41 protein-coding genes (1 of these 41 running past the window's edge) are annotated in these 57,671 nt (G+C 48.3%); 12 read left to right on the forward strand and 29 right to left on the reverse strand.

Translation table 11 applies throughout. The features are described 5' to 3' along the window. From G499_RS20415 to G499_RS0115960, 10 genes are all read right to left on the reverse strand, one after another. Positions 1-446 (reverse strand): hypothetical protein (locus G499_RS20415; RefSeq protein WP_035727918.1); only part of this gene is annotated, 446 nt, incomplete at its 3' end. Between the two features lie 16 nt (positions 447-462). Next, complete coding sequence (locus G499_RS0115920; RefSeq protein ID WP_154658506.1) at positions 463-1,698, reverse strand: hypothetical protein; 1,236 nt, start codon at positions 1,696-1,698, stop codon at positions 463-465. After that, on the reverse strand, positions 1,649-2,785 hold the full coding sequence (locus G499_RS0115925; RefSeq protein ID WP_161627775.1) for a porin family protein: 1,137 nt from the start codon (positions 2,783-2,785) through the stop codon (positions 1,649-1,651). Before G499_RS0115925 ends, G499_RS0115920 begins: the two co-directional genes overlap by 50 nt. Then, entirely contained in the window at positions 2,736-5,909 is a 3,174-nt protein-coding gene (locus tag G499_RS20420; protein WP_035728007.1) for an nSTAND1 domain-containing NTPase, read from the reverse strand. Before G499_RS20420 ends, G499_RS0115925 begins: the two co-directional genes overlap by 50 nt. 18 nt (positions 5,910-5,927) lie before the next feature. Continuing rightward, a complete protein-coding gene (locus tag G499_RS0115935) occupies positions 5,928-7,436 on the reverse strand; it encodes a hypothetical protein (protein WP_027000758.1) in 1,509 nt (502 codons plus the stop codon). A gap of 6 nt (positions 7,437-7,442) precedes the next feature. Further along, positions 7,443-10,709 carry a hypothetical protein gene (locus G499_RS0115940; RefSeq protein WP_027000759.1) on the reverse strand — a complete coding sequence of 1,089 codons (3,267 nt, stop codon included), beginning with the start codon at positions 10,707-10,709 and terminating at the stop codon, positions 7,443-7,445. Between the two features lie 122 nt (positions 10,710-10,831). Continuing rightward, positions 10,832-11,383, reverse strand: coding sequence for a hypothetical protein (locus G499_RS0115945; RefSeq protein ID WP_027000760.1), 552 nt, complete (start codon positions 11,381-11,383; stop codon positions 10,832-10,834). Between the two features lie 61 nt (positions 11,384-11,444). Then, complete coding sequence (locus tag G499_RS0115950) at positions 11,445-13,697, reverse strand: DUF5916 domain-containing protein (RefSeq protein ID WP_051296327.1); 2,253 nt, start codon at positions 13,695-13,697, stop codon at positions 11,445-11,447. Between the two features lie 234 nt (positions 13,698-13,931). Continuing rightward, the gene (locus tag G499_RS0115955) at positions 13,932-14,933 is read right to left on the reverse strand and encodes a serine hydrolase domain-containing protein (protein WP_027000762.1); all 1,002 of its coding nucleotides are present in this window, start codon (positions 14,931-14,933) and stop codon (positions 13,932-13,934) included. Next, positions 14,926-19,587, reverse strand: coding sequence for a translocation/assembly module TamB domain-containing protein (locus G499_RS0115960; RefSeq protein ID WP_027000763.1), 4,662 nt, complete (start codon positions 19,585-19,587; stop codon positions 14,926-14,928). The genes G499_RS0115955 and G499_RS0115960 overlap by 8 nt, the downstream gene beginning before the upstream one ends. A 2-nt stretch (positions 19,588-19,589) precedes the next feature. Here G499_RS0115960 and tsaD point away from each other — a divergent pair, with 2 nt between their 5' ends. The 3 genes from tsaD to G499_RS20425 all read left to right on the forward strand — a co-directional run bounded on the left by tsaD (position 19,590) and on the right by G499_RS20425 (position 23,233). Then, positions 19,590-20,603 carry a tRNA (adenosine(37)-N6)-threonylcarbamoyltransferase complex transferase subunit TsaD gene (gene tsaD, locus G499_RS0115965; protein ID WP_027000764.1) on the forward strand — a complete coding sequence of 338 codons (1,014 nt, stop codon included), beginning with the start codon at positions 19,590-19,592 and terminating at the stop codon, positions 20,601-20,603. 5 nt (positions 20,604-20,608) lie between these two features. Further along, on the forward strand, positions 20,609-20,779 hold the full coding sequence (locus tag G499_RS21940; RefSeq protein WP_154658508.1) for a hypothetical protein: 171 nt from the start codon (positions 20,609-20,611) through the stop codon (positions 20,777-20,779). A 396-nt stretch (positions 20,780-21,175) separates the two neighbouring features. Continuing rightward, positions 21,176-23,233, forward strand: coding sequence for a carboxy terminal-processing peptidase (locus tag G499_RS20425; protein ID WP_035727922.1), 2,058 nt, complete (start codon positions 21,176-21,178; stop codon positions 23,231-23,233). A 178-nt stretch (positions 23,234-23,411) separates the two neighbouring features. On the opposite strand, the gene miaA is transcribed toward G499_RS20425, so the two are convergent. Continuing rightward, positions 23,412-24,341 (reverse strand): tRNA (adenosine(37)-N6)-dimethylallyltransferase MiaA, encoded by a 930-nt coding sequence (gene miaA / locus G499_RS0115980; RefSeq protein ID WP_051296328.1) that lies wholly within the window; start codon positions 24,339-24,341, stop codon positions 23,412-23,414. A gap of 149 nt (positions 24,342-24,490) precedes the next feature. Between miaA and G499_RS0115985 the strand changes: the two genes are divergently transcribed. Together G499_RS0115985 and G499_RS0115990 are read left to right on the forward strand one after the other, a co-directional pair. Then, positions 24,491-24,883: a T9SS type A sorting domain-containing protein gene (locus tag G499_RS0115985; protein WP_027000766.1), complete on the forward strand. Its 393-nt coding sequence runs from the start codon at positions 24,491-24,493 to the stop codon at positions 24,881-24,883. A 232-nt stretch (positions 24,884-25,115) separates the two neighbouring features. After that, on the forward strand, positions 25,116-26,438 hold the full coding sequence (locus G499_RS0115990) for a hypothetical protein (protein ID WP_027000767.1): 1,323 nt from the start codon (positions 25,116-25,118) through the stop codon (positions 26,436-26,438). Positions 26,439-26,782: 344 nt separating this feature from the next. Here G499_RS0115990 and G499_RS0115995 read toward each other — a convergent pair whose 3' ends face one another. The 12 genes from G499_RS0115995 to G499_RS0116050 form a co-directional block, all read right to left on the reverse strand. Continuing rightward, positions 26,783-28,417, reverse strand: a complete 1,635-nt coding sequence (locus tag G499_RS0115995; RefSeq protein WP_035727923.1) for a glutamate synthase-related protein — start codon at positions 28,415-28,417, stop codon at positions 26,783-26,785. Positions 28,418-28,998: 581 nt separating this feature from the next. After that, entirely contained in the window at positions 28,999-31,167 is a 2,169-nt protein-coding gene (locus G499_RS0116000; RefSeq protein WP_027000769.1) for a sensor histidine kinase, read from the reverse strand. Between the two features lie 99 nt (positions 31,168-31,266). Further along, the gene (locus G499_RS0116005; RefSeq protein WP_027000770.1) at positions 31,267-32,589 is read right to left on the reverse strand and encodes a TolC family protein; all 1,323 of its coding nucleotides are present in this window, start codon (positions 32,587-32,589) and stop codon (positions 31,267-31,269) included. A 48-nt stretch (positions 32,590-32,637) separates the two neighbouring features. Beyond that, positions 32,638-35,823, reverse strand: a complete 3,186-nt coding sequence (locus G499_RS0116010) for an efflux RND transporter permease subunit (RefSeq protein WP_027000771.1) — start codon at positions 35,821-35,823, stop codon at positions 32,638-32,640. Positions 35,824-35,855: 32 nt separating this feature from the next. After that, positions 35,856-36,977, reverse strand: coding sequence for an efflux RND transporter periplasmic adaptor subunit (locus tag G499_RS0116015; protein ID WP_027000772.1), 1,122 nt, complete (start codon positions 36,975-36,977; stop codon positions 35,856-35,858). A 68-nt stretch (positions 36,978-37,045) separates the two neighbouring features. Beyond that, the gene (locus tag G499_RS20430) at positions 37,046-37,525 is read right to left on the reverse strand and encodes a MarR family winged helix-turn-helix transcriptional regulator (RefSeq protein WP_051296329.1); all 480 of its coding nucleotides are present in this window, start codon (positions 37,523-37,525) and stop codon (positions 37,046-37,048) included. Positions 37,526-37,709: 184 nt separating this feature from the next. Further along, entirely contained in the window at positions 37,710-38,456 is a 747-nt protein-coding gene (gene porG, locus G499_RS0116025; RefSeq protein WP_081413851.1) for a type IX secretion system protein PorG, read from the reverse strand. 25 nt (positions 38,457-38,481) lie between these two features. Continuing rightward, a complete protein-coding gene (locus G499_RS0116030; protein ID WP_027000774.1) occupies positions 38,482-39,495 on the reverse strand; it encodes a DUF6089 family protein in 1,014 nt (337 codons plus the stop codon). A gap of 83 nt (positions 39,496-39,578) precedes the next feature. Continuing rightward, the gene (locus tag G499_RS0116035; protein ID WP_027000775.1) at positions 39,579-40,463 is read right to left on the reverse strand and encodes an NAD kinase; all 885 of its coding nucleotides are present in this window, start codon (positions 40,461-40,463) and stop codon (positions 39,579-39,581) included. A gap of 65 nt (positions 40,464-40,528) precedes the next feature. Next, positions 40,529-41,152, reverse strand: coding sequence for an IMPACT family protein (locus tag G499_RS20435; protein WP_051296330.1), 624 nt, complete (start codon positions 41,150-41,152; stop codon positions 40,529-40,531). Positions 41,153-41,163: 11 nt separating this feature from the next. Next, a complete protein-coding gene (gene smpB / locus G499_RS0116045; RefSeq protein ID WP_051296331.1) occupies positions 41,164-41,643 on the reverse strand; it encodes an SsrA-binding protein SmpB in 480 nt (159 codons plus the stop codon). 324 nt (positions 41,644-41,967) lie between these two features. Next, the gene (locus tag G499_RS0116050) at positions 41,968-42,336 is read right to left on the reverse strand and encodes a hypothetical protein (protein ID WP_027000777.1); all 369 of its coding nucleotides are present in this window, start codon (positions 42,334-42,336) and stop codon (positions 41,968-41,970) included. Positions 42,337-42,637: 301 nt separating this feature from the next. On the opposite strand from G499_RS0116050, the gene G499_RS0116055 reads away from it, so the two are divergent. The 7 genes from G499_RS0116055 to G499_RS0116085 all read left to right on the forward strand — a co-directional run bounded on the left by G499_RS0116055 (position 42,638) and on the right by G499_RS0116085 (position 53,397). Beyond that, positions 42,638-44,245 (forward strand): hypothetical protein, encoded by a 1,608-nt coding sequence (locus tag G499_RS0116055; protein WP_027000778.1) that lies wholly within the window; start codon positions 42,638-42,640, stop codon positions 44,243-44,245. A 19-nt stretch (positions 44,246-44,264) separates the two neighbouring features. Further along, positions 44,265-45,767, forward strand: coding sequence for a GH3 auxin-responsive promoter family protein (locus G499_RS0116060; RefSeq protein WP_027000779.1), 1,503 nt, complete (start codon positions 44,265-44,267; stop codon positions 45,765-45,767). Positions 45,768-45,802: 35 nt separating this feature from the next. Beyond that, complete coding sequence (locus G499_RS0116065; protein ID WP_027000780.1) at positions 45,803-46,777, forward strand: polyprenyl synthetase family protein; 975 nt, start codon at positions 45,803-45,805, stop codon at positions 46,775-46,777. A 184-nt stretch (positions 46,778-46,961) separates the two neighbouring features. Continuing rightward, positions 46,962-48,200 (forward strand): nucleoside recognition domain-containing protein, encoded by a 1,239-nt coding sequence (locus G499_RS0116070; protein ID WP_027000781.1) that lies wholly within the window; start codon positions 46,962-46,964, stop codon positions 48,198-48,200. A 132-nt stretch (positions 48,201-48,332) separates the two neighbouring features. Then, positions 48,333-49,448, forward strand: a complete 1,116-nt coding sequence (locus G499_RS0116075; RefSeq protein ID WP_245576762.1) for a DegT/DnrJ/EryC1/StrS family aminotransferase — start codon at positions 48,333-48,335, stop codon at positions 49,446-49,448. 198 nt (positions 49,449-49,646) lie between these two features. Then, entirely contained in the window at positions 49,647-52,538 is a 2,892-nt protein-coding gene (gene gcvP / locus G499_RS0116080; protein ID WP_027000783.1) for an aminomethyl-transferring glycine dehydrogenase, read from the forward strand. Between the two features lie 160 nt (positions 52,539-52,698). Next, on the forward strand, positions 52,699-53,397 hold the full coding sequence (locus G499_RS0116085) for a DUF547 domain-containing protein (protein ID WP_027000784.1): 699 nt from the start codon (positions 52,699-52,701) through the stop codon (positions 53,395-53,397). A gap of 269 nt (positions 53,398-53,666) precedes the next feature. Here G499_RS0116085 and G499_RS0116090 read toward each other — a convergent pair whose 3' ends face one another. The 6 genes from G499_RS0116090 to G499_RS0116120 all read right to left on the reverse strand — a co-directional run. Next, positions 53,667-53,879, reverse strand: coding sequence for a hypothetical protein (locus G499_RS0116090; RefSeq protein WP_027000785.1), 213 nt, complete (start codon positions 53,877-53,879; stop codon positions 53,667-53,669). 179 nt (positions 53,880-54,058) lie between these two features. Continuing rightward, complete coding sequence (locus G499_RS0116095) at positions 54,059-54,475, reverse strand: BrxA/BrxB family bacilliredoxin (RefSeq protein WP_027000786.1); 417 nt, start codon at positions 54,473-54,475, stop codon at positions 54,059-54,061. A gap of 55 nt (positions 54,476-54,530) precedes the next feature. Continuing rightward, positions 54,531-54,839: an iron-sulfur cluster assembly protein gene (locus G499_RS0116100; protein WP_027000787.1), complete on the reverse strand. Its 309-nt coding sequence runs from the start codon at positions 54,837-54,839 to the stop codon at positions 54,531-54,533. 26 nt (positions 54,840-54,865) lie between these two features. Further along, positions 54,866-55,288, reverse strand: a complete 423-nt coding sequence (locus tag G499_RS0116105; protein ID WP_027000788.1) for a SufE family protein — start codon at positions 55,286-55,288, stop codon at positions 54,866-54,868. A gap of 819 nt (positions 55,289-56,107) precedes the next feature. Continuing rightward, positions 56,108-56,683 (reverse strand): D-sedoheptulose 7-phosphate isomerase, encoded by a 576-nt coding sequence (gene lpcA / locus G499_RS0116115; RefSeq protein WP_027000790.1) that lies wholly within the window; start codon positions 56,681-56,683, stop codon positions 56,108-56,110. A 25-nt stretch (positions 56,684-56,708) separates the two neighbouring features. Next, positions 56,709-57,671: the 3' portion of an acyl-CoA reductase gene (locus G499_RS0116120; RefSeq protein ID WP_027000791.1), read on the reverse strand. The gene runs 60 nt beyond the window's last position; 963 of the gene's 1,023 nt are visible here — the last part of the coding sequence; the start codon falls outside the window, past its right edge — the gene reads right to left on this strand; it ends in the stop codon at positions 56,709-56,711.

A 57,671-nucleotide genomic window follows, 5' to 3' on the forward strand; every position in this document is an offset into this window, starting at 1 on the left:
AGATAAGTATAAGGACCTGTGCCACCTGCTACTGTGGTGTTCAGCGTAGTGTTCTCTCCAGCACATATCGTTGCATTGGTCGGCGTGATGGTTACCGTCGGTCGGGGGTTGACGGTGATGGTTACTGTCGCGGTACCAGTTACTGACGCATCATCGTCATCCGTAACGGTTACTTCAAAAATAGTGGTGGTAGTAAGGGCCACCGTAGTAGGGTTGGCCACTGTAGCATCTACCAAACTGGCGGCAGGAGTCCAAGCATAGCTATAATTTCCAGAGCCTCCTGTAACACCCGTAACTTCGAGTGTCGTTGTTTCATTGGCGCAAATGCTTGCATTAGGCGATGAGGCCGTAACCGTAAGCTGTGCATACGCATTATTACTCCAGGCTCCCCAAAGGAGTATCATTGCCCAGAAGTTTAGCCAAAAGGTTTGTTGCAGGTGTTTCATAGTGTGTTTAATGCCATTATTTGACAATATTTCCATTGGCATCCGTTCTGATGACGGTCATCATTTGGTTATTTTCAAAGAAAATAGTTCCAATAATCAAAAAACCACCGTTTCGGGGTTCGATTCCTGCGCGCCCTTGGTCGTCTCTAGTTCCGCCAAAGGTTTTGTCCCAGATGGGGTCTCCGGCAAAGTCCGTTTTGATTACCCATATATCTTGTCCACCTTGCCCTTTGCTTTCTGTATACCCTACAATCAGAAACCCTCCATCTCGGGTAGGGGTTACGGAAAAGCCTTCGTCATTGGCCGTTCCGCCATAATTGCGCTGCCAGATGAGCTGCCCACCAAGGTCGACTTTTAGCAGCCACACATCCCGTCCACCGGCGCTGTTGGTTTCTGTGCTTCCTACTATGATATAGCCATCAAACGTTTGCTTTACGTCTCGTGCGGTTTCGTTGCCCGCCCCTCCATAAGTGAAATCCCATTTTAGGTTGAGCAGCGAGTCTGTCAAAACCAGTCTGGCATCAGAGTTAGTACCAAGGTTGGGAAATGTATCTCCACACCAGAGCACATCTCCGTTGTTGGTTTGTATAATACTTCCTACGTTATTGCTTACACCTGTGAAGCCATAAATACGTTCTCGTAGCACATTACCTTCTATATCCGTACGGACGGCATACATTTGTGTTTGATTGGTAACGGGAGCTATCGTCATTCCCAGCAACAAATATTGATTGTTGGGCGCAGGTACTATACTGAATCCACGCTCATTGCGTGAAGGTAACCCATAGGTGCGCGACCACTGTTCCTGCCCTTGAGCATTGGTACCAATGAGGTATAGCGAGGTGGTATCACGCTCATTGATAATATCTCCAAAAACCAAAAAACCTTGGTTATTGGGTAGGGGTGCTACCGAACGCCCCTCATAGCCCGACAGGTTTTCGTTCCACAAAGGATTGCCATTGGCATCAAGGCGAATAATGACACTATTTTGGACATTGCGGTTTGCATCGATGACAGCCCGGGTGCTTGTTCCAACAAGGGTAAAAGAACCATCAGGGTTTTCGATGATGCTGAAAGCCCTGTCGTCCAGCGCGCCCCCTAGCAGTTTGATGAACACCCCTGAATCATCAGGGCGTACGTTTTGCAGTCGATTACAACTCCCCAAGGCTAGCCCCAAGGCCAACAAGCCTATCAAGAGGCTGTTAGCGGCGGTATTGTTTTTTCTTTTTGGGCTTATATATGGGGTACACATAGCCCACAGCGAAGGTGAATGTACTGAGCGACAAATCATTATCCAGATAACCATAACGAAAAATAAGTTCATTGTTTTCATAACGTTGCTCGGAGCGCACGATGTTCTGTAGGCCAAGGTCATAGCGAACATCCGCAAACAGACTCCCCAGCCCTCGTTTATACTCTAAGCCTATCCCTAAGGTGGCATAATAATATAGTTTTTTGCGTTGCTCACTGATATTGACCGGCAAGCCGGCTACTTGGCGCTGAATATCCTCATTGACAAAGTCATTGCGGCTAACCACAGCCAAGGCGCTAGCCAGATAGCTTATTGTAGGACCAGCATAGCCATAGAGCATAAAATTGCGCAGCCTGAAATTGTATTTATCCCCCAAATAGCCTTTGAGCAAGATAGGCAGCCGGAGATGATTTTGCCGCTCCTCAAAGGATACCGTTGCATAGCCAAAGAGCGTATTCTGGTACTGGTAACTTTGGTTGGTAAGCCCTAGCTCTGTGACCAGGCTCAGATACCGGTTGAGAGGCCGTTCGACGATTCCGCCGATATGAAAGCTGGATGCAGTGGTATAACGCGGCGGGTTGTTGCTATTGTCGAGGCTAAAGGTACGGATAAGGTTGACCACGCTGCGGCTTAGCCCCAGCCGCCCCCCCAATACCAGCTGAGGGCGAATATCATAGGTATTGTAGAGCGTTACAAACTCTTTGGCCTCATTGTTACGTACTTGATATTCAGGGTTGGCACGCAGCAGTTCCAACATACTTGCATCTGCTTTCTTGTCTTCGTCAAGATAGAGATACGACAGTGTTTGGATATAGTACGCCCGCACTTTTTGTTCGCGGGTAAATTTGTCCCCCTTAAAACAAGCCTCTAGTATGGCAGCTACCTCATTGATACGGCCTTCGGCATAAGCCTGCTCGGCCTTCTTGAGCACCAGCTCACAGTCTAGGTCGGCTTGGGCATAGGCGGCTGAGATTCCCCAAAGCAAATACAAGGCCCCTATACAAAAAGCACGCAGCCAAGCGCTATTTACGTTATTTTTAATACTCATCACCTTGATGAGGCGGCTTGTCGGGGCAAGTGAGTTCATAGGGGATATCATCGGCGACATATCGCTGCCATTCATTATTGCTAAAGTTATGCGTAAGTTTAGAACACAGTTGGTCATTCATCAAATCGGGGTTGGTAGGCCACACACGCACGAGATTGTCCTTACAACCGGCCAAGAGGCGCGAGCCATCTGCATTAAAAGCAATCGACCATACCCAGTCGTTGTGATCGCGCAAGACAATAGGTTGGTCATTGAGTTTTTGCATATTCCAAAGGCGGACGGTCTTGTCGAAGCTGGCGGTGGCTAGGCGGTTGCCATCGCGGCTAAACTCAATGTTGTTGATTCGGGCTCGGTGGCCTTCTAGTTTAATTTGAAGCTTTTGAGTAGACATATCCCAGATACGGACAAAGCCGTTGATATCTCCTGCCACCAAATAACGCCCATTGGGGCTGATGCTGATGGCGTGGAGCTCGGCGTTGTTTTGGTAAAACTCTACCAACTCCGGGTTGGTCTTTTCTGTATTGATGGTGTAGATTTTTCCTGTTTCGGTACTGATATAGGCTACTGCTCCATTGGGGCTGATAGCGATGGAGTTGATACGTTCGCTAAGTTGTTTAAGTTCGCGCATCTGCTGGAAATCCCAGAAGTAGAGTTTGTTGGTAGAGGTAGCGATGAGTAACGATTTGCTATTGGCACTAAACTTCATCGACCATACGCTGCCCGAAAAGTTTTTGATTTCACGATTGACTACCGTCGGGCTTTGGGTAGAAAAGAGTTGGATGCGGTCTGCATCGCCACCTACGGCCACCCACTGGTTGTCGGAGCTGATGGCTAGCGCACGATTGACATAGTTGTTGACCGCCATCACGGTAGGGGTGTTGAAGTTTTGCGAATCCCAGCGCAAAATCTTGCCATCACTACCCGCAGAATAGAGGTATCGGTTGTCATAGCCGGTTTCGATGCTACGTACGGCATCGGTATGTCCGGAGAGGTTGTTGTAAGACCCGTCGTTGAGCTGTTTGATGGCATAATACAAGCCATCAAAGATATCGGGGTGATACTTCATCCCGCCGTTATTGCTATTGAACGAGTAGGCTTGCTGAGCATTGAGGGCCTTTACGCGATTGTCAGTCATTTGTAAGGACTTGACCGCCATCGATTGTGCAATAGACAAGAGTCGCAGCCGATAGGCTTCGTCTGTGGCCTCAATTGCTTTTTGGGCGTTTTCTTCCGCTTTTTGGCGCTGTTGTTCGGCGCGTTGGCGCTCGCGGTCAGCTTTTTTACGTTCTAACTCTGCTGTTTCTTTTTGGAGCAAGGCTTCATTGGCACTAGCCTCGGCAAGTTTGCGTTGTTGTTCGGCTTCTTCTGCCTTTTGGGTCGCTTTAAGGCGCTGTGTGTTGGCTATGATGGCGCTATTTTCTGCTTTGATAGAAAGCAGTTGGGCTTCTCTGGCGCTGCGTTCGGCTTTTAGACGCAGCTCGTTGGCTTCGATTTCTCCTTTTTTGGCTTTTTCGGCAAAGCCTTTGGCTTCTACGGCGCTTCGTTGGGAGTTGACCATCTGCACAAGCGCAAATACCAAGAACCCTATCGACACAACCGTTGCTGTTCCTAAGAAGAGTGCCGTTACACGGGCACGCCGGAGCGCCTGTTGTTGGGCTTCGTCCTTGATGCGTTGTTCTTCTTCGTATTCGTCTCGGCTTTGGTTCAAAAACACCATGGCCTGCTCGAAACCCGGCGCATAGCGCTCCGCCCAAGCCACTGAGGGCTGGTTTTTGTCGCGCCAAGCGAGGGCTAGCTGCAAATCAGGTGGCCGCCAAAGGCCTGCCATACCTATCTGAAAAGCCTCTGCTGCATCCGAAAGGCGCTTATACATTTCGATAGACTCGTTCTCCTCATCAATCCAAGTTTTGAGTCTTCCCCAGATACGCATCAAGCTCTCGTGTGAGAGGTCTATCACGGTATCAGGCGTGAGATGTTGGTCGGGCGGCGGCATCAGCAGCGAGCGCCCCGTACGGCGAAATACTTCTATGATTGGCAACAACGCCTCTATATCGACTGCGGTGATTTTAGAAATATCGGCCACACTAGTAGGCAGTCGGGTCGCAAAAGTACCAAAGCCTTCGCTATTTTTTTCGGTAATGGTTTTGAAGAGCCTTTCACAAATAATTTTCTGAGGCTCTGCCAGCTCATCATAGGCTTCGTTGGCGTGTAATGAGAGCGCTTCGCTCATGGTACCAATGGCCTCATAGTGTGCGATGTCCAGAGGTTCGTCTGGCTTGCGGTGGCGCTGCCAGTAGCTCCAAGTACGCATCAGGGCGTGTTGAAGGATAGGCAGCTGGTCGGGGCTGTCGCCAAGGTCATTGAGCAATTGCGTAACTAGACGTGGGGCTATCTGCCCTCCGGCGACCTTGATAGGGCCTGTGATGGCAAACTGTTTCTGATTCCGGGTCATCTGCGGAATCATATAGTAACTCCGGTTGATGGCCTCTGTCAGCTCGGTATAGTGCGCACAATCCCCCACAAAATCTGAGCGCATCGTAATGGCCACATAGATGGGCAAGTCGGCAGCCTGGATTGACTCCATCAGGAGATTGACAAATGCCAGAGATTCGTTCTGAACATCGTGGGCTTCGATTTCGCTCTTACGAAACCGGAAAAGCTCCTCAAACTGGTCTACAAGAATAAGAGTATTACGATTTTTGAAAGCTGGGTTTTTCCGTATTACCTCTACCAATCCTCTTGAGCTACTGCGCAACATAGAGTTGACAATGATACGTTGAATGTGTTTGTCTTCTTTGGAGAGAGCGCGGTATTCGTCGTCATTTTCGAGTAGGGCTTCGCAAAGGTTTTTGATAGGCCCGCCTCCGGGGCGTGTAACGATAATGTTCCAAGCCGAAAAGGGGGTATTGGGCATAAACCCTCCGTGGAGTACCGGAATGACTCCACAGTAAATAAACGAAGATTTGCCGCTACCCGAAGGGCCCACAACTGCCACAAAGCGCTGCTCGGCCAACTTGTGTAAGACCTCTTCTGTTTGGCCTTCGCGCCCAAAAAACAGAAAGCTCTCCTCAATCCGAAATGGGCGCAGCCCTGGGAATGGGTTAAAGAAAAAATCAACCGTGGATGAATTTGGGTCTTCTTCGTGCAGCTTAGGAGTAGTCATAGGGGCTTTCATCAAAGGTTAGGAGAGAGGGTCATTGGCACTATATACTGATACCAAGGGCAAAAGTTGTACTATTTCTGCCACTAGGCCTTGGGGCTGACTTTCGTCGTGGGTACGTATTTCGACTCCTTGTACAAGCTGTTTTTTCTGTTGCCACGCCTGCTCTTGCCCCGTACTGAGGCAGTATTTATAACGCAGCGGGGTTTCTCTCCCAAGCCCTGGCAGCTTGAGCAAGTCCAAGAGCTTGGCTTCTACCCAGTATTTGTCGGCTTGGCAGGCCATCAAAATCACCACATCGCAATCCAACAAGCTTTGTAGGTGATGTTGCCGGTTTTGGAACACATCCTCTGTTCGGATAGTTTCGATGACTTCAAAGGCGCTTTGCTGTCGCAGCGCCTCTAGGTAAGTCTGCGCCAACTCTTGGTCTGACTGTTCGTGAATCAAGTACACACTCATCGCAGCTTGTTGTGTGATGAGGTTGGGCGCTTGAGGGGCTACCTGTAGGGTTCGGATACCGGCCTTGATGAGCACCTTGAATTCTTCTAAGGAGCCTTGCATCAGTTCGGTTTTCTGAATGTCTTTGAGTTCGTGTTTGAGCGTTTCCAAAAAGAAACGTTGTTTTTCTTCGGCCTGTTCAAGGTTGGGCGTAATCCAGATATGGCGTGGCAGGTCGGGAGCGTCGGCTGTATGTTCGTGAATGATTTGATGTTGTAAGGCGGCGATTGATTGGTTGCCGTGCCTGAGGAGGCTGCCATACTGCGCGCCAAACATCTGTACCACCAAGTCGGCCTCTTCTAGCGCATCGCGGGTGATGGCTTCGGCTAGGCCTTTGTGTTCGGGGACAACAAACTCCGGCAAAATCCGATAGCCGTAGTTGTGTAGTTCGCGTCGGATGATATTGCGGTAAATCTCTACGTCGGGAGTAGCCTCTGCAATAAAAACCGTCAGCGGTCGCTCATTACCCTCTACGGGAGCGTACATCCCTTGGTCTGTCAGGGCTGTATACAGGTCATAGACCAAGTCGATGAGCTGCGTCCAGTGGAGGTGATCACGCCGGATACTCAGCAACAAGTCCTGTACGGAGCGGTTGTTGATATCCAAATAAAACAAGTCATAAGTAGGGTAAGCTCCCAAGGCCATCGGGTCATCCGTATCCGATATGGGTTCTTTTAAGATTTTGAATACGGGGACTTCGGCGGCGCGTTGGTCGAGATGTGTCAACAGCGGCGCGAAGGTCTGTTCGTGTGCATAAGCCTTAGACAACACACACAAAAACAGCTCACACTCTTCCCAAGCAGCCACCGAATCGCGGCTGTTATCTACCAAAACCAAGGATATCGGTTTAGCTAGCATTTGTTCCAAAATACGCTCTATTAGTGTAGCAGCAAAGGTTACCCAGCCCATTCCTGTAAAAGTATCTACCAGAGAACTTTCGGAGGCATTGGCACTTGCATTGGCCGTTGGGGAGGGCAGGGTATTGTCTGACCAATGATAATGGACACCTATTTTCAGGCTTTTATGGTACATATAGCGCTAGGCAGTGTGGTAGGTTTGGTTAGTGTTGATTTGCTGGAGAGTATTATGGAGAAATGTTTTGAGGAAGCTAGGGTATTTGAGCAGCAGGTCAAAAAAGCGGGCGCTATCTATTTCATAATAAACGGCTTCGGCGGCCACAAGGCCGTCAATAAAGTCTTCTCCGGGCACTGACCAGAAAATTTCTCCAAAAAAAGCGCCAGCTTCTACCGATTTAACAATCTCGTCTTCGTGATAAAAGTCTATCACGCCTTTGGCCATCAGGTATATTGTAGGTGCGGTATCTGTTACGTCAATCAGGACTTTTTTGCCGACGCCCATCGTTTTTTTATGCACGAAGTCTGCCATTTCGGAGATAATATCCAGCGGAGCGTTGGCTAGCGGTTGTGTTTGTGCCAAGAAGCGCACAAGGTTCACCCTACTGTCGGGCAATGGCGGTATGTTTCCGAGGCTTTCTCGTATGTTGTTGGGTAGGTTAAGCGCCATCTCTCCCATTGGTTTTGCCTTGTGGGCATTTTGTTCCAACGACTGCAACAGCTGTTGGGCCGAGGGGGGGATCCGGTGTTTGATTTGGCGCAGTCTTTCGCGTGAGCGCTCATACAAGACGCGGAGCGCTGTTTCTTGTAACAAAACATCTGGGTGGAAGACCGTCGCCACCAAAATATCTTCGTCAAAAGGGGCTTCTTCTTGGACAAGTGCCAAGATAGCCACTGCCCTTGTCCAGCGGTTGGTATACCGAAAATCCCTGATAATCAGCGACTCTAATACTTTATACACCGCTGCCTTGCGCTCTCTTGGGAAATAATTGCGCAGCTTGCGTATCCGCTCTTGGATGCTGATATCTTCGAGGATAGGGAAGAGTATTTGCTTTACTTTTTCCTCCACAAACAAGTTCATCAACTCTAAGGCCAGTGTCCGTCCTTCCTCGTCGCCTATTTCAAAAGAATCGCGGACGAGCTGTATGGTGGTACTCTCATAGATGAGTGACAACAAGCGGAAGATGTGCGTGAAGTTGTATTCTATTTCGCGCTTGAGTGCCTCCCGCACTTCTTGGTACTGTTCTGTTTTTTCGATTTCGTGTAGTGCTACCAAATCCCAAAACGCGTCGCCTATTTCGGCTTCTAGGTAATAATAGACCACGTTGAGATATTGGGGAGGAATCTCTATATTACAATAGCTGAATACGAGCAGAATCTGCTTGGTTACCTCTGGGTGTGGGTGTTGTATCTTGCGCCAGAGCAACTCTATGGTATCCGGCGAGTTGATTTGGCCATAGATATGAATAATTCGGGTGAGAATTTCGGGGTTGTTGATAGATTTGCTGAAGTAGGGCTCCAATATCGGAATGGCAGCGTTGTGTAAATCTATAAAAGCAGCCGAAGCCGCAGGAGCATAGACAGGAAAGGCGAGTTGCTCGGCCAACAGCTCCCAGGTTTCGCGTATTTGCTCGATGCGGGCTATATGGATAGCTACCAATCGAACTTCTGGAATCAAGTCTTTCAGCAAACTGATTAACAACTGCTTACCCTCTTGTTGTTTGAGAAATGGGCGCAGGGCCATGGCCGCCCTAATACGGTTTTGGCTGTATTCTGAGCGTGCCAAGCGCTGTATTTCCGGCCAATCTTGAGGCAATTGGGAGGCTGATTTGGCATCGGGCTTGCCCCTGCTCAAGAAACATAAGTAGGATTTATCAATTTCGTACCGGACATGTTTTTCGATTTTGGCCAGCGAGTGACCTTCCAAATCCAGCATCAGCTGTTCGTAGCGCCTTAGGTCTGTATGTTTGGCTACCCTCAGCAAGAAGAGCAGCTGGTCTGCTTTGGTGGGGTCATTATTGCTTTGGGTGCGTGCCTCTTCCAGAAAATGAGCCAATATCTGCCGAGAGTCGTCATCGGCCTGAGATAAGCTGACTCCTTTGCGGTTTTCGGCCTGTGCCAAAGTATTTTGAAGGGTTTCGCGGTAGTGTCGGTGTAAAAACTGGATATTCACCAACCAAAGCAATATCAAGAAAAACAAGACCCCTAAAAACCAGAGCAAGTTGGTGAAGTGTAGGTAGTCAATAGCCAACAAGATTCCCCCACCCAACAAGCCCGCAAAGGCCTTCACATTGCCTTCTAGGCGTGTGGTTACACGCAACCGCACCTTAGAGTCGATGGGAAAGGTATACATCTTGAAGGTGGGTTCGTCAAAGGCATCGCGCAAGCTATTGAAAAACAACTGACAAAGCGCAACCGACAAAAAGACCAGCAACAAATTGCCTGCCGTAGGAAACACATTGTTAATCACTCCGGTAAGCAAGGATAGCAACACAAACAGCAAGGCCAACAAAGGGTTGATAAGCATCACTACCCGGATACCATACATCTCTACCAGCCTATCGGCCACAAAGGTTTGGGTCAATACAGCAAAGATGACTGTAAGGCCACCGAACAAGCCCAAGAATGCCGTCAGCTGGCTCTCATTGGGGTAGAAGTTGCTGGTTGTCGTCAAGAAGACATAGTTGAGAAAGACCGCCGCGATGCTGGCCACGATGACAAACAACACCATCCAGCGGATGTATGTATCGGCAAACATTGTCCACATAGGGTAGCGTATTTTTTGCCGCTGCTTGGGCTGTTGTTGTTGAAAAAACACAGAGCCTCGCGCTTGATAGGTAATGTAGGTTACGATGAATACCGTAATGAAGGCACCTATGGCGCTAATCCAGAGGAAGTCTATTGTTTTGACAAAGCGAGATAACAGCGGAATAGCAAAAAAAGCAAACAAGGTTGCAAAGCCCTTGCCCAAGTCTATACCACCTACGGTACGGCGTTGTTGTTGGATGGTAAAGATTCGGCCAAAAAGCCCCCAAAAAATCAATAGCATGATGTTGTTGAAGGGCAACATCAGCGAAAAAGTACTGAATATTAGTACTTTGCGACTGATAACCGGCAACATTCCCAAGGAATACTCTAAACGAATAAAGGCTGTCAACAGGCTAATCAACAACAACACAACCAAGGCTACTTTTGAAAAAGAAAACCGGCTTTGAAAAAACCCATACCAAGAGGTAATCAGAATGCCGACCACGCCCTGCGCGATAATCCCTAAAGGGAGGTAAATTTTTTCACCAAAATTACTCAAAAACAATGCACTGGCGCTTACATCGAAGGTAGCCGTAAATACTCCGGCCACAAACCCAAAAAATAGCAACAAGGCAACAGGGGTGCCTTCTCCATCGCGGAGGTTAAATGTTTTGTAATAAAAAGGTTTTAGTTTTGCAAGCATATGCTTTTACGCTGTTTTGAGCCAAACAATATAGGGGTATTTTTGAAATTTGGTGTAAGTTTTTCGACAATCTGCTGTTTTTTGTAGATGATGGTACTGATTTTAATTTATAGCGCCGGGTTTTATCTTAGCTTCTCTATTTCAGCTACTTGTTGGTCATAAAACTTTTGCTTGAAATAGTGCGCCTCTTCTAATATTGTCTGTGCTTTGGGCCTGTATTTTTGATGCGTTTCTGCTTCGGAGAGTTGTTGATTGCCTTCGATGACAGCGCTAAGCTTTTCCGCATCAAAATACACTTTCATTGTCCTGAAATTGTATTTTTCAATATCATTTTGCCCTTCAAAATAAAACAGCAGCTCATCTCCCAAATCATACACAAACTCTTTGTTATAGCGGACATTCCCATTGTTAATCAGAATGAGTATGGTTCGCAACTTGGGGGCAGCTCCATCTTTGTAGACATAAAAATAGCGCTCTTGTCTTGTGTAGCGAACTCCGTCGGGGAAGAGTTTGTCTTGTACATTCAATACAAACTGATTGAAGTGGTACTCTTCGTTTACGCGTTGATTTTCTACATAACGGTAGTAATCGTCTACATAGCGGATATGTTTATCGACTTGTGCTTGTACCGAAAGGCTCCACAAGCAAGCCCAAAGAAGTACCCATCGCTTCATAAATTGCTTCAGACATAAAGTAGCGCTCTTGGTGTATCCCACCGTATTGGGTACAATAGTATCAAATACTTAGCCAATATGTAAGTTTGAGTACCAGTGCGCGGGTTTTGGAGTCAAAGGTTTCTGGAAAGTAGTTTTCGGTATAGACCAAAAACAGGTCAGATACAGGCTTAAAGCGCCATTGTAAGCGGGCGTTGAGGTTGATATTGTCGATTTGGTTGTTGTATTGGCAGAATACGGCCAAAAATAAGGCTCGGGTAAAGGTAAAATCTACCCTAGGGCTGATGAGTAGCAGCTCGGTGCTGTTGTAAGGTTCGGGCAGGGCGAGGCGGTTATAATTGAAACCTAGACTGACAGAGCCTAAAGGGCGAATTTGGTAGGTGGCTCCTAGGCTGCCCGAATAAAGTTCACCATTATAAAACCCACCCCAACTATAGGAGGCATTCCACAAAAACACCGCCCGGTTGTTGGAGTTGTAGGAGACGCTGGCGCGCTGAAAGGCATAATCAGAGCCAGCCACCAGCCGTGCTCCTCCGCTGTTGCTAGGGTCAAAATCGGCTAAAAGACGGATATACTGCTGGCTGACTCCTGCTGAAAACGATGCCGTATTGTTGAAATTGACCCGATATGACAGCTCGGTTACTTGGTCGGTCAGCAGACCTGTAGTATTCCAAAACGTACTGGTGTAGAGGTATGGGCCGTGATTGTTGATGGAGAGCGGGCGGTCTACTTGGCTATTTTTGGGATAAAAGAGATAACCCACCCAAGGCTCCAGCCGCCAGTGGTTGCCCCTTGGGATAAAGCCCACATCGGCGCGGTAGTTTTCGCCCACATATTCGTGGTTCCAGGCGATGTTCCAATGACGGTCGTTGTAGGTAACATAAGAGGCATGGGCATACTGATTGGCTAGCCGCTCCGGGGTCAGGGCTTGATGATAGAAGAACTTGCCGCGCCAGCGGTTATCGGCAGAGGCTAGATTGTAGTCTATTCCAATAACACGGTTGAAATCGTTATTTTGCCAACGAAACTCCGAAATACTGTCAGAGGTCGCCTGCCGATTCACAAAAATCACCCCGATATTGGAGCGGGCAAACACCTTTTGTTGGAAAGCCAACACGGTATAATTCTGCCCTTCGATGCCCGCACCGGCGTTTTTACCGGTTTGCATATTCATTGCCCCTACCCTGAGAGAAGAGGAGAGCTTGCCACTGAGGCGAGCACCATAAAAAATCGGATTCTCGACCGTCAGCCCTGTCGTAGTATCGCGGGCTATGCCGATACGCCGAGAGAAGAAGGGGCGTATGCGTGAAAAGCCAAAACGCGCAAAAAGGTCATTATTCTCCAAAAAAAACTGCCTTCTTTCTGGGAAAAATATCTCAAATCGGTCTAGGTTGGTTACCTGCTGGTCTACTTCTACTTGCGAAAAATCGGGGTTGAAGGTCAAGTCAAGGTTTAGCGCCGGGGTCAGGGCTATTTTGGCATCTGCTCCAGCGCCAAAGCCATACTGAGCAGCCTCGCCCTCCTGTACGTTTTGGTTCATCCGGCTCGTAACAAAAGGAATGACAGCCACATTGGCCGTAGACACCCCCAAGGGGTACTCCCAAGTCAGCTCGCCGGTAAAGGCTAGGGCTTGTACACCAAAATTGCGCGGTACAGGAACCCAAGAGGATACTTCATTGGTTTTTTGGTCTATTCGGGCAAAATTAACCCGCCAAGCTTTGGCGTTTTTCTTATACCGCACACTCTTGAAAGGGATGACCATCTCGGCCTCCCATCGGTCTTCATATATCTTGGCTCCCGAGTACCACTTGTTGTCCCAGTCGCTCAAAAGGTTGTCGCCGTCTGTAATGATGGCCTCCCGCTGTACCCCATAGGGTGTGATGCCAAAGCTGAATCCGTTTTGTCCGTCGTTGTAGGTATCTAGATACACTGTCACGAAATCGGTACGCCCTCCGTCAAAATCGCGGCGTAAGGACTGTGCGACAAACTTTTTCTCAGGGGCAGGGTCATAACAAATAAAGGCCAAATACAGATTTTGGTCATCATAGGCGATCATTACCTCGGTCTGGGTGTTGGCGTAGGCCGTATCGTGTGGATAATTGAGGTAGAAATCACCAATGCGCGAGGCTTGTTGCCATATTGCTTCATCCAGAATACCATCAGGCACTATGGTCGAGCTTATCTTTGTTGCCAGTACTTGATGTGGTTGGCTTTTTTGCGCCCAAAGGCTGCCAGTTGATACTACCAAAAAAAACATACTAACCCCAAATAACCATTGACGTTTGATGTAATAAAAATCAGCACTTCTGCTCATTCCGGTAAAGAGGCTTTGTATTGGGGTAAACTAAAAAAGCACATCGACCTGTTCTCCTATTATTAAGATAGGCCGCAGCAAAACGACAGCGCAAACACCAGCACCACACTGGAGTAACAAAGTAAAATGCAAATCTAACGCATTTTTGACACATATAACACCCTATGCCGCATAACCCTACCAATGGTGTATTTGCTTTGACCAATGGATGTTTTTAGGCCTTGAATGTCTGTTTCAGCCCTGTTGTTGTGCCAATTGGATTGCCGTATGGAGGAGGGCAAAGGGGGTGGGGTCAAGGGCGGGTGCACCCTCTTGATAAAAGCTACCAGCAGTAACTAGGCTCAGCCCCAAAGTTGGTACCACAAAAATATGCTGCCCTCCATAGCCCCAAGCATAATAGTAAGCTGGCAGCCCATTTTTACTTTCTTGCAACCACCAGCTATAGCCATAAGCCGAAGCATACGTTTGTCTTAAGGAGATGTGTGGGTGTAGACATTGGGCAATCCATTGCTCCGAGACTATTTGTTGGCCTCGGGATTGGCCATTTTGCCGCATCATCTCGGCGATGGTCAGCAGCCCTTCAGCGCAGAGATACGCATCGGCAGCCAAAGGCTTGGCCTCGGGATTGGTACTTTGCTCTATCTGATACTCCACCCTGTCGATGGCCAAGGGTCGGTAGAAATAATCGTAAGCATATTGGAGATGTGTGAGCTCCTCGTCTAGTTGATTCATCCAATAAGCCAACAAAATAGGCGAAGCACTGCTGTAGTTAAAGACTTCTCCCGGTGGGTGTAGATGTGGTTTGCTCAGGGCATATTCGAGCCAGTTATCCCCATAAAACTGTAGGTTGGCGTCGTTATAGAGATTGGTATAGGGCACCTGACTCTCGTTCCATTCCCAGCCGGCGGTATGTGTGAGGAGGTGATAGGGGGTAATAAGGCGCTTCTGTGGCGTATCGAAATAGGCTCCATACGTTTGCTCGAAATAGGGATAAATAGGCTGATGAATATCTACCAGGCCTCGGTCTGCCAAAGCACCAACAATCAGTGCCTGAATGCTTTTGGTAACCGACTGCGCCTCGTGCAGGGTCTGCGCATCATAACCTTGGCAAAAATAAGTTGCTTTTAATTGCCCTTGATGACACACCAGAAGGCTTTTTAGGCCTTCAAAGGCTGTGGGGTTATCGGCCAGTTGCGTTTCGAAGGCGCGCTGCCAAGTGTTATCGGTTTTATTCATCGGCTTTATTGGTCGATATTTCACGCTTTTTGCGGGGTCTTTTCCTGAAAATGTCCCAAAAACGATCGAAGCTTTGGGTATACATCAGGCTAAACCCGGCGGTTGTGGAGGCATTGCCGCTGAGATTGATACTGCCCAAGGGATTGTTGAAATTCATCCGGTTATAGGCTTTGGCGCGGAGCTTCCCGTCATTGGTAAGCATATACTCTATTGTCCAATCGCCTACAGCAGCCGCCAGCTCCGACTGGCTTTGGTTGGCGCTGAGGCTACCCTCTCGGGTGATTTTGAGGCGGTTATTGAAGAGGTTGTAGCTCACACTGAGCTGCGAAGCGTCTAGGTCAAGGTTTAGCTCTAGGTTTTCGTCTACCTGCGACACCCACGCACTGAGCTGGTTGGAGAGTAGCTCGCTCAAACTCCCCGAAGCAGCGCTGCCCATTCCGATAAAGGCATTGGGAGAAGCCAAACGCTTGAGCACTATCAAGCTGAATACCTGCTTGTTACGCTCTTGTTCATCTACCTTTACCCGCGAGTCGAGGTCAGCCACAGCTTGGCGTAGCGAGATATTGGGAGTGTTGTAGGCGCGTTGTAGGTCAATGTCAAGGGCAATTTCCGGTTCGAGCATCTTGCCTTTGAGCGCTAGGAGTACATCTACCTGAAATTTCTGCCGATATTCGACATTTTCGGGGTCGGGCACTGTCCCCAAATCAATCAGCGGCGAAAGCGTTACCCGCTGGGGATACACCGCCGTAATGTCGAGCTGGGTATCAAACACATCAGAATTGAAGGTGATGCGGCTTCCCCGTCGGATGTCAAAGCCTTTGTTGACTAGGTTGAGTAGGGTAAAGTTGTACTTCCCTTCGGTGATGGTATAATCTCCCAGAATTTTGAAATCACCATCAGGAGTTACTTCCATCTGGATTTTGCCATTGCCAGCTCCACGGATAATATCCCCGGCCTGCTTGTCAAAAATAATTTCGAAACGCGCCTCAGGAGTTACTTCTAAGTTGAAGACAAGATTCAGGCCGCCAAGGTCTATCTTTTTGGGCAGGAGCTGGGTACTATCTGTGTCTACAGGGTCTGCAAAGAGGATGTATTCTTTTTGCTCTACCTGTTGATAGCCGCCAAAAAGCGGCATAGCAATGCGCGTACCCCGTTCGTTTCGGGCATTGACCTCTATGCGCAGGTTATCCAAGAAGCCCGAAACAATCAGCTGGCCTGTAGCGCGTGCCGTTCCAAAAAACAACTCGTTGAGATCTTCAGGTTTATTGAGCAACAAGAAGTTACGGTAGTTGGCCTTCACATCGACTAAGATATTGCGGAAACTATCGTGATAAATTCCCCCTCTGACAGAGGCAGCCTGTTCGTTTTGGTCTATCACCTTGAGATTCTGAAAAGAGATTGCATTAACATCAAACACAATCTTCTCATCTCCCAAGCGGTAGCGGGTGTTGAGGTAGTCTACTGTCAGTGCTCCATTAAGGATATTGGCCTCGCCCAAAATAACCGGCGCGCTGAGCGAGCCACCAATATGTAGATTTCCAACGGCACTGCCCTGCATCTGACTGACGAGACCGCGCGCAAAGGGTTCGGCCAAGTTGATAGGCAGGCCGCCGAGCTTGGCCTTGATGTCTATCTCGTCGCGGTCTATATCGATCGTTCCTTCAAGATTGAGCAGCTTTCGGTTACGGTATTCAGTGACAGCCTCCAGCAGCAGGCGCGTCTCCTCATTGTCCCAAGCTATTTGCGCGCTCACATCCCCCACCAAAAACTCCTCTATCATCACATTTTCGATATAGAGCTCTCCCTCTACATCAAAGGCCACAGTGGGGTTGTGTAGCTCTAAATCCGCATCTACTAGCCCTCCAATGCGCGTACCGGTTACAGAAGAGATTTTGCCCAAGTCTAGGCTATTGATGAGCACATAGAGCGTATCGTTTTCTTGTCGGTCAATAAATCCTTTGACCGCCACCTGTGCATCCGTATTTTGGCGATTGTAGAGGCGGGTATCGAAGAAATGTGTTTGTGTTGGGGTAAAGATCACTTGGTTTTGCTGGTCGATGCTCCAGCGTTCGTCCAAAAATCTTAGGTCAAGCGTTGCAAAATGAAGCAACATACTATCTGTCAAAAACTGTAGCTCTCCTTCTACCTGAATACTGTTTTGGGTGCTATCGTCTTGGTAGAGGTGGCTGTTGAAGTCAATGCGGTTATTGAACCAAGTAAACTCCAAGAGCATATTTTTGGCTGCCACACCGGCTAGCGTTTGATTGGCAGAAAACAATGTTCCTTCGGCCAATACATCTCGGCTGTAGAGGTCTTTTTCGGTATATAGTTGTAGGTCTATCTGCTCAAAACGTTGGCCAGAGGCGATAAGATAATCAAGGCGTTTGCGGGTATACATCGAAAACACCGACTTTTCGCCCACGCTCAATGTGCCGCCAAAGCGGGCATCCTTGGCCAACTCAAACTGATCGGAGAAGAGGTAGAGCACTTGGTTGATATTTTTGAGGTGTAGGTCAAACACTACCCTATAAGGTTCTATCTCGGCGATGGCTTGTTTTTGGGTGATTTTGTTGAGCCCCTTTTTCGTAGCCTCTTCAAGTGGTTTATTTTTGGAGGTGTAGTATTTTTCAAGCGTATCGCTGCGATTTTGGAGCAACAAAAAGTATTCGCCCAAGATAGTCTGTAAGTCTTCTATGAGCTGCGAGGGTTTAAAGTTCCCGTCAATCTTGCCTTCGGCATAGTCTGAGGCAAAACCAAACACACGGTTGTCAGCCTCTAGACTTCGGGTCGCATAAAGCGCCGCAATGCCGACCTCCAGCCCCTTGTTGTCATAGAGCAAGTTGGCATCTTCAATGATGACCGTACCGAGGAGGCTGTCGAGTGTAAGCCCATACATCTCGGCAGTAATGAGGCCTTCGATAATGGCGGGCTTGGGCGTAAAATTAAGCGGCTGAAGGTCTATGTGGCGTATTTCGGTGATGAGGTCAAACTTCCCTTGGGGCATTGTGGGGGCACTGGGGTCCTGGGCAAAATTAATCTCCCCTCGGAGTGTCAAGTCTAGGTTGGGGTCTTGGGCCTCAAATGTACCTTCAAAGAAATTGCGTTTGAAGTGACCTTGAACTACCATTTGCTCATAGTTGTAGCCATTGTACTGTAGTTGGCCTATTTGGCCATTGACCACAACATCGGCTGTTTCGGCACTAAACCCTTTGCCTTTGATATCGCCTGCCATTGTCAGCCCACCCACCATCGGTATTCCTAAGATAGTCCCTAAGTCCAGAGCCTGAGTTTGCAGTTGGGTTTGGTATGTTTGGGTGCGCAAGTTCATCTGTAGGTCAGCTGTAGCGCTTCCGGCGGCGGTTTGAAGCTTAGCCTGGGTTTTGAAGTCCGACAGCGTCCCTTCATATGTAGCATCAAAGCCAATTTGTCCCATATTGGCCACCAAGGCCAAGGGCGTTGGGTCTTCCAGAAACCGATAGAGGTCTGTGGCCAGTAGTTGGGAGTTTTGTAAGGTAGCCTGCAGATAAAACTGCTCCATATCGGGTAGCCCCTTGAGATAGGCTTCGCCTCTGAGCGTAGTGGCTTCGCCAAGCGAGGCTTCAAAATCTTGTAAGATAAAATTACCTACCCTGCCTTTGAAACGCCCATCGAAGCGCCACACATCTGCATATGGCTTTACTACGGGGGCAAATATGGCCAAATCATCCGTATCGATGACCGTCTGGTCGAGGTCGGCGACAATGGTAACCTTGTCGACAAAGTCGGCTAGCTCACTGGTATGTTTGTAGTGAAAATTGATGGACTTGCGCAAGATGGTATTATTGGCCTCCAAATACAGTCGGTTGAACTGCATCGTTTGTTTGGTCAGGAAAAAGACCATATCCAGTTGCTTGACCCTCAGCTTTGTTTGTGGCTCCACCGCCCCAAGACCAATGACTTGCAGCCTGACGGTATCTCCGGCTACTTTGAGATCTCGGATACGCCCGTTTAATTGGTCTACGCCAAAGTGTTGGGGGTCGAAATAGTCTCCGGCGTGTTCGGGCACTAGCTCGCTGTAGAGCCTGAAGTGGCAATCCTCCAGCGCACCTTGTTTGATCATAAACTTGACCGGTTTCTTGTTGGGGTCTTTGGGCTTGTCGGAGCTAAAAAGCGCATTGATTTGGGCTACAAACTCATTGATATTGAGCTGTTTGGTATTTTGGTGTGTTACAAGGTTGACGGTGGCTTCTTTGAGCTTTACATCCTCAAGGGTGATGTCGCCACCCTGAAGCAAGGTAGTATAGCTAAAATCAACCTGCAATGCCTCCACATAAATCAGGGTGTCGCCCTGAAGGTCGCGCAGGTAGAAGTCTTCTATCGTCAGGTAGGTGCGCTGTATATCAATGTAGATATAGCGCATCGTCGTTTGGAAGCCTGTCTTTTCTGACACATAGTCGAGCGCCTTGCCCAAGAGGAAGGTCTGATAAATGGGCAACTGCAAGAGCACAAAGTTCAGCCCTATGATAGAGAGCACCGTCACTACGCTGTACTTAATTGTTTTTGCAACAATTTTTTGAGTACTTTGCAGTATTCGCCACGCCTTGCGCAAGCGCATCAGCCGCTGGCTGCGGCGACCTTCGGGGGTATAAGGCGTACGACGTTTTCTCTCTGACATATATGGGCGTAATACTATTAGCGATAGAATCTTCTTGCGACGAAACTGCGGCTGCCGTGCTTAAAGACGGTAAAATATTGGCCAATGTTGTGGCCAACCAAACCGTTCACGAGCAATATGGCGGCGTAGTACCAGAGCTGGCCTCCCGCGAACATCAGAAAAATATCATTCCGGTGGTGGCGCAAGCGCTTCAAGAAGCAAAAATAACAAAATCTGAGCTAAATGCAGTAGCTTTTACCCGAGGACCCGGCCTTTTGGGTGCTTTGTTGGTTGGGACTTCCTTTGCCAAAGGTCTTGCCCTTAGCCTCAACATCCCGCTAGTAGAAGTAAACCATATGGAAGCGCATATAATGGCACATTTTATTGACGAGCCTCACCCACCCTTCCCTTTCCTATGCCTGACCGTGAGCGGGGGGCACACGCAGCTCGTGATTGTCAGCGCACCCACCAAAATGCACATCATCGGCGAAACCATTGACGATGCCGTAGGCGAAGCTTTTGACAAAACAGCCAAGCTCCTTGGCCTGCCCTACCCCGGTGGCCCTATGGTCGATGCTTATGCTCAAAAAGGCAACCCCCGCGCATTCCCATTTACCAAACCCAATATCGAAGGCCTCAATTTCTCGTTTAGTGGCGTAAAAACAGCTATTTTGTACTTCCTTAGAGCACAGCTAAAGGATAATCCTGACTTTATTACAGAAAACCTGGCCGATATCTGCGCCTCTGTCCAACATACACTGGTCAGTATCTTGCTTGATAAACTCAAACAAGCCGCCCAACAATACCAATGCCGGCATATCGCCATCGCCGGCGGCGTATCGGCCAATAGCGGCCTGCGGCAAGCCTTAGAAACCGCCGCCCAAACCGAAGGCTGGCAGGTATATCTCCCTGCCTTTGAGTATTGTACTGACAATGCCGCCATGATTGCCATCGCCGGATACCACAAGTACCTCGCCCAAGATTTCAGCTCCCAAGCCATCAGCCCTATGCCCCGAATGCCCATCCCCACCTTATAGCCCAAATGTCTATCCTACTGATTTTTCTGTCCCTTTTATTGGATAGCACTGCCGTCGCCACCGACGCTACCCATAACCAAGAACTACAAAGGGTGCTTTCGCTCATTATTTGTGGCGCAATATTGCTCTTCTGGCTGCTTTACTGGATTCGCCGCCAACAACGAGACGACTTCTGAAGCACTCATAGTATCCTGATATTGAGGCTAATACGACATATACACAGACTATATGTGCCCATATTACACGCTCGCACTAAAACCCTTGAGGGGCAAGAAAGTCAAATTGCGTAAGTCTTAATACATGAACTAGCCCCAATCTGCCAACCACCTTATCAACAAAACGACTCCTTCATACGTTATCGAAATACGACAAGACACAAAAGATAAAAGCCCAAACCCTATGTTTGTATTCGTTTTTTGCTAAATTCGCTCATTGGGCAACATTGCCCATAGGCTCAGATTTTCATTCCCCACAGACTTTATCGAGCTTTGCCTTCAGCAAACCCTCTACCAAAGCCTGTCTCCTTCCTATTAGTTCAGTACCCATTAAGTTTGTAGAGAAAGATGTACCTTATGAAAAAAGCGCTATTCCTCATCATACCCCTTGCTGCCGCAACGTGGATATGGTCTTGGGTAGGAAGCAACAAGCATACAACAGGCGAGCCGACCTATCAGGCCTTGGCCGATACCATTCGTCTCAAGCCTGAACCCATTCACTATCGCAAAGCACAATTAGTAGCCACCCTGCTACAACAAATGCACTACAATCAGGCTAAGCTTGATGACCGTATCTCTGAAGAAGCCCTCAAGCTTTACCTTCAGTCATTAGACAACAACAAGCTCTATTTCTTGGCCTCTGACATTGCCTCTTTTAGCAAATACACCCACTCGCTAGACAATCAGCTGGCTATGGGCGAAATCGCCCCGGCCTTCGAGATTTATGCTGTCTACCAAAATCGTTTGCTCGCACGTATCAACAAAATACTCAATGAAACGCTGCTCACCACACACGACTACACCCTAGACGAAACATATCTCTATGACCGCGACGACGCACCCTGGGCAGCTACCCAAGCCGAGCTAGACGAAGAGTGGCGCAAGGTCATCAAAAACCAAGCGCTCAGCCTACATCTAACCGGCAAGAGCCAAGAGGAAATTGTAGAAACGCTGCGAGGACGCTATGAGCGGTTTCTCAAAAATGTTGAAAAAACCACTTCCGAAGATGTTTTTGAGCTATATATGAATGCCTTCAGTGGCGCATATGATCCACACAGCAATTACTTCTCGCCCATCTCCTCTGACAATTTTATGATGGATATGCGCAAATCCTTAGAAGGGATTGGGGCAGTGCTTCGCTCCGAAAACGACTACACCGTCATCCAAGAGGTGCGCCCGGGAGGCCCTGCTTTCAAAAGCAACGAACTCAAACAAGGCGACCGCATCCTAGCTGTCGCACAAGATGAAACCGGGGAGTATGTTGATGTAATAGGATGGCGGATTGATGAAGTAGTGCAGAAAATCAGAGGCCCCAAAGGCTCTACCGTGCGCCTACAAGTTTTGCCCGCCGGCCTAGCCATTACGGCCAAACCCAAAGAAGTCCGGCTGATTAGAGATAAAATCACCCTTGAGGAACAATCTGCCCAGAAAAAAATCTTGACCATCCAAGAAGGGAAAAAAACCTACCGCATCGGGGTCATCGAAGTACCCTCTTTTTACCTCGATGCTGACGCAATGGCCAAGGGCGACCGCAATTACAAAAGCACCAGCCGCGATGTAGCCCGATTGGTACAAGAGCTGCAAGCCGAACAAATTGACGGCCTACTGATAGACCTACGCAACAACGGCGGTGGCTCCCTCAAAGAGGCGATTGACCTAACGGGGCTTTTTGTGGATGATAAGCCTGTTGTCCAAATCAGAGATGCCAACGGAGACGTATCACTAGGCCAAACCCGAAATATTACCAAAATATACGATGGGCCGCTCGGCGTGATTGTCAACCGATTTAGTGCCTCGGCCTCCGAAATCTTCGCAGCTGCAATACAGGACTATAAGCGTGGCCTCGTCATCGGAGAAGAAACCTTCGGCAAGGGAACCGTCCAGTCTATGGTCGATTTTGGAAGATATATCAATACCGGCGACAAGCACCCCGGCCATATGAACTTGACCATCTCGAAGTTTTACCGTATCACAGGCAGCAGCACACAAAACAAAGGAGTAACCCCCGACATCTTGTTCCCATCACCATACAGCCGCGACGAGCTGAGTGAGGCTGCCGCCCCCAATGCCCTCCCTTGGGACGAAATATCGCCCACTAATTACAAGTCGGCCAATATCGTCAGTGCAGATGATCTCAAACAACTGCGCCTGCTTTTTGAGCAAAAACTCAAAACAGATGATGACTTTATGTTGCTCATCAAAGACATCGAAGAACAGCAGAAACTGCGCGAACGAAAGCTCATCTCCCTCCAAGAGGCCGCACGCCGCCTCGAAACCGAAGAACAGGAACAAAAGCTAGAAGCACGCAAAAAACTCGAAGCCGCCGACAGCAACAACAAAGACCTGATGCTCAAAAGCGCTGCCGAGATAATGACCGGATTTATAGAGCTGCGGTATGTGGCAAAGCGCAAATAGTCTTGTGCCACAGTCGAGGCTTTATGCCCCAATCAAGATTGTCTGGGGAAATATATGCCTTGACAATTCTTGAGAATAAGGAAAATAAAGCGCTCTGGTTCTCAAATAACTACCATCCCAATGATTTTGGGGTGGTTTTTTTGATTGTCAGCCTTTTTCCCATACATTGGGGTAGCTGTCAAATATGTGTCTGAACATAGGCCAGAATTGCTGCTTGTTGTTCGGGGCTAAACCACTGTATCTCACGAATCCGCCGAAACCAAGTCAATTGCCTTTTGGCATAGCGCCTGCTATTTCGTTTAAGCAGTCTCAGGGCTTCTTCTCTGTCATAAATCCCTTCAAAATACCCATACCACTCTTGGTATCCTACGGTTTGGAGGGCATTGTGCATACGATATGGATAAAGTCGCCGCGCTTCAGCTTCTAACCCTTGCGCTACCATCACCTCCACACGGGTATCTATGCGCCCATAGAGCTGTTCGCGAGGCAAGTCAAGGCCAATGTACAAAACCCGAAACGGTCGGGGCTTAGGTTGATGATGATGAAAAGAGGAGAAGGGCTTACCCGTACCGATACAAACCTCCAAAGCCCGCAACACTCTCTGAGGGTTATGCCGATCAATCTGGTTGTAGCTGTGAGGGTCTCGCTGTGCTAGCTCAGCCACCAACGACTCCAACCCCTCGGCTTCTAGGCGCTGCTGTAGCTGGACGCGGATTTCGGGCGGTATCGGCGGCAAGTTATCTAGGCCTTCACACAAAGCCTTGACATACAACCCTGAGCCCCCCACCAAGACTACCACCGGCTTATCCACAAATAGTTGTGCTAAGCAGGCCAAGGCCTCTTGCTCATACTGCCCCACACTGTAAGACTGCTGTATGCTGTGTGAGTGGATAAAATGATGCTGGGCAGCGGCCAACTCTGCCGCCGTAGGAGCTGCCGTGCCTACCGACATTTCCCGATAAAACTGCCGCGCATCTGCTGATACAATCGCCGTATCAAAAGCTTGCGCAAGCGCAATGGCTGTGGCCGTTTTCCCAACAGCCGTAGGGCCTACTACCGCCACCAACAAAGGTAGGGCTGCAACAGGGGGGGAGGAGGAATTTATCATACGCTCATAAATATAAATCGACGCTTCGTGGGGTAGAATACGTCGTTGGTAGACAAATAAGTAACTTTGGGCAATATTTATCGTTTATCAAAACAAATGGACACACGGATAACCTCCAAGCTTTGAGGTTTATAGCTAATCTGTTGACTATGATACAATCATTACACTTGATTATATGGTTTTGCTGGAGCGTCTTGTTGACTCCCTTGGAGTTGCCAACAACAAGCTGCCCACAGTGCCCCCAAGAGGTACAGGCTGCGCAATCAAAAACGGACACTACTGCCCTCAAAAAAATCGCTGCCGAGCCGCTGCCCGTCAAACGAGGAAGCAGCATACAGCTATTAGTAGGTTTGGAAGAAACCGACAGGCTGGCCAAGGTACAACTCCTTGACCCTATGGGAACACTACTGCTAGAGCAAGAAGTACATCCCATCAACCCATTTATACACAATATCGCCTTGGCGCAAGGAGTCTATTACCTGAAAATTTATACCTCCAAGCAATGCCTTGTACAAAAGGTAACTATTTTTGATACTGAATAAGCCAATTTTGATATTCTTTCTGACCACTCGGGCATACTGAGTGGTTTTTTTAGGCAGATACCCTCCTCTCAACACACAAAAATAGGGGATTTTCTGCTTAGATATAACCCTGTCTCTCCAAACAAAGTCCATACACTATTGCTCCTTTGTCCAAGCCTTTCGAACTTTGCGCATCATACCAAGTATTTTGGAGGATACATCAATTCAAGTTTCGGCTACATTATCACCATCTATGCCCCAAACCCTGCTGCTTTTTCTGCATAGCCTTCTGATAGCGTTTTGGGTATCTTGGCTTCGGCAACGCAGCGCTAGCGCTGCGCTGCGCCGTTGGTTTTGGCCAGCGCTAGGCCTCAAGCTAGGCGCCGGATGGGCATTTGGCTGGATGTATATGAGCTATTATCAAGGTGGGGATACCGTGGTGTTTTTTCAAAATAGCCGGCTCTTAGCACAACTGGCCTTGGCCGAACCTCAAGTATATTGGCATTTTTGGTGGCATACGGCTTGGCATCCAGAGGTAGTCTTGACCGCCGCCGAGCTGTGGTATCAGCCTAGGGTGTTGGTATTGCTCAAGCCGCTGAGCCTACTGGCCTTGGGCTGTGCCGAGCATTATTGGCTGATGAGTGCCTACTTCAGCCTACTTAGCTTTGCAGCTACGTGGGGGCTGCTGCGCAAACTCGAAGCACGCTGGCCAGCCTACACTTCGGCGGCTGTTTTGGCTTTTTTGTTATGGCCTACGGTAAGCTTTTGGACTAGCGGCCTCCAAAAAGAAGCCCTCGCGTGGGCAGCTATCGCGTTTATTGTCCAACAATTATTTGCTGACACACCCCGGTACCTGACATGGTCTTTGGCCAAATCTGCCTTGGCATTAAGCGGACTTTTGGCGCTCAAGTTTTATTATGCCGCAGCCCTGATTGGGGCAATAGGTTGTTATTGGATGCTCTTGGCCTCCAACCAATATGTGATAACAGGCTTACCCAATAGCCGACGAAGGCCAATGCTACAGTGGCTTTTGGGCTTATCTACCTTTGGGGTATTGTTGGGTTTGTTGAGCCTAAGCCACCCCCACTTCAACCCTAGCGATTTTTTTCATAGTCTAGTCGTCAACCACAACACTAGCTATCATTTTTCGCATCCGGCTCAGGCCATCAACTATACCAAAATCAGCCAGAAAGGGTACTATGCCTTACACAGCCACTGGACAGACTTGCTGTATAATGCCCCTCAGGCATTGTTTGGAGGGCTTTTCAGGCCTATACTGTGGGTAGATAGTTGGCAACAAGGCTGGTTGCAGCGCTTGGCGATGCTCGAAAACACCTTGTTTTTGGGTTGGGGGCTTGTGGCCTGTCTATTGGCATACAAACAATCCACAGAGGGCGAGCCCTTGGTAGCCGCCTTGGTTATTTATGCCGGATGCTTGGCCCTGTTATTGGCTTTTGCTTCTCCCAACTTTGGTAGTTTATTGCGCTATAGGGTGTCTTTTTATCCTTTTTTGCTCTACCTATGGGGTATTCCGCTGTACCGATATTGGGCATCTGTAGGCAGTCGCGCTGCTTAGCGCGTGTTGAAATTTTCGGTGTGGCACTCGAAACAGATGATTTTTGTGCTGTTGCCAGGCAAAAAGCGTAGGCGTTACCATTTAGCCCACGATTAAAATCGTGGGAGGGCTACGACGAGCATTTTTAACGACATAACAGCCAAAAACAAGTTTTTTGGTATCGATGAAGGGGGTTTTAAACAAGCTCCACGCCACTGGACATTTTTGGAAAAGTAGCTCAGAGTTCTAGCCCCGAGACAAGTTGAGGCCTCATTTTGGGGGCACAATGAGACCTAACCCACAGTTTTAACTATGGAATTTGAAAAATGTCCAGTGGCGTGAACAAGCCCTTAATTAGGCATCACTTATTTGGCTTGTGCCAAGGCCTTTTTCACATCCAGTAAGTGGTTACCCAGTCCACCCAAGTCTGCACACTGAAGCAGGTGTTCCATCCCCTGAAACGCAACCGGAGAGCGATCATAGCCATAGTTTTCAAAGAGTGTATGGGTCTTGCGGCTGTCTCCCATACCCATCTCTATATCGTGCATCGTATATTGGCAGGGGTGTTCGTAGCCGCTAGCGTGGGTGATTTCGAGGATTTCTTTGCGCAATGTTTTCAGGTAGTTAAAAAATCGGACAGACTTGAGCGTGGGGTCTAGCCCTCTTTCAAGCCACCAATTTTGGGTAGCCACTCCGGCCGGGCACTTATTGGTATGGCATATTTGCGCTTGGATACAGCCAATGGAGAGCATTGCCTCACGCGCCACGTGAATCAGATCTGCCCCCATAGCCAAGGCCATAATAGACTTGGCAGGGAAGCCCAAGCGCCCAGAAGCAATGAAAACGATACGGTCGGTAAGCCCTCGGTCTAAAAATATCTTGTATACACTGGCAAAGCCAAACGTAAAGGGCAGCGATACGTGGTCGGCAAATGAGTGTGGCGCAGCCCCTGTGCCGCCCTCCCCTCCATCGATGGAGATAAAATCAGGGCCTGTGCCGGTGGCCACCATCCGGTCTGCCAACTCTTCCCACATATCCAACTTGCCTACGGCAGCCTTGAAACCCACAGGCAGCCCTGTACGGTCGGCTATAGCCTCCAGAAAATCTAAAAACTCCGGAATATTGCTAAACGCACTGTGGTACGCAGGAGAAAGGACATCCTGCCCCATAGGGATGCCCCTAATATCGGCGATTTCCTTGGTGATTTTGGAGGCAGGCAACACCCCTCCTTTGCCTGGTTTCGCCCCTTGTGAAATCTTGACCTCTATGGCTCTGACAAAGGGGTTGGCCTCGGTCAGTGCTACTAGCCGCTCCATAGAAAAGTTCCCTTTATCATCGCGTACGCCAAAGTAACCAGTTCCAAAATGAAACATCACATCTGCCCCATTTTTATGATAAGGCGCCAAGCCTCCTTCTCCAGTACTATGATAACAGCCCGACATCTTGGCTCCTTTGTTGAGCGCAATCACTGCATTGCGCGAAAGTGCTCCAAAACTCATTGCCGAGATATTGACCAACGAATAGGGGCGGTAGGGGCGTTTGCGCCTCCCGGCTCCCATTACCTTCGCACAAGGCAAAAAATAAGGATCTTTGTGATTGATATGCCCCGGCTCTATACGATAAGGAAAAAGTGCCGGGTTGATGAATACATGCCCCGAAGCATAGATTTCTTTGTCTGTACCAAAGCCTTCGTAGTTATTTTCTTTCTTAGACGACGCATAAATCCAAGCGCGTTGGCTTCGGTTAAACGGTAGCTCTTCGCGGTTATTGGCTACAATATACTGCCGCAATTCCGGCCCTATAGACTCCAGCAAGTAGCGTAAACGCCCTACTACCGGAAAATTGCGTTTGATGGTGTTGCGCTTATTGAAAAAAGCATCCACCACGGCCATATACAAGATCCAAATCGGCAGTAACACCAGCAAATAATGAAACCAGCGCGCTTCGAGTGTAAAAATAGCTTCTACGAATTCGGAAATGTTTTGTAGGAATTGTAGCATAAGTATTGGGGGGTATGGGTGAGTTCGGAAGAAGAGGTCATTTTGGTTAGCGCAAATCTCTAACCAAACCTTTGTGCTCACTGTGTTTTTATAGAACTTAACCAATATACGTTTGAAACTTTTATAGAGTTGTTCTTTGGCTAAATTCCACACAATTAGCCAATTAGTATTAGCTTCAGCCGGTATGATGCTGTTAGCGGCTAACTTTTGGTTTGATTAATCGTTAATAAGTTATGATTTATGGTTTTTATTGCTATTTTAGCAGAACGAATCCATTCGTGAACTCATATTTTTATATGTAAATTCTATTGTATCATGTCCAAAAATTCCAAAATCAAAAAGTTTAGAGACTTGGAACAAGACGATTTTGAGGCAAACAAATCACGCAATAAGAAATCGTCAAAAGGAGCTAAACCGAACAGAGGGCGGCGCTTTGTTTCTGAAATAGATGATCAGTATTCGGAATCGTATTCATATTAGTTTCCATACAAGGCTAACCCGCCGGTAGTGTTTATGACATCGGTCTTGTGATTCACAGGTATGGAGAGGAGTCTCTTTTAGAGACTCCTTTTTTTGTGCCTTTATTTCGGCAATCGTATAGTAAAAGCCGTTTCTCCTAAAGAATTTTTAGCGTAATGAATGCTTCCGCAAAGTTTCTGAATTGCGTTTTGGGCAGTATACAAGCCCAACCCTTCTCCTTTGGAGCGTTCGGTAGCTTTATAGAACATGTCAAAAATATACGGTGCAACAGCCGTGTCTATGCCTTGTCCATTGTCTCTGACCAAGATTAGCCAGTCTTTGGGCTTATCAATGAGCCTAATGGTCAGATAGGGGTGGTGTGTGGGCGAAGAAGGCTTCTGGTACTGTATTGCGTTATGTATCAGGCTATACATTGCTGCGCCAAGCAGCTCTTTATCGGTATGAATGAGCGGTTGGCAGGCCCTTACATCGATGGCCAGCGGCTCCAATGTTTCGGTTTGAGCCAGCAAATTGAGCTGATACCTGACCAACTGTTTGAAGTCTACCTTGCTCCGCTCTACTTGCATCGACTTGATTTCCATCACCTCTATCAGCCCCTGAAGCAAATCGTGCATTTTCTGGGTATTCTGCCCGATACGCTCTAGGTACTCGCGGGCTATGGGGCTGTCGGCTAGTTCCAAGGTAGCCAGATGATGTAGGCCTTCGAGTGAAGTCAAGGGAGATTTTAGGTCATGAGAGGCGCGGTAGATAAACGTATCTAAATCTTTGGTAGCTGCTTGTAGCTCTGCGGCCTTGGTATTGACCATTTCCTGTAGGTTGCTATTATAATGAATTAGTTCGGTATTTTGCCGCTCTATGAGGCGTTGAGCAGCAAGGAGTTTTTCCTGTTTTCGATTTAGCTCGTCGCGTTGGGCTTCTATCTCCTCTTTTTGCTGTCTGATTTGCTCCAAGGCTTGTTGGCGCTCTTGGCTTTCATATACTACCGTGATGGTTTCGACAATAGAGACCAAAAAATTAACATCAGCAGCGTCCCAGTCTCTTGGCTCGGCATTTTCAAAAATCACTACACCACGCAGCAGTCCATTCATAAAATAAGACAAGGCCAGCAGCGCCCGGCTTTGTTGTTGGGCAAAATATTCGCTCATTTCATAGGTATGCGCATTTTGGGCGATATCTGAGGCGGTTACGATGCGCTCTTGGCGGACAATATTGAAAAACGCCGGATAGTCTGTAAGGTATAATAAGTCGCCGGATTGGTGCTGGTTAATACGAGTATCATAACAATCAAGCGCTTCCAACACCTGAGCATCATTGCGATATTCCCACACACTGACCCGTGTACACAACATCGTAACGGCAGAAGTACGGGTAATTTCGGCCAAGGCTTGCGCCAGTTGTCCACCTTGTACATAGGGGCTACGCGCCAATAGCAACAATATCTGGCTGTGTTCTTCGAGTGTTTCTTTTTGACGCTGAAGGGCTTGGCTCACCCGCTGAATCTGTTGGTTGCGCTGCTCTAGGTCATATTTTTGTTCGCTAATAGAAGCGTGTGAAGCATTCAGCTCTTCGTATGCCTCAGCTAGTTGGTATTGGCTTTGCTTTAGCTCACGGTTGCTGTAACGCAGCTCTTGCAACAAGTGCCTGACCTTGCTTTCGTAACGCGCATTGACATTGAGCAGGGCAAGTAGACTCAACACAAAAAGCAAATAGCCCAACACGCTAAAGGCCGTTACGATAAAATAACCCTCTAGGCGCAAGCCTACTTGCGAGGGAGCCACTCCCAAGAGCCAGTGTAACCCATCAAAAGACAAAAGACAAAGTAAGGGCAGGCCTAGGCCCAACCATCGGTCAAGGCGCTGGCGCATATCCAACAACAACAAGGGCAAGACTACCGAAGCCAGAATAACCAGCCTTGGCGCAAAGTATTGTACTACCAGTACAGCTTCGGGGTGGAGATACTTGGCCATCAACGCAACCCCTAGATTATAAACCGGCATACTCAACGCCAACAAATACAGCACCATCCGCTGATAGCCCAACCTATTCAGCAGTGGCATACTGAGGTAAAAAATAAATTCTATAATAAAGGGGCTGCTAATAGGATATTCCTGAAATTCTAGGCGGCTCAAAAGTATCAGCCCCAAGCTCAAAAAAGCGAGCAAGAGGCTGATTTGGTTGGAGAGTAAAATACGCTTTTGTAAGGCTTCGGGCATGGAGTGGTCAACTCCCCAGTGAATAAACACATCCCATTGCTTGAGCCGCCAATCCATTTTATGTATCAATCTTTAAAATATCCAAACAACATTTTGCCAAAAATCAGGTATTGTCCCTAACGGATTCCAGGCCAAATAGTTGAGCAAAAGGCGCATTTAGCGCAGTTCCTGTAGTAGCTCTCCAGAGAGGCGCACTACCTCCAGCTCGGCAGTTTTGGCTGTAAAGTATGCATTGTTGAGTGCATTGCGGGCTTGTACGAGGTTGAGCTGCGCTTCACGGAATTGGGTAGTATTGATTTGCCCAAAGTTAAATTTCTCAGTGCTTTGCTCAAAATTTTGCTCAGCTATCCGCACGTTGCGCTCCTGCATCCGCACCACAAAGAGGGCGTTTTCATACGTTGCATAAGCATTGACAACCTCTCGCTCAATCCGCTCTTGGATTAGCTTTTCTTGCTCTTGGGCAATGTCTACCCCAATGCGTGCATTTTGGATTTGCGTGCGGCGTTGCATACCATTGAAAATAGGCCAATTGAGCGTAATACCGGCGTTAAAGCCCCGTGTTTGGTTGCTGATTACAAAGCCGGCCTGTGCTTCGGTACGGTTATAGCCATAGGCTGCATTGAGGTCTATCGTAGGATAATTGGCTGCTTGGGCGATGTGTAGGCTATTTTCTGATACACGCAAATTTTGGCGGATAGCCACCAACTCCGCGTTGTTTTCTTTGGCTTTCCCCAAGAGTGTGTTGAGCGCCGGAAGATCGGCATCGGCCACTTGTTTTTCAACCTCATAATCATAGTCGAGGCTTTGTGCCATGAGGTTGTTAAGGTTACGCTTGGCGTTGCGGTAGTCTATACTGGCAGCAAAATAGCGCACACTGTCAGCGTTGAGGTCTACGGTAGCATTGAGCACATCGAGACTAGAAGCAGCGCCAAACTCGGCTCGTTGCTGCGCCCGCTTGAAGCGGTCTGTAGAAATGTCGATGGCTTGTTGGGCTACGCTGAGATTCTCTTGCGCCAAAGCCACGGCATAATATGCATTGATGGTTTGGCTGAGGGTTTCTTCTACCAATCTACGCGACTCTGCATCGGTTTGGCGCGCCGTCAACAATAGATTCTGAAGGTTGCGCTTGTTGGCTCCCCCTTGATACAGGATATACCGAGCTTCTATAGAGGCGTTGCCGCTGACAGTGGCGGCATTGTCGATGCTTTGCCCATCGCCACTCAAAAAAACAAGGTTTACATCATTGAGGCTGTAGCTCATCCCTGCATTCAGCGCTACAGTAGGCATCAGCCCTGCATTGCCGGCAATAGCGGCGTTTTCGGCTACTGTTACCTGATAACGGGCTACTTTGATGCTGTAATTGTTGGCAAAGGTCTGCTGGATGGCTTGCTCCAGTGTGAGCGTAGTTTGTTGAGCCTGCGCCAGCCAAGGCCATAGGCCAAGGCTAAGCAAGCAAATTAGACGGGCATAATGTGTCATGACAAAAATACGGATGACGTAGTTTGAGGTGATTCTTTGTTTTCTGACTTATTGGATATGTTCGGCTTCCAGCTCTTTTACGGCAGGCTCCAGTGACTCACGAGATGGTAAGGACTCTTTTTGGCCAAATAAGAACTGCCGGAAGGCCACACTGTAAAGCTTGATGTCGTTGGCCAACATCAACAAGGCCGGCAAAAGTACCAAGGTCGTGAATGTAGCCACCAAGAGGCCATAGCTCAGCGATATGGCCATCGGGATTAGAAATTGGGCTTGTAGACTGCGTTCCAAAATCAAGGGGCCAAGACCGGCTACCGTAGTAACAGTGGTGAGCAAGATTGGGCGGAAGCGCGACATACCGGCCTCGTGTAGTGCTGCAATAAAGGGCTTTCTTTCTTTGAGATAACCGTTGAATGCGCTCACAAATACAAGCGAGTCATTGATCATTACCCCTACCAAGGCAATCATCCCGAGGGCGGAGAAAAAGCTGATGGCAGCCCCGTGGATATAATGCCCAATACCAACTCCGACCAAGCCCAGCGGAATCATCAGAAACACGATAGCCGTTTGCCATACAGAGCGGAAGGTCATCATCACCACCGCAAACATGAGCAAAAACACAATCGGTAAGACCACCTGTGCCGAGCGCTGCGTTTTGTCGCTTTCTCGGCTTTGGCCTTCATAAGAAGTGCGCAAAGCTGGATATTTGGCCATAATGGGTGGCAAAATGTTGGTCTGAATATCGGCTAGAATTTCAGTTACAGACTCATTGGGGTTGGCCAAATCTGCTTCTACCCTGATTTCGCGTTTGCCGTCGAGGTGGCTGATAGAGACCACCCCACGCGTGCTGGTGAGGGTAGCCAGCTCCCTCAGCGGAATTTCTTGACCTTCGGGCAGGCGGATACGCATATCCTCCAAATCACTGATAGACTTCCGGTTGCTTTCATCATAGCGCAGCCACACCCGCACCTCGTCTACGTTGCGCTGTAGGCGCTGGGCTTCGCTTCCAAAAAAGCCTTGCCGCACTTGCCCTATAATATCTTGTGGTTGCAAACCTAGGGCTTTGGCCTTTTCTTTTAGCTCTATGTTCAGCTCTCTCAAGCCCTCTTGGTCATTGTCAATGATATCACGCAATGAGGAAAGGCTGGTTAAGGCCGCTTTTATTTCGTCTTTGGCCTGCTGCATCTCTTCTTTGTTGTAGCCCAAAATAGAAATAGATACTGGCTTGCCAAAGGCTGAGGCAATACCATAAGAGAGGTTTTCGGCACCAGGGATTTCGCCCACCAGCTCTCGGATACGGTTGGAGATGACAAAGCTGGGCATCGCCCGGTCTTCTCCATTGAGCAAAGTGATGGCAATGGTTCCTCGGTGAGTTTCGGGGCCTATGCGTCGGTCGATAATCGCCACGACATCACGTCCGTCGGGGCGTTGTTGTTTGATTTCCTCATTTACTTGTTTTATTTTCTCTTCTATATAGAGTGTGTATTTTTCGGTAATATTCTCTCGTGTTCCCGCCGGCATCAAGAGATTGATGTCGATGTTGTCGCGGTCAATAAAGGGAAAGAATGTCGTTTTGATGATGCCGCCTTCGATGGCCCCAATGACGATAAACATACTTCCGATCGAAATACCGACAATAAAGAGTGGATTTCGGATAGTGAAGCGTAACACGGGGGCGTAGAGTGTTTCACGCATCCAGCCCATTACGGCACCCATCACCCTATCTATAAAGCCGAATACCTTGTTAGTAACTGCACGCCAAGGCGTGGGCTTACCTGTCTCTAGGGAGTGCGCAATGTGCGCAGGCAAGATGAGGGCACATTCTACCAAAGAAAACAACAGGGTTGTGATGACGACAAAGGCCATATTTTGGAAGAACTCGCCCACACGGCCATCCAAGAAGAAGAAAGCCGAAAAAGCTATCACAGTAGTCAATACTGCCGAAATAACCGAGGGCAACACTTCCATGGTGCCGTCGATGGCCGCCGTGATGGGGTCTTTGCCCCGCTCAAAGTGTTGGTAAATATTTTCGGCCACAACAATGCCGTCATCTACCAGAATACCCACTACCAGAATCATCCCAAAGAGTGAGATGACGTTGATGGTCAACCCGGCAATAGCCCCTACGATAAACATCCCCATAAAACAGATAGGCAAGCCTGCCGACACCCAAAAAGCCAGAGAAGGGTTCAGAAACAAGGCCAAGAAGATGATTACCAAGGCTGCGCCTACAATGCCGTTATTCACCAAAAGCTCGATACGTTGGCGCAAGTTGATGGAGCTGTCTTGTACGATGGTGGCCTTGACTACATCGTTTTTCTCATTAAACTCCTTCACATAGTCGCGGATGTAGTCTGTAATGAAGAGTATGTCCTCGTTAATGGTATTTTCGACCGTGATGAGGGCCGCCGGTTGTTGGTTGATATAAGTACGGTCAGGGATATCGGCCCAGCGGTCGCGCACATCGGCAATGTCACGCAGATAAACTACTTGGCCATTGGCATTGGTCTTGATAACAATGTCTTTGAAGCGCTCGGCATAATAAGCCTTCGATTTGGCTCGAATAAGTAGCTCTTCGCGCTCTCCCTTGATTGTGCCTCCGGTTACTTCTATATTGGCCTTACGGACGGCCTCGGTGGCTTGCTGAAAGGAAATTTGGTAGGCTTGTAAGTCTGCCTCGCGGAAGGCAATCTCTATTTCCTCGTCGGGGTAGCCCGAAAGCGTTACCTTAGAGATGCCCTCTACGCTGCGGAGGTCGTTTTCAATCTCAAGAGCAAAGCGTTTGAGCGTACGTAAGTCTACATCTCCGCTGATGGAGAAGTTGATGGCGCGGCTGAGGTTTTCCATCTTGTAGATGACCAACGGCTCCATCTCTGCGGGGAAGTTGCTCACACGGTCTACAGCATTTTTGACATCCTGTAGTACCAAGTCCGTGTCATAGTCTTTGAGCACCTCTATGGTGATGGTTCCGCTGTTTTCGCGAGAGACCGAAGAGACCCGTTCCAGCCCTGTGATGCCCTTGAGGTTGTCTTCTATCTTGAGCACTACCCCTTCTTCTATTTCTTCGGGTGCTGCGCCGGGATATATAATTTGGATACTGATCACACGGCTCTCACGCTCTGGGAACAGGGTCGATTTGAGGCTAGTAAGCCCAAAAAAACCAAAAATAAGAATCAACACCAAGATGGCATTGCCCGATACGGGGTATTTAATAAAATAAGCAATCAGACTTCTCATGACATTGTCAATAAATAGGGGGGTGTTTTGCCTTAGTTGTTACGCATCCGAACTTCCATTCCTTCAAAAGCCCCTGTTACTGGCTCTGAGAGAACAATTGTTTCGTTGGGGATGCCTTTGAGCACTACATTGGCTCCGTTGTAGCGCACCACCTCGACCGGGATGAGCTTGAGTCGGTTCTGTTTGTTGATGCTAAAGACCTGTTTTCCATTGACAAGCAGGTTGCGGTCAAGCTCTACCACATCCCCAATCATATTGCCTGTTACACGGCCTTTGAGAAACATTCCTTCGCGCAGCCCTGCCCCCGAAACAGCCACAAAAAGGCGTACCATCTGGGTTGAGGCATCCATTTTATCACTGATACGGACAACACGCCCCTGCCATTTGCCCTCGGTATCTTCTGAATATAGGTTGACATAATCGCCTATCTGAACGCGGCCAATGTCTTTGAGATTAACAGAAGTTTCCAGCTCGTAGGCTCCTGAGCTCATAATCTCGCCAAGCTTTTGCCCTGTACGGATGAGCGTCCCGGGGTTGATATTCGATTCTACCACCACCCCTGCAAAGGGCGCTGTGATGAGGTGTTTGCGAAGGCGTTCCTCAGCACTTTTGATGTTATAGTATTGGTCATAAATCCCTTTAGTTACGACAAAAAAGCGTTCCCTATCGCTTTCTGTCTCTGGGAACTTGGCCAAGGGCTTGTTGGCATCAAAGGCTTGGATATATTCATTCCACTTGGGGTATGCCTCCGGATAATCTATCTTGAGGTCGGGTAACATCTGGGTCAATACATTTTGTAGGGCGCTTTTTTGTGCCAATAGGTTGAGGCGCGCCTCCGTGTCATCTATTTTGAGCAATACTTGACCTATGTTGAAGCGGTTGCCTTCCTTAAAAACTACCCCTGCGGCTTGCAAAACCCCACCAACCTCGGCATATACTTCTACCTTATTGCCGGCGATAAGCCGCCCGCTAAGGGGGATAGCAGCCTCTACAGACTGGTTGCGTACAGTAAGCACGGCTACTGACCGCGCCTTGATGGTTTCTTCTTTGCGAGGGGTTTCTTTACGCTGGTTGCTCAACGAGCGCCCCACCACAAATGATACCCCAACAAGTAATACTGACAGGGCAATGATAACGATTTGATTCAGTTTCATGACAACAAAAAATTATTTAAATCACACTGCTGTGATGGGCTTTAGGTGGTGTAACAATGATTGATATATCAACTAAGTTTTTGGGGGGCTTGTTCCCAATAATTGGATAAGTTATGGCTGACTTGTCGCAACACTTTTTTGCATATGGCAAGCTCCTGAGGATCAATATCCTCTTGGGCTATTTCTAGGTTTCGTTGGGCTTCGTCAATCAGGGCCTTTTGCAAATCCTTTCCGGCCTTGGTAAGGTAGATAAGTTTGTTGCGACGGTCTACCTGATGTTGCACCCTGACGACCAAGTTGCGGCGTTCCAGCCCGTGGATAAGGCGGGTTACGCTGGTCTTGTCTTTGCCTACCCAAGCGGCTATATCGCGCTGATTGCGGCCATCTTGCTCCCAAAGAGCTAAAAGTACCACCCACTGCTCTCGGGTGATGTCGTGGCCGGCTTGCTCAAAAAGTTGTTGCAATGACTGACCTATTTGGCGCTTGGCCTGCGTCAACAGATACCCTAAAGAGTCTTGCAAGATGTAAGAAGAAGATAACTGGGACATTTTTTAGTTGTTTAATCAACCATAAAACAATTTGACTTTTATAATAGTTGTGCAAAAGTTCTGATTCCGACATACGTAGGGTTTACCACGACCAATGCAAAGCTAAGCCCTTTGAGCTACGCATAAAAAAACCCTCGCAAGTAGCGAGGGTCGGCAGTTATTGTCTGATATTTGCCCGGTGGGCTTAGCGTATTCTGGCTCTATTGACCTTACTCCGAGGGATTTTTACGGGGCAAGGGTCTTGTGGGAAGACGTAGCTCAGCGATAGCACCGTAAAGAAGTAATAGTCTTTGTCATTGGGGTTGCCCGTAAAGAGCTTGGGGTCTCTGGGGGCGGCCAATCCAGCATTGCCATCGACATTGAGGTCATCTAGGTTGTCAGTAAATGTGCGACGTGCTTCAAACGACATCCCGAGATTGAGCGTAGGAGAAAGCGCATACTTGATACCCAAGCCAAAAGGGATGGCCATAGAGAATTTACCATAAGTAGGGCGTGTATTTTTGACGGGGTCGAAGAAAAAGCCTGCCACGCCGGCAAAGAGGTAGGGAGTCCAGCGGTACTCGTCGCGTTTGTCGCGCCCAAGGTCGAAAAAGTTATACTCTACCTGAAAGCCCAACTCTAGGATATTGGTTTGGAACTCAAACCCACGCGCCGCACTGACAGCATCTTTGTTGAGGCGGTCTGCGTGTTGGATATAACCATAGTTGCCATTGAGCTTAAAGCTAAAAGCCGGCCGGGGGTTGATACGGTAGAAGAAACCGCCCCCAATGCCGGGGTTTGTAATATTGATAAACGACGACATGTCGCCTTGGTAATTCATTGCACCCAAGCTTACCCCCATCTCGTGGGTTTGGGCATTGGTTGGAACCGAATAACCTAAAAACAGACACCACAACAGCGCGGTTAGGTAAATATGCGTTTGCTTCATCATCACAAGTTTTTGGGGGTATGATTCATTAACGAAGTCGGCCACCACGTCGGTTGCGTTTGCGGCTGCCTAAGTCAGGACAGAAAGGGCGCGCTCCCAAGACATACTTGAGGTGTACGCTCGTAACAAGGTATACATCAGTAGCACCATCATTGCCTCGCTGGTCGCCCTCTTGGCCAAACCCATTGAAGCTGGTGTATGGCCGGCCATCAGGGCCTATAAAGACCGAGGTGCCAATGAGGCCTCCAAGGCGTTGTATTTCGGCTTGGCGTGAGCCTCCTTTCAGCGCCGACACGGGCTCCATCGTGCGATTGGCCATAGCGCGCGCTAGGTCGCTGCTCAGGTTAGCTGGATCTGTATATAAGCCACTTACGTCGTCGAGATAGTCTGTAAAGGTGAAGCGCATGCCCATTTCGACACCGATGTCGATGCGGTCAGTCAAGCGCCAATCAACCCCTACACCAAAGGGAATCATAAAGGCAAAGCTGGAGTAATCTTGGCCTTCGGTTTGGAGCGGTTTGAGCGAAACCCAGTTGCCGCCAAACTCTTCGGGCGTACGGGCGACGGGATTGTGGTATAGCGCTCCTATCCCAATAAAGACGTAGGGAGTCCAAGGGGTTACGGGGTTGCGCCAAGTACCTCCGGCTATTTCGGGGATACGGATAGTGCCCACGAGTGTGGTTTCAAAGACATCGTTGCGGAAGTGCGCATTGCGGATATAGCGGTATCGGTGGCGCTCATTGTTAGGGTCGGCGGCTGTAAAATCGTCGCCTTGTAGGCGCGCCCACATCAGCCCAAATCGGATACCGAAGCGCTGCCCTCTAAAGATACGTTCTACTTCTAGGCCAAAGCTAGGGCGGGTAAAGCTTAGCTCAGTACTCATATACTGCGCCAAGGGGTTGAGGTCTCCAAAGTAATTGGCAATTCCTACACGGGCATTGATAGTGGTATATCCAAAATCACCCTTACTCTGTGCCATCAAATCATTTACCTGAGCGAAGCTCAATATGGCCAAGAGTACTGACAACCATAATTTTCTCATAACTTGTGTGAGTCGCTATTTGTTCATTCAGTCCAAAATTACGGCATATTTGCCGAAAATACAAAGTGCTGACAATCTGCTTATCAGCGGATATAATTACGCACATCCATTCCCCAGTTGAGTTTGTTGCGCAAGGTTCCTAGGAAGTTGTCGTCGGCAAATTTGACAATATGCGCCTTAAACTTCTCCTTTCGTACCGCCAACTGAATGCCTGCGTCAATGATTTTGAAGCGTGAGTCGAGTGAGACGAGGAAGTTCTTACTTCGTCCTTCGACCTCAAAGGCTACCACACTGTCATCGGAGATGACCAAGGGGCGGACGTTGAGGTTGTGTGGGCTTACCGGCGAGAGGATAAAATTATTGGATGCCGGCAATACTACCGGGCCGCCGCAGCTTAGCGAGTAGGCTGTAGAGCCGGTAGGTGTGGATACAATCAGTCCATCAGCCCAATAAGAATTGAGGTATTCGCCGTTGATATAGGTATGTACAACTATCATCGAGGCGGTGTCGCGCTTGGTGATTGTAAAGTCATTCAGCCCGAAGTTCAGCCCTTCAAATACATCTTGGCTGGTATCTACATGAATCAAGACCCGTGCGTCGATTTGGTAAAACCCCTTGAAGAGGTGGTCTATTGCTGCGGGAATTTGCTTGGGCGAAGTAGTCGCTAGGAAACCCAACCGCCCCATATTGATTCCCAAAATGGGCGTTTCGCGCTCGGCTACGTGGGTGATAGAGTCGAGCAATGTGCCATCGCCACCAAGAGAGAAAATAAAGTCCATTGGTTCGAGGTCGCCGCGTCCTTTGTATACGTGATGAAAGGGGACATTCAGCTCGTGTTCGGTCAGAAAGCGGTGTAGGGTTTGGGATACATGTACTTCGGCTTGGCGTTTTTGTAGCTCTTCGAATACAAGTACCACATAAGGCACTACCTCTGGCTTAAACGCACGTCCGTTGATGGCTATTTTCATATCAAATTCCTTACGCTTAGATTCACAACGTAAAGCTAAGCAAAATATTGGCTTACAGCTTGTTTTTATTTAGTTGTAAGGGGGGTGGTTGTGGCGTTACAACTAATTTGGGGCTGACCTTGCATTTGGGTATCAAAAGTGGCTGCATATTGCAAGCGCACGGCTACTTTAAGGTGGCAATCAGTGTGCCATGTTTGCTCTAAGATTTCTGCGTCTACTTGTTTGCATTGGTACATCACCCAGCTCAAGTCAGGATATGCGCAGCGGATATCAAATTGTTGGCATCGATACCGTTGGTCGATGGCGGCTGTGGAGAGCGCCTCGGAGGCGGCTGTACGATAAGCTTGGATAAGCCCACTGACTCCCAGCTTAGTACCCCCAAAATACCGGACTACCACTACCAAGGTATTGGTCAGTTGGTGAGCGCGTATTTGCCCCAGTATGGGGTCTCCGGCACTGTGGTTGGGCTCTCCGTCGTCGTTGGCACGATAGTGTTCGGCTTGCTCCCCTAGGCAGTAGGCATAGCAATGATGGCGCGCATCATAGTATTGTTTTTTGAGCGCGGCTAGGTGCTGTTTTACGTCCTCTTCGGAGTCTACCGGCAAGGCAAAGGCCAAAAACTTACTGCCTTTCTCTTTGTAAAGCCCTTCGGATGGGGCGGTGATGACCTGATAAACATCTTGCTCCATACTAGGCTCTATCAGTATTTTGTGCGGTCTATTTCGCGCTTGAGGTCTTTTTCTTTCAGGCTGTCGCGCTTATCATAAAGCTTTTTGCCTTTGGCCAGCGCAACCTCCATCTTAGCCCAGCCCCTATCATTGATAAACACTCGGGTAGGAATTACGGTCAGGCCTTGTTCTTCGAGGCGTTCTTCAAGTTTTTTGAGTTCGCGTTTCGAGAGCAGTAGCTTACGCTCGCGGGTAGGTTCGTGGTTGTTGTAGGTCGCATTGGTATAGGTAGATATATTGAGCTGTTTGACCCACAGCTCTCCGTTTTTGAAGTAGCAGTAAGCATCTTGCATATTGACCTTACCCATACGGATAGACTTGATTTCGGAGCCTTGCAAAACCACACCGGCTATGTAAGTATCTAAAAAATGGTACTCAAAAGAGGCACGACGATTTTTTATTTGTACGCTTTTCGCAAAAACATGCTTTTCCTTTGAATTTTTCTTAGCCATATCGTTTTTATCTTTATTCTTTTTACTATAAATTTATTTGCCCAGAATCAAAAATTCGCATTGTAAATATTCCGTATGGCAACAATTATACGCTATGAGGATTTAGCTTGAAAGTTAATGCACTGTAAATCATTGGGCATCAAATCTGGCGAACCCTTAAATCACACTAGGGTACACTTTTGATTTTAGTATTTTCGGCCAACTATTAGAAACGGTATACTGCTGCCAAAAGTTCAAGAAAAAACCCACTCTCCAAAGGAAAGCAGGTTTTATAGTCCATTACTTTGAATTGTTGCGAAAGGTTACTCAATGTGGACTCATTACTTACTCACTTAAAACATAGTAGGCTGTGCCTTCAAAATACATCAACAAATAGGCTTTTTCAGGCACCAAATCTTGACGTTTGTGGGTATCTAAGAAGTCTTCTAGGTAGAGGGCCTTTTCCATCTGGATTTTCCCATCAGTATCCAGTACCTTGATGTTCACCTTAGAAAGTGGCATCCAATAGGGGGCTTCGGCTTCTCCATAAGGAAAGGGGTTCTCGTACAGTAAGTTAAAATCAGCTTCTAGCTGCTGTTCCGGCTGTGGGTTGGTAGCCGTATCGGTATCTTTGGTAGCAGCGGTGGCGGCTGTGGGGAGCAGGCTAAGCCCTACTAGGGCAAAAGCGAGCAAGAGTTGGGTTACTTTTTTCATAATGTTTAGTTGTATAGTTAAATGCCTGATTTCTTAAGGGTATAACGCATCGTAGCATTTGAAAGTGTCAATAAAAGTCTTAAGGTTTGTTAAACGATATCTTACCCTTTTGTGAACAATTGTTCTATCAGCTTTCAATTCAAAGACAAGACTCATGGCGCAAGGGTTGCAAGGGGGTATAAAATATTTTTGGTATCTCGGGTGGGGCGCATAATTTGTGGCTTTGATTGAGATTTTAGGCGAATATGTGTATTATTGCCCTATCATTAATTACCCCTCATAATAATAAGGTATCCCCCTTATGCCAAACACTAATACACTAGAACCTACTACCGAAGTAGCACAGGTGCGGTTTTATTTCTTGCCCTTTGTGCTTGATACCTTCGCTCGTTGGTTTATTTTAGGTATCTACCGCTCATTAGCCCAAGCCCCCGGCAAGGGGTTTACGTTTTTCATTGTGGCCAATTTGCTGATGTTACTCATCACAGCAAGCTTTGTTTTGCTACATTATAACCTCATCAAGAAGAAATACAGCTTTATTCGAGAGCAGAACTACGAGGGCAAAATTGATGTATTTACGGTCTTGTTCTTGATTGTGTCTATTCTGTCGGTCAATTACATTGTTTTTGATGTATTGAACCAACAACCTTTTTACAAGGAGTTTACCCGCCGCGATGGAACGGTGGCCATCATTCCGGTAGTTACGTTTTTCTTCTACTCTACCTTTGTGGTCGTAATGGCGCTGATGAGCATTACTGTACCCAAGGAGTTTTTGCAAGAAGAAAAAGCCAAGCGTCGTTGGTTCCAACGTGCTTTTGGTATTGGGTCGTCGGGCGATACCCTTACAGACCCCGAACTGGTGTATGATACTGACGAAGAAACAGAAAAATACAGCCTCGATCAGTATGATTATGAAATAGACCGCAACGATACCGAGATTGTCAAGCTGGAAGGCTCTATCAAAAACGAAGCTACCCGTATTGATGCTTACATTCTGGAGAGTGTTTTGTTTGGTGCCTTGGCCTTCTCAGCCTTCTTGACTATTGTCTCCTCAGAGCGCTTCAACCTTACCAAGAGCGAATACCAAGAGTATCGCCAAGAGTTGGCTATGCCCGCGCTTACTATTTTGGAAAACTCACTCAACGACTCCTTGCCCGAGGGAAAAGCCAAAGAAATTCGGGAGCTGATTGCTTGGGCACAAGAGGATGGGCATCCGGTCATAGAGTTGGTAGCCAAAATGAAAATGCTCAAGCTACCAGAAGAAGTTCTGGAGAAATATAACTTTGACACAATCCGGGTAAAAGCCAGCACCGTAGACTACAATACCGAACTACAAGACTTTTGGTTTACCTTGGGAAGCTTTTCGAGCAACTTATTGCTCTTCAATATCAAACAAGCCGGGCGCGACGGCGGGATGCTCTTGCGCCCACGCAACCTGTTGATGTTGATTATGTTGCAGACCTTGCTTTGCTCCTTGTTCTTCTTGTCAGTCATTGCGGCGCGTTTGCGCTATAGTAATATAGCCGAAGAGATAGACAACCTCATACGCCTTGCCCGAACCCTCAACGACAAGGAAGAGGAGGTGTACAACCTCAGCCTACACGTTACCGGCGACCCTGAGGTAGAGCGCAAACTCCAACAACGCCTGAATTCGTTGGATATGGCTATCAACACCCGCATCTTGAAAGCCAAGGAGTTTCGCCAACAAACCAAACCCATTGTCATCTATATGGGAGTATTCCGAAACTTGGGCGTTTTTACCTTTATCGTCATTCTGATTACGAGTAGCTTATTCTTCTCGCCCTATTTGGCTGCGGCTTTCTTGGTGTTCAGTATTGTTGCTTATGTATACGAAAGCATCGATGAGCGCCTGCGCATCCGCCGTGTGAAAAAAGAGGTGGGCAACTAATCTTTGCAAAAAAACTTTTATGGGAATACGTTCTATCCTCAGCCGCCCACTGGCGGCCTACATTGCCTCTCAAGATCGCTACTGGAGCAGCCGCCCTGTAGCTTCCCAGCAAGCCGTCATGGAGCAGCTTGTAGCCAAGGCGCGCAATACGGCCTTTGGCAAAGACCACGACTTTGGCAGTATCCGTACTTATGAAGACTTCAAAGCCCGCGTACCTATCCGTGATTATGAGGTGCTCAAGCCTTATGTAGAGCGCATCATTGCCGGAGAGCGCGACGTGCTCTGGCCGGGCGTACCGGCTTATTTTGCCAAGACATCAGGTACTACTTCGGGCACGAAGTACATCCCCCTCACACGTGACTCTATCCCCAACCATATCAACTCGGCACGCAATGCCTTGCTGGCTTATGTACACGAGACAGGGCGCTCGGCCTTTTTAGACAAAAGCCTGATTTTCCTTTCGGGCAGCCCCGAAATGACTACTACAGGGCCTAATAATATCTTAACGGGGCGCTTGTCGGGTATTGTCAACCACCACGTACCCGGATATCTCCGCACCAACCAAAAGCCAAGCTACGCCACCAACTGTATAGAAGACTGGGAAACCAAGCTCGACAAAATCATCGACGAGACCATCAGCGCGCCTATGTCGCTCATTTCGGGTATTCCACCTTGGGTACAGATGTATTTTGACCGCATACAAGAGCGTACCGGCAAGCTGATCAAGGATGTGTTTCCAGAGTTTTCGGTGTTTGTATACGGAGGGGTCAATTTTGAGCCTTACCGCAAAAAACTTTACGATTCTATTGGCAAGCCTATCGATTCTATCGAAACCTATCCGGCCTCCGAAGGATTTATTGCTTACCAAAACAGCCAAACCGACCCTGGGTTGCTGATGTTGCTCAATAGCGGGATATTTTTTGAATTTGTGCCGGCTGAGGAATTTTTTGACGAAAACCCCCGCCGTCTTTCTATCGGCGAGGTAGAGTTGGGCAAAAACTATGCGCTGATTATCAATTCCAATGCAGGGCTTTGGGGCTACTCCATCGGCGATACGGTCAAGTTTATTTCCAAAGACCCCTACAAGCTCTTAGTAACGGGGCGTATCAAGCATTTTATCTCGGCCTTTGGCGAGCACGTCATCGGAGAGGAGGTAGAAAAAGCACTGCACTATGCTATGGAGCAACACCCGGAGGTATCGGTGGCAGAGTTTTCGGTGGCTCCACAAGTAACCCCTGCCGAAGGACTACCCTATCACGAGTGGTTGGTGGCTTTTGAGCGGATGCCTGCCGATATGGAAGCCTTTGCCCAAACCATAGACCATAAACTCTGCGAGCTGAATAGCTACTATAATGATCTCATCACAGGCAACATCATTCGCACGTTGCGCATTACAGCGTTACAGCCAGAGGCTTTCCAACATTATATGAAATCACAAGGCAAACTAGGTGGGCAAAATAAAGTCCCCCGTCTCTCTAATGACCGTACCATTGCCGACCAAATAGTGGCTTGGCAGGTATAGCCTCAAAACATTGCTCACAGACTTTTTAACCCCGAATGAATACCACTGATACACTCCAACGCCTCGTACAAGCCATCGAGCAACTTACTTATCCACAAACGCCGCGAGAGCTCTATGAGCCTATCGAATACATGATGCGCTTGGGCGGCAAACGCCTGCGCCCGCTATTGGTGCTCTTAGGTGCCAAAGTATTTGGCCATAACAATACAGACACCCTCACCGGAGCGGCACTATCGGTGGAGATTTTTCATAATTTCACCCTGATGCACGACGACATCATGGACTGTGCCCCGCTGCGCCGTGGGCAAGCTACCGTACACGAGCGCTGGGGCAACAACACTGCCATCCTCTCGGGGGATGTGATGCTGGTAAAGGCTTATCAAGCCCTGATGGAAGTACCTGACCAACACCTCCGCGCCGCCCTCGACGATTTCAACAAGTGTGCTATCGAAGTTTGCGAAGGGCAGCAGCTGGATATGAATTTTGAGCAGCGCCCTATTGTTAGCGAAACAGAATACATCGAGATGATTCGCCTCAAAACCGCTGTCTTGTTAGGTTTCAGCTTGGCCTTAGGGGCAAGGCTGGCAGGCGCTTCGGCAACTGACATCGCCCGGATTGACCGCTTCGGGCAGCTCATCGGCATAGGTTTTCAGCTCAAAGACGACTTGCTCGATGTCTATGGCAACAGCGCCAAAGTAGGCAAACAAGTAGGCGGGGATATTATCTCCAACAAAAAAACATTCTTACTCCTCAAGGCTCTCGAAAATGCCAACCCTAGCCAACGACAGACCCTAGACCACTGGCTCTCCCTTACTACCTTTGATAAAGAAGCCAAGGTGAAGGCCGTCAGAGAAATTTATGACCAGCTGGCTATCCCGGTGCTGACACAAGTCAAAATCAAAACATACTTCGAAGATGCCTTTGCCCTACTCGAAACCTTGCAGGCTGATGCCTCGGGGAAAACATTGCTCCGCCACTTTACTGAGCAGCTCATCGACCGAGAACAATAGCCAAAGTTTTGATGAGAGAGCCAACTTTTAAGTCTATCTCCCGTATCAAAACAACAAATAGCGCCAAACAGAGGGGACTGAAAAATACTCGCTGAGAAATAGCGGTTTGGACGCATTTTTGCGTGCCATGGCACACATAAATATTGATGCAAATAATGCCTAACACTAGACCCCTTCGTTTCCTATGATTCTTAATTACATCTGGATAGGCTTCTTCTTGTTGGCTTTTATCATCGCTTGTGTGCGGCTGGTAGTGTTGGGCGATACCGAAGTGTTCCCTATTCTCGTCAACTCAACTTTTGAGTCAGCAGAGACTGCTTTCAAGCTAGCCCTGAACCTGACAGGGGCGATGGCTATGTGGTTGGGGATTATGAAAATAGGAGAGAAAGCCGGGGTTGTCAGTCTGCTGGCTTATTTGTTTGGCCCTTTTTTCAAACGCCTATTTCCCGAAATCCCAGCCAACCACCCAGCCATCGCGCCAATCTTTATGAAGCTGTCGGCCAACCTGTTGGGACTAGACAACGCAGGCACTCCCTTGGGAATCAAGGCGATGAAGGAAATGCAAAGTTTAAACCCCACCCCCGACACAGCCTCCAATGCGCAAATTATGTTTGCCGTACTCAACACCACAGGCCTGACCTTTATCCCCGTACAAGTGCTGCTCTATCGTAGTCAGTATGGAGCGGCCAACCCTGCCGAAGTGTTTATCCCTATCTTGCTCTCTACCAGCATTACTGCCCTTTCGGGAATGATGATTGTCGCCGTTCGGCAACGCTTGAACCTTTTTGATAGGGTATTTTTGACTTACCTACTGGGGATTTTTGCCGTATTGAGCACACTCATTTATACCTTCTCCCAACTACCGCAAGAGCGTATCAGCCACGTATCAGGTGTGTTGAGCAATTTCCTGCTGTTTAGTATCATCATCTTTTTTATTGTGTTAGCCCTTGTCCGTGGGCAAGGAAACCAAGTATTTTCAGCCTTTATTGAGGGAGCCAAAGAAGGCTTCGATGTAATGGTACAGCTAATCCCCTACTTAGTCAGTGTGTTGATTGCCGTAGGTGTTTTCCGTGATGTGAAGGCCCTAGATGTGATTATCAGCTACTTAGAGTATATGTTCCGGCAGTTCAGCCTTGACCCTGAGTTTACCAAAGCCCTACCGGTGGCATTTATGAAACCCCTCAGCGGCAGCGGAGCTACAGGGATGGCATTGGATACGATGAAGGCCTATGGAGTAGACTCCTTTGCGGGTAAGCTCTCCTCTGTTTTTCAGGGAACTACTGATACGACGCTATTTATCTTGGCAGTATATTTTGGCTCTGTGAACATCAAAAAAATCCGTTATGCTACCTCTGCCGGCTTGATGGCTGACCTGATTGGCATCACTGCCGCTATCATCATCTGCTACCTGTTTTTTGGTTAAACAACACAAGCACATAGCCCCATCCAAAATATCCAAAGAACCACAGGAACGGTGTGTTGATTTACACACTGCTCTTGTTCGGCTTGTCGCTCTTGTGCTTATTTTACTCATCTACTCCCAAAAGTAACGCTATTGAGTACCCAAAAGATGTATCGGGTTTACCTTTCTCCTCCACACCTCGGACATATCGAGAAAACCCAAGTACTCGATACCCTTGCCCAAAACTGGATTGCCCCTGTGGGCCCTCAGCTCGATGCCTTTGAGCGCCAACTCTGTGAATATACCCAAGCTTCGGCAGCAGTAGCCTTACAATCTGGCACAGCCGCCATCCACTTGGCCTTGCGGCTACTTGATGTGGGCGCAGGAGACGAGGTAATCTGCCCTACCAATACTTTTGTAGCCACTGCCAACCCCATCCTCTACCAAGGTGGTACTCCGGTATTTGTAGAAAGTGAAGCTGCTTCTTGGAATATTTGCCCTGATACCTTAGAGCAAGCCATCAAAGCGCGGCAAAAACGCGGCAAAAAACCCAAAGCCATCCTAGTGGTACATCTGTATGGCCAACCAGCGGCCATGAGCCACCTACGTGCTATTGCCCAAACCTATGACATCCCCCTGATAGAAGACGCAGCCGAAGCCCTGGGAGCCACCTATGAAGGCAACCCTGTAGGAGCTTTGGGCGATATGGGCATTCTCTCCTTCAATGGCAACAAAATAATCACCACCGGAGGCGGTGGGGCGCTTTTATTGAACGATAAAACCCTTGCACAACGCGCCTTATATCTAGCCACACAAGCCCGCCTCCCTGCCCCCTATTACTTACACGAAGAACCTGGATACAATTATCGAATGAGCAACTTGCTCGCAGCCGTAGGGCTGGGGCAAATGGAAGTTTTGGCAGAGCGGGTGCGTCAGCGGCAAGCCATAAAAGCTTTTTACCAAGCTGCCCTACCGCTAAGATTCCAACCACAACCCAAAAATACGGTGAGTAATGCTTGGCTGAGCTGTGTGCGCTTTGCCAATGCCGCTATCAGGGCTAAAGCCGAACAAACCCTGTTGGCCGACGGCATCGAATGCCGAAGACTTTGGAACCCCCTACACACCCAGCCCCTATTTGCACAAGCCCCCTACTATGGCGATGGCTTCAGCGAAAAACTATTTGAAGATGGCCTAGCGCTCCCCTCAGGCTCCGCCCTTAGCAAAGAAACACTAGAAGAAATCATTGAGCACATACAGCGGTGCTTGTAATCCACCCATTGATAACATAACCTAGGTGTTTTATTCAAACTTTTGGATGGCACAGCAGGTTAGGGCTTTGTCAGGAAAAATCAGTAAATTTGCCCACCTCAGCGTGGCGCTTTCCGCCGCCCTCAGGCAGTAGCAGGATGCCCTGCCGCTCGATTGCTGTAATTGTCTCATCTCAGTCTCCATTCCCCACACTGCTCCATGAAAATCAACATTCGTACCCAAGAGGCATTTGAAAGCCGTCACACAGGCTCTCCCAAAGCTGATGTTGCGGCGATGCTCCAAACGGTAGGCTTCGACAGCATCGAAGCTTTGATAAACCAAACGGTGCCGGCCAGCATCCGCCTCCCCAAGACGCTTAACTTACCCGCTCCCAAAAGCGAGTATGACTTCCTGAAACACTTCCGCCAATTAGCCAATAAAAATAAGGTATTCAAAAGCTATATCGGGCAGGGGTACTATGACTGCATCACGCCGCCCGTAATTTTGCGCAATATCTTCGAAAACCCAGGGTGGTATACAGCCTATACACCCTATCAAGCTGAGATTGCCCAAGGCCGCCTAGAGGCACTGATCAACTTCCAAACAATGATTGCCGACCTGACCAAGATGGACTTGGCCAACGCCTCACTTTTGGATGAAGGTACTGCCGCCGCTGAAGCGATGACTATGTTCTATGGCTTGCGCAAAGGCAAGAAAAAGAATGCGACGAAGTTTTTGGTATCCGAGCTGTGCTTCCCACAAACGATTGCCGTGTTGCAAACCCGCGCCATTCCGGTAGGCATTGAGTTGGTAGTGGGCAATCACGAAACTTTTGACCTCACCCAAGAGGATGTATTTGGTATGCTCTTGCAATACCCTGCTGCCAACGGGGAGGTATTTGATTATACACACCTCATCAGCGCAGCACAGGAGCAAGATGTTTTCGTGGCTGTAGCCGCCGACTTGCTGAGCCTCACCCTCTTCAAAGCACCGGGCGAAATGGGCGCTGATGTGGTAGTAGGTACTAGCCAACGCTTTGGCGTACCGATGGGCTATGGCGGTCCACACGCGGCCTTCTTTGCTTGCCGCGAAGCTTACAAGCGTAACATTCCGGGGCGTATCATCGGTGCCTCTATCGATGCTCAGGGCAACCCAGCCTACCGTATGGCGCTTCAAACCCGCGAGCAGCACATCCGCCGCGAAAAAGCCACTTCTAACATCTGTACTGCCCAAGTGCTTTTGGCTGTCATTGCCGGAATGTATGGTGTGTATCACGGGCCCGAAGGCTTGAAAAACATCGCCAGCCGCATCTACGGCCTCACCGGCGTGCTGCGCCAAGGCTTACAACAACTTGGCTACACTGTTGGCAACAGCCAACATTTCGACACCCTCAGCATCCATACCGACAAGGCCGCTGCCATCCGCCCGTTGGCCGAAGCCGCTGAGATGAACTTCTTCTACACCACACAAGGCTTGCAAATTTCGCTTGACGAAACCAGCCGCCTCGAAGATGTAGCCGCTATCTTGGAGACTATGGCCAAAGGTGCTCAAAAAAGCCCCGTAGCCGCCAATGTGTTAGAAGGCTTGGCCGATGCAGCCACTCTCGATATCCCTCAGGGGCTCTTACGCCAAAGCGACTATATGACGCACCCTGTTTTCCATAAGCACCGCACCGAGCACGGGCTACTGCGTTATATGAAAATGCTAGAAAACAAGGATTTGTCGATGGTACACTCGATGATTCCTTTGGGCTCTTGCACCATGAAGCTCAATGCCACTACCGAAATGATTCCGGTTACGTGGCGCGAAATGGGTGGGTTGCACCCCTTTGCACCCCGCACACAAGCGCAGGGCTATGCTCAGTTGTTTGAAGAACTAGAGGCTTGGCTGTGCGAAGTTACGGGCTTCGCCAAAATGTCGTTGCAACCCAACTCTGGCGCTCAGGGTGAGTATGCAGGCCTAATGACCATCCGCGCCTATCACCAAAGCCGTGGCGACCATCACCGCGACATCGCCCTTATCCCCTCTTCGGCACACGGCACCAACCCCGCCAGCGCGGTGATGGCCGGAATGCAGGTAGTAGTTACCCAGTGCGATGAAAAAGGTAACATTGACATCGAAGACCTCCGCAAAAACGCAGAGAAGTACAGCGACCGCCTCGCCTGCTTGATGGTTACTTACCCCTCTACCCACGGGGTGTTTGAAGAAGGCATCCGCGAAATTTGTGAGATGATTCATCAACACGGCGGACAAGTATACATGGACGGCGCCAACATGAACGCCCAAGTAGGCTTGACTAGCCCAGCGATGATTGGAGCCGACGTATGCCACCTCAACCTACACAAAACCTTCTGCATTCCTCACGGTGGCGGTGGCCCCGGCATGGGCCCTATCGGTGTGGCAGCACACTTGGCCCCGTTCTTGTCATCGCACCCCTTGGTGCCGATTGAGGGCAACCAAGGCAGTCCCGTATCAGCAGCACCTTGGGGCAGCGCCAGCATCTTGACCATCTCGTATGCCTACATCGCAATGATGGGCGGAGAAGGACTGCAACGCGCTACCGAAATGGCGATTCTCAATGCTAACTACATCAAGGCACGCCTCGAAGGCCAATACAAAATCCTCTACACTGGTGCCAACGGTACTTGTGCGCACGAGTTTATCCTCGATTGCCGCGACTTTAAGCAAGTAGGTATCGAAGTAGCTGATATTGCCAAGCGCCTGATGGACTACGGCTTCCACGCCCCTACAGTGTCTTTCCCCGTAGCCGGAACCCTGATGATAGAGCCTACTGAGAGTGAAACCAAAGAAGAGCTAGACCGCTTCTGCGACGCACTTATCAGCATCCGCGCCGAAATTAGAGAGGTGGAAGAGGGTAAATTTACCCCCGATAACAACGTAGTGGTCAATGCTCCACACACTGCCGCCATGGTGATGAACGACCAGTGGGATAAGCCCTACAGCCGTGAAAAAGCCGCTTATCCGCTGCCGTATATCCGCGCCAATAAGTATTGGGCAACCGTAGCCAAGATCGACAATGCCTACGGCGACCGCAACTTGGTATGTAGCTGCCTGCCTATTGATGCCTATACAGAGGAAGCATCGGCCTAGGTGCTAACGCAGTTATAAAACCTGAGAGGCGCGATTAATCGCGCCTCTATTTTATTTATAGGCAGTAGCGCAAAATTGTGCCGTACTAAAGGTTGCACTAAGCGCTAAAAACGCGTAATTTTGAACCTTGTTATTACACCTATCAGAACACCAAAGGCTTATGTTATTCGATGAGGATTTGATTAAGTTTTCCCAAGATTTTTTGCAAGTAGCGCAAAAAAACCAGTACACCAAGTCTTTTAGGCATCACCTCCAACATTTAGATAAAGAGCAACTCAAAACCCAATTGACCGACGATGCACACAAAACCGTTTTCTGGATCAATATTTACAATGCCTTTGTTCAAAGCTTGCTCAAAGAACAACCCTCCCTTTACCGAAATCTCAATGATTTTCACGGGCGTAAGCGTATTGTTATTGCCCAGCACAAAATCAGCCTTCACCTGATAGAACACAGCATTATCCGCCGTACCCGCGCCCGATGGCGTATGAGTAGCTTTGAAAAAGAGTTCTGCATCGAAGCCCCTAACCCTCTTGTGCATTTTTCGCTCAATGCGGCCTGTGCCAGCGCCCCTCCTATTGATATCTATACGCTAGACCAATACGATGAGCAGCTACAACAAGTAACAGAGGCTTATCTACAAAAAGAGGCAGTTTATATGGAAGACAAAAATATTCTGATGCTTCCTAAGCTTTTGCAGTGGTACAAAAAGGATTTTGGTGGGAATAAGGGGCTGGCAGAGTTTGTACAAAAATATCAGCTAGTGCCCCAAGAAGCCAAACCTAAGCTGCGATTTCAGTCTTTTGATACAACAATCGCACTGAACGCTTTTTTGCATCAGATAGAAGAAACAGATTAGGAGCTAATGATTCTAAGATGTATACGCAATAAGGATTCGTTGAATTTGATGCTCAAGGATTTTCAGCACATCCCTTCCCAAACTTATTTCGATTGGGTATAAGAGAAAAAGGGATGTCAAATACTAGTCCATCAGGTTTGGAAGGATACCATATTTCATTTGACCAACACCCCCATCGTTGTTATACATCGCATAGCATCCGTAAGTCAAGCGCTTTGAAGTACGCCGATAGCGGTTTTAGGATTGTTTGATAAATACTTCAACAAGTTTCAGGCTTTGATTGCATCTTCTCCTACACCCGACACTGAGACGACCTTGGTCGGTTGGAGTTGTTGTAGGAATACTGCACAAATACTTACCCCAAACTCATACTCTTCATCTTGAAGTGGGGAAGATGTTTCTTTCCAGAAAATCTCGAGTAGCGCCTGACCTTCATTGTAGTGTATATACAAAAAATGGTTGTGGAATAAGGCTTTTACCATATCGACTTCATATCTTTGGATAGTATAAAAGCAAAAATAAGCTGTTTAAAAAACAAAAGCAAACAATTGTTGAGAAAAAACGACACTTAGATATACCGCTGTTTTTGCCCTACAAAAAGCCGCCCTCAGCTGCTTAACAGTGCGGAGGGCGGCTTTGAAGATGACTATAGAAGAAATGCCTAGCAGTATTCTTCGAATACTTGTACAAGATGCTGTGCAATCATCTGAGCACTGCGCCCTTCAATATGATGACGTTCCAAGAAGTGTACCAATTGCCCGTCCTTGAATAAGGCCATAGAAGGTGAAGAAGGAGGATAAGGCAACATATATTCACGTGCTTTGTTGGTGGCCTCCTTGTCTACACCAGCAAATACGGTAGCCAACACCGTAGGTTTTTTGCTGCTGTTTTGTAGCGCAAGCTTCACACCCGGGCGGGCAGCACCTGCCGCACAACCACAAACAGAGTTTACGACAACTAGGGTAGTGCCCTCATGTTTTTCCAACAATTGACTAACAGCTGCCTCATCGGTCAGCTCTTGAAAGCCGGCCACAGTCAAATCTTGACGCATAGGGGCTACTAGGTTCTCTGGGTACATAGTGAGTTCGTATTTTAAGTGAATTATATAGAGAGATGAGAGGCTATTACCAAGGCTACAAGAAGCCTAGTTCTAGCTTGGCCACTTCTGACATCATGTCTTGATGGTAGGGAGGGTCAAAGGTAAGCTCTACTTCTACATCGCTTACCCCCTCTACTAGCTCCACCGCCCGCTGAGCATCTTCAGGGAGTTGCTCCGCTGAGGGGCAGTTGGGAGAAGTCAAGGTCATGAGCAGGTGAACTTTGTTGAGCGGGGGAATCACCTTGATGTCATAAATCAAGCCCAGCTCATAAATATCTACCGGTATTTCGGGGTCATATACCGTTTTGAGGGCTTCGACAATTTTATCGTGTAAGTTTTCCATAAAGTACAATATCTAGACAAGACAGACTATTTTGTTTGCGCTTGATACGCCAGACCATATAGTTTTATTTGTTTGAGCATAGAAGCAAGGCCGTTGGCACGCGTCATCGACAAGTGTTGGCGCATTCCGATGCTATCGATAAAATAAGGCTCTGCTTGTGCAATGGCCTCTGGGCTTTGGTTGGAGAAGACTCGAATCAACAAGCTGACCAGCCCTTTGACAATCACCGAATCGCTATCGCCGGCAAAAACCACCTTGCCCTCGGCCAGGTCTGTATGTAACCATACATTTGACTGGCAACCTTTGATCTTATTGGCATCGGTTTTATGTGTTACGGCCAAATTGGGTAGGTTTTTTCCCATTTCGATGATGTAGGCATACTTATCGTCCCAGTTTTCAAAGAAAGAAAACTCTTCAATGATTTCGTCTTGGATTTCGTTGATAGTCATAAACTAAAATAGGAAACTGATTCTACGCAAAGTTTGGTATCATAACAGCAAAAGGCCCATGTAGGTTCGTAACACGTTCAATTTTTACCTTTGCCTGATTTTTGTTCAAATTTCCAAACTTTACCCCCTCTGTTTGCGTATAAGCTATAATACTCTACTCTACTTTATTGTTTGTGTTAGCATCATGAATCAGGTAAACAAACAGCTATTATCTTATATTGCTCCTATTGGTATGGTTTTGTTGATTAGTGCTTGGCTGGTTTTGGGCAATAATGGTTTGCGCTTTAAGGAACACGTAGAACGCCAATACCAATCCACAGAGTTGCACACTACCCACAGTACTCGCCTCCCAATTCTGCTTCCCAAGGGGCAAAAAGAAAAGCCTTCTAAAACAGAAGCCAAGGCACCGAGGCCTGTGCCGAAACCATAATCTTGGCAAACTACAAACCCCTCACATAACCGCGAGGGGGTTATTTATTGGCAGGTATCGTGATGGCCAAGTAGGTATTCACACTGCTAGGCATTTTTGAACTACGGTTCGCCTGCAAGCCAAGTCCGTCTATGCCTTATTTTTGTGTCAAAAAACAGCCTTTGTTGATACGAAGTTGGAGGTTACCTACAGTGCTGCTTTGCGGTTACATTACTTTCTCCAAAAATATCCAGTGGTGTGTAACACAATCTTATGCCAAGATTCACAAGATTTGGGGATTTACAGGATTTGATTTTCTTGATTATCAATGAGTTTCAGTGCAAAGATTTCCCAAACCAATTGTGGTTGAGTATAAACCCACAGCAGTACTAGCCTCATTGTAGCCAAACCTACGCTGCTACCTGCAGCTCAATCAGCCTAATAAACAAATGGATTACCTTAATGTGTATTTCTTGGATTCGGTCGGCATAGCCTTGATGTGGCACACGGACTTCTACATCGGCCAAGGCAGCCAAGGCGCCGCCATCTTTGCCCGTGAGGGCTACGACTTTCATCCCTTTTTGTTTGGCTGCTTTGACGGCTTCCACTACATTGGCCGAGTTGCCACTGGTGCTGATGGCTAGGAGCGTATCTTGACCCTGCCCCAAAGCCTCTACAAACCTAGAGAACACATACTGATAGCCATAGTCATTGCTGACACAGCTCAGGTGGCTAGGGTCAGAGATGGCAATGGCGGGCAGTGCGGGGCGATTATCACGATAGCGCCCTGTAAGTTCCTCTGCAAAGTGCATGGCATCACAATGAGAGCCGCCATTGCCACAAGAAATAATTTTCCCACCTTGGCCTATGCTGGCCACCATCAGGGCAGCGCCAGCCTCTATGGCTTGGGTGTTGGCAGGGTCAGAAAGAAAGCGCTCCAGTACCTGTTGCGCTTCTGCCAATTCTTGGCGAATAAGGTCTTGCATGGGTTGTATGGGTTTGGAAGGGTGATTATGATAAACCTATGAGGAACTCTAGGGTATCTATCCCGTCGGCATAGTCTTCAAGCACTGGTGTTTGTGCAGTTCCTAAAGGAAGGCTATTAGGCCAGTAACCTTGTCGCGAGACAACACATTGCAGTTTGTCGGCCTGTGCGCGAAGTTGGCTGTCGAGCGCAGCATCATCTTCGTAGTACCCCAAGTGCAACACCCCTATGTGTGAAGTCAGGGTTTCGTCTTCGCGCAGCAACAAAAAGCCGTTGTCCCAATGATGTAATTGATTGATAAGCAACACCGAACGCCGATAGCTATAATTGTTCATATACTTGTTGTGGTGCGCTAGGTGATTCCAGTGCTCAAAGTTATCGAGCAACATCACGGGGCTGTAGCCCTTCGGTACAAAAAGCTTGGCCACATTCCTGCATCCCAATCCAAAATACCGAAACACATCCTCAGCCAGCGCTTGTAAATCTTGGGCGCTTTCATTGCCATCCAATACTGCGCAAGAAACCCTGTTGCGGCGCAATATATGAGGATATTGGCCGAAATAATGTTCAAAATAACGATAGGTATTGTCGCTACCTGTGGCAATCACTGCATCGGGTTGCTCCAAGCGCTCTACCCACTGGATGTATGGGGCAAAATCAGGGGCAATCTCCAGAAGCTGGCTGGCAATAAAAGGCAAGAGCAAGCTATCTTGGCTGCTGAGTTTGGCTTGTAGCTGATGCCCACTGAGCAATACCGAGAGGAAATCGTGAAAACCTACCGCCGGAATATTGCCGGCCATAATTACCCCTATGCGTTTGGGCTGTTGCCGGGCTTGTGCCAAACTAGGGTAGGCTGACACCCACTTGGCCAGCGCCTCAGCGTCCAAAAAACGACCGATGCCCGCCAGAGCAAAGTCCAAACTCTCAGGTGTAAACCAAGGATTCTCCTGCTCTATGCGCTTGTATAAGAGCGCCCGGGTTTCGGGCGA

The sequence above is a fragment of the Eisenibacter elegans DSM 3317 genome, from assembly GCF_000430505.1.
Classification (GTDB): domain Bacteria; phylum Bacteroidota; class Bacteroidia; order Cytophagales; family Microscillaceae; genus Eisenibacter; species Eisenibacter elegans.

Excerpts from the sequence above, each read along its gene's own strand:
- G499_RS0115920 (WP_154658506.1), bottom strand. The coding sequence starts at position 1,698 with ATGTGTACCCCATATATAAGCCCAAAAAGAAAAAACAATACCGCCGCT.
- G499_RS0115925 (WP_161627775.1), bottom strand. The coding sequence starts at position 2,785 with ATGAACTCACTTGCCCCGACAAGCCGCCTCATCAAGGTGATGAGTATT.
- G499_RS20420 (WP_035728007.1), bottom strand. The coding sequence starts at position 5,909 with ATGACTACTCCTAAGCTGCACGAAGAAGACCCAAATTCATCCACGGTT.
- G499_RS0115935 (WP_027000758.1), bottom strand. The coding sequence starts at position 7,436 with ATGTACCATAAAAGCCTGAAAATAGGTGTCCATTATCATTGGTCAGAC.
- G499_RS0115940 (WP_027000759.1), bottom strand. The coding sequence starts at position 10,709 with ATGCTTGCAAAACTAAAACCTTTTTATTACAAAACATTTAACCTCCGC.
- G499_RS0115945 (WP_027000760.1), bottom strand. The coding sequence starts at position 11,383 with ATGAAGCGATGGGTACTTCTTTGGGCTTGCTTGTGGAGCCTTTCGGTA.
- G499_RS0115950 (WP_051296327.1), bottom strand. The coding sequence starts at position 13,697 with ATGAGCAGAAGTGCTGATTTTTATTACATCAAACGTCAATGGTTATTT.
- G499_RS0115955 (WP_027000762.1), bottom strand. The coding sequence starts at position 14,933 with ATGAATAAAACCGATAACACTTGGCAGCGCGCCTTCGAAACGCAACTG.
- G499_RS0115960 (WP_027000763.1), bottom strand. The coding sequence starts at position 19,587 with ATGTCAGAGAGAAAACGTCGTACGCCTTATACCCCCGAAGGTCGCCGC.
- tsaD (WP_027000764.1), top strand. The coding sequence starts at position 19,590 with ATGGGCGTAATACTATTAGCGATAGAATCTTCTTGCGACGAAACTGCG.
- G499_RS21940 (WP_154658508.1), top strand. The coding sequence starts at position 20,609 with ATGTCTATCCTACTGATTTTTCTGTCCCTTTTATTGGATAGCACTGCC.
- G499_RS20425 (WP_035727922.1), top strand. The coding sequence starts at position 21,176 with ATGAAAAAAGCGCTATTCCTCATCATACCCCTTGCTGCCGCAACGTGG.
- miaA (WP_051296328.1), bottom strand. The coding sequence starts at position 24,341 with ATGATAAATTCCTCCTCCCCCCCTGTTGCAGCCCTACCTTTGTTGGTG.
- G499_RS0115985 (WP_027000766.1), top strand. The coding sequence starts at position 24,491 with ATGATACAATCATTACACTTGATTATATGGTTTTGCTGGAGCGTCTTG.
- G499_RS0115990 (WP_027000767.1), top strand. The coding sequence starts at position 25,116 with ATGCCCCAAACCCTGCTGCTTTTTCTGCATAGCCTTCTGATAGCGTTT.
- G499_RS0115995 (WP_035727923.1), bottom strand. The coding sequence starts at position 28,417 with ATGCTACAATTCCTACAAAACATTTCCGAATTCGTAGAAGCTATTTTT.
- G499_RS0116000 (WP_027000769.1), bottom strand. The coding sequence starts at position 31,167 with ATGGATTGGCGGCTCAAGCAATGGGATGTGTTTATTCACTGGGGAGTT.
- G499_RS0116005 (WP_027000770.1), bottom strand. The coding sequence starts at position 32,589 with ATGACACATTATGCCCGTCTAATTTGCTTGCTTAGCCTTGGCCTATGG.
- G499_RS0116010 (WP_027000771.1), bottom strand. The coding sequence starts at position 35,823 with ATGAGAAGTCTGATTGCTTATTTTATTAAATACCCCGTATCGGGCAAT.
- G499_RS0116015 (WP_027000772.1), bottom strand. The coding sequence starts at position 36,977 with ATGAAACTGAATCAAATCGTTATCATTGCCCTGTCAGTATTACTTGTT.
- G499_RS20430 (WP_051296329.1), bottom strand. The coding sequence starts at position 37,525 with ATGTCCCAGTTATCTTCTTCTTACATCTTGCAAGACTCTTTAGGGTAT.
- porG (WP_081413851.1), bottom strand. The coding sequence starts at position 38,456 with ATGATGAAGCAAACGCATATTTACCTAACCGCGCTGTTGTGGTGTCTG.
- G499_RS0116030 (WP_027000774.1), bottom strand. The coding sequence starts at position 39,495 with ATGAGAAAATTATGGTTGTCAGTACTCTTGGCCATATTGAGCTTCGCT.
- G499_RS0116035 (WP_027000775.1), bottom strand. The coding sequence starts at position 40,463 with ATGAAAATAGCCATCAACGGACGTGCGTTTAAGCCAGAGGTAGTGCCT.
- G499_RS20435 (WP_051296330.1), bottom strand. The coding sequence starts at position 41,152 with ATGGAGCAAGATGTTTATCAGGTCATCACCGCCCCATCCGAAGGGCTT.
- smpB (WP_051296331.1), bottom strand. The coding sequence starts at position 41,643 with ATGGCTAAGAAAAATTCAAAGGAAAAGCATGTTTTTGCGAAAAGCGTA.
- G499_RS0116050 (WP_027000777.1), bottom strand. The coding sequence starts at position 42,336 with ATGAAAAAAGTAACCCAACTCTTGCTCGCTTTTGCCCTAGTAGGGCTT.
- G499_RS0116055 (WP_027000778.1), top strand. The coding sequence starts at position 42,638 with ATGCCAAACACTAATACACTAGAACCTACTACCGAAGTAGCACAGGTG.
- G499_RS0116060 (WP_027000779.1), top strand. The coding sequence starts at position 44,265 with ATGGGAATACGTTCTATCCTCAGCCGCCCACTGGCGGCCTACATTGCC.
- G499_RS0116065 (WP_027000780.1), top strand. The coding sequence starts at position 45,803 with ATGAATACCACTGATACACTCCAACGCCTCGTACAAGCCATCGAGCAA.
- G499_RS0116070 (WP_027000781.1), top strand. The coding sequence starts at position 46,962 with ATGATTCTTAATTACATCTGGATAGGCTTCTTCTTGTTGGCTTTTATC.
- gcvP (WP_027000783.1), top strand. The coding sequence starts at position 49,647 with ATGAAAATCAACATTCGTACCCAAGAGGCATTTGAAAGCCGTCACACA.
- G499_RS0116085 (WP_027000784.1), top strand. The coding sequence starts at position 52,699 with ATGTTATTCGATGAGGATTTGATTAAGTTTTCCCAAGATTTTTTGCAA.
- G499_RS0116090 (WP_027000785.1), bottom strand. The coding sequence starts at position 53,879 with ATGGTAAAAGCCTTATTCCACAACCATTTTTTGTATATACACTACAAT.
- G499_RS0116095 (WP_027000786.1), bottom strand. The coding sequence starts at position 54,475 with ATGTACCCAGAGAACCTAGTAGCCCCTATGCGTCAAGATTTGACTGTG.
- G499_RS0116100 (WP_027000787.1), bottom strand. The coding sequence starts at position 54,839 with ATGGAAAACTTACACGATAAAATTGTCGAAGCCCTCAAAACGGTATAT.
- G499_RS0116105 (WP_027000788.1), bottom strand. The coding sequence starts at position 55,288 with ATGACTATCAACGAAATCCAAGACGAAATCATTGAAGAGTTTTCTTTC.
- lpcA (WP_027000790.1), bottom strand. The coding sequence starts at position 56,683 with ATGCAAGACCTTATTCGCCAAGAATTGGCAGAAGCGCAACAGGTACTG.